This is a genomic window from Kitasatospora sp. NPDC041917 (assembly GCF_055589745.1).
Genome location: NZ_JBVJBI010000009.1, coordinates 113795 through 168677, shown reverse-complemented (window position 1 = coordinate 168677; position 54883 = coordinate 113795). Strand labels below are relative to the sequence as shown.

The window sequence follows — 54883 nt, the reverse complement described above, 5'->3', positions numbered from 1 at the left end:
CGACGGTCGCCTGCCCGCCCCCGGGGGCGCGCAGCACGGCGCCGAGCGCCTTGGGGACGGGCAGGCCGAGCGTACCGACCAGCCGACCGTGCCACTCGGCCCCGAGTCCCAGGCCGAAGGCCGGCCAGGCCAGGTTCGGCAGCGCGAGCAGCACCACGGCCAGGGTCTGCCGGGCGTCGCCGTGCACGATCGCGGTCAGCACCCCGGCCACCGCACCGATCGCCAGGTACGCCAGCAGGACCAGCCAGAGCGCCGAGGCGGCCGGACGGACGGCGAGTTGGTGGCGCACCAGCCCGGGCGGCAGCGGGGCCCGCCGGGACACCGCGAAGGTGAGCGCGAGCACCAGCAGCAGCCAGGCCAGCCCGATGCCGACGGTGGTCGGGCCGTCCGCGTGGAAGCCGACCTCCGGGGTCAGCCCGAGCGCTCCGCCGATCGACTCCGCCAGGTCACCGCCGAGCGGGACGACGAAGCTGTGCCGGGCGCCGAGGGTCAGCAGCACCAGGGCGAGCGCCCAGAGCAGCACCGTCCGGCCGATCCGCCCGAGCAGTTCACCGCCGCTCGCGACCGCACGGAAGCGCAGCCCGCGCAGGAACACCTCGGCCATCGCGACCGCTCCGGCCACCGAGACACTCAGCGGCATCGCGCTGATCCCGGCCCCGACGGCCGCGAAGTCTCCCGCGCCGCCGTCGAGTCGGACGGTTCCCCCGACCGCGAGCGCGAGCGTCGCGGCCAGTACGGCGGGGAAGCCGCCGTCCGGGAGGTCGTCGGCGCCGGCCAGCCAGAGGCCGAGCGCGGCCACCGCCGCCATCGCGACCAGTCCGGCCAGCACGACGGCGAGCGCCTCCAGCCAGCCGCGTACGGCGCCGGGCGGGCCCGCGACCCGGGTGGTGGGCTGCTGCATGCCGCCTCCTCGTCGCTCGCGGGCCGTTCCGGGGCCCGGGGCGGGCGGGGCCTGGGCTCGATCGGCCCGATCGAGCCCCCGGCCGGCGCCCGGTGTGGTTTCCAGGGTGACCGACGACCGGCGGGCATGCTCGGCGACGCCCCGCACACCCGCTGTTGCGACGGGCGGGGCGGCGGGAGCGGCGGACGGGACGGCGGCGGCGGCGCGCCTCAGGGCAGCAGCACCCTCGTGTCCTCGGGGCCCAGCACCCGGCCGTCCGCCGCGTGCACCTCGACCGGCGCGACGGGCGCGCCGGAGTCACGGTCCACCAGTCGCGCCCGGGGCTCGCCCTCCTCGAAGAACCATTGGTCGCCCCACTGGCGCAGCGCCGTGATCACCGGGAACAGCGCGCGGCCCTTCTCCGTGAGCACGTACTCCTGGTACGGGCTGCCGTCGGCGGCCGGCGCGAGGTCGAACACGCCGTTGGCGACCAGGTTGGCCAGGCGGGTCGACAGGATGTTCTTGGCCAGGCCGAGGTTCCGCTGGAACTGCCCGAAGCGGCTCAGCCCGTCGAAGGCGTCACGGACGATCAGCAGCGTCCAGCCGTCGCCGACGACGTCGAGCGGACGGGCGACCGGGCAGGCCGATTCCTCGTGCGTGGTGCGTTTCGGCACTTCTCCCACCTCTCAGCCCTCACCGGTCGGCGCCCAGCCTACCGACCAGGACGTGGTTGCTTATTAAAACCAGGCTATGCCATGGTGTCGCGGTAGCACTTTGAAACCACCGTGCCCTTCGAGGGAGCCCGCCCATGACCTCTCCCGCCCGCACAACCGCCTCCACCACGGCCACCACCGCGGACACGCCCGGCATCCCCGGCGGAGCCCCGTCGCGCGGCCTGTCACCCGCCGTCGCCTGGCTGCTCTCCGTCGCCTGCGGCCTCGCCGTGGCCAACGTCTACTACTCGCAGCCACTGCTCGACCTGATCGCCCGGGACTACGGCATCGACCCGGCGACCATCGGCCTGGTCGGCACCCTCACCCAGACGGGCTACGCCCTGGGCCTGCTGCTGCTCGTGCCGCTCGGCGACCTCGTCAACCGCCGCACCCTGATCACCTCCCAGCTCGGCCTGTCCGTCCTCGCCCTCCTCGCCGTCGCACTCGCCCCCTCCGGTCCGCTGTTGCTCGCCGCGATGGCCGCCGTCGGCGTCCTCGCGGTCGTCGCCCAGGTGGTCGTCGCCCACTCCGCCCAACTCGCCGCCCCGGCCGACCAGGGCCGGGTGGTCGGCACCGTGACCAGCGGCATCGTGATCGGCATCCTGCTCGCCCGAACCGTCGCCGGAACCATCGGCGACCTGGCCGGCTGGCGGGCCGTCTACCTCGTCTCCGCCGTCGCGACCGCCGCCATGGCCCTCGCCGTCGCGGCCGCCGTCCCCTCCGAACGGCACCGCACGGCCGAGCGGATCGGCTACCCGCGCCTGGTCGGCTCGGTGTTCGCGCTCTTCGCCCAGGAGCGCGTGCTCCGCACCCGGTCCGTCCTCGCCCTGCTCGGCTTCACCTCCGTCACCGTGCTGCTCACCCCGATGGTGCTCCCGCTCGCCGCACCGCCGTTCAACCTCAGCCACACCCAGATCGGGCTCTTCGGCCTCGCCGGCGCCGCCGGAGCGCTCGGAGCCGGGTACGCCGGCCGTCAGGCCGATCGCGGCCGGGCCGAACGCACCGCCGGAATCGGCCTGGTGGCCATGCTGGTCGGCTGGCTCCCGGCCGCACTGCTGCCGCACTCGGTCTGGTGGCTGGTGCTCGCCATGGTGGTGATCGACTACGGCCTGCAGTCCCTCCACGTCGCCAACCAGCACCTGCTCTACCAGCTCCGCCCCGAGGCGCGGAGCCGCCTGACCGCCGGCTACATGCTGCTCTACTCCGCCGGGTGCGGCGCGGGCGCGATCCTGTCCACCGTCGTCTACGACCACGGCGGCTGGACGGCCGTCTGCCTGCTCGGCGCCGCCACCAGCCTCACCGCGCTCGGCTACTGGTGGACGGCGGCCCGCACGTGACGGCCGATCGCCCCGGGCCCGCTCAGCTCCGGGCCACCGGCGCGTCCGCCGACGCCGCCGCGGCCAGGACCGCCCGCAGCTCCAGGATGCCCTCGCGCCAGGCCGGACCGCTCTCCGTCTCGTCCCACAGCTCCGCGAGCTCCGACTCCGCCGCCACCACCCGGTCGAGCGCCGCCACCGCGAGCGGGCGCAGCTCGGCCGCGAGCGGCGGTATCGGCTCCTTCGGCCCGTAGGCCGTGGTCACCGCCGCCCCGCCCGGGCACTGCGCCGCCACCAGCGCGGCGGCGGCGACCGCCTCCACCGCCTCGTCGGAGTCCAGGAACTCCTCCGCCCCGACGGCGCACAGCAGCGCGGACCGGAGCAGCGCCTCGCGCTCGCCCGGCGCCGCGTCGTCCAGACCGCCGCCGAAATCCGCCGCCGAGTCGTTGTCGAAGTGCCCGATGTCCCAGGTGCCCATGCCGATCCCCTCACGCCTCTCGTGTTCGTGTGCGTCGCATGCTTGCACGCCCCACTGACAATCCGCCGGGCCGTCGGATAATCGCTGGTCACCACCGGTGGGAGTGGGGCAGAGTGCCCCCATGACCACCACTCAGGGGCTGGACCGGGACGGCTGCATCGCACGGGAGGGCTCGCTGGACCGCGTGCCGCCCGCGTTCGCGCCGGTGGTCACCGCCGCCCGCGAGCGGATCGCCGCGGCCTTCGGCCCCGACCGGCTGCACAGCGCCTACCTCTACGGCAGCGTCCCGCGCGGCACCGCGACCCCCGGCGTCTCCGACCTCGACCTGCTGCTCGCCCTGCACCACGCGCCCACCGCCGCGGACCGGGCCGGGGCCGACGCCCTCGAAGCCGCGCTCGACGGCGAGTTCGCGCAGGTGAACGGGGTCGGCGTGGTGCTCGCCGGCACGGACACCCTGCTGAGCGAGCTCGAACGCCACGACCTCGGCTGGTTCGTCGCCTGTCTCTGCACCCCGCTGCTCGGCGAGGACCTCGCCGCCCGGCTCCCCCGCTACCGCCCCACCCCGCTGCTCGCCCGGGAGACCAACGGGGACCTCGCCCTGTTCCTGCCGCGCTGGCGCGAACGCCTGGCCGCCGCCGACACCGCGGCCGACCCCGAGGCCGAACTGCGCCGCCTCGCCCGCGCCGTCTCCCGCCATCTCGTCCGCACCTGCCTCACCCTGGTCATGCCCCGCTGGGGCGGCTGGACCAGCGACCTCGCCGCCTCCGCCGAGGTCTTCGCCGGCTACTACCCCGAGCGGGCCGCCCAGGCGCGCCTGGCCGTCACCGTCGCCCGCACCGCCGCCACCACCGCCGACCGGGCCGCCCTCACCGTGCTGGTCGACGACCTGGGCCCGTGGCTCGCCGCCGAGTACGCCGCCGTCCACGGCGTGAAGGCGCCCCGCCCGTGACGGCGCCGGAGCACCCGCTGCTCCGGGAGGTCTTCCCGGACCTGCTCGGCGAACTGGTCGACCTCCTGGAGGAGGAGGGCGAGCACGAACTGGCCGTCGCCGCCCGGAACCTGCGGCTGGTCGCCGAGTGCGGCTGCGGTGACGGCTTCTGCCAGAGCTTCAGGACGGAACCGCGCCCGGACGGTCAGCCCTACGGCCCGGACCACCGGTGCGTCCCACTCTCGCCGGCCCACGGCATGCTCGTCCTGGACGTCGTCGGCGGGCGGATCGTGTACGTCGAGGTCCTCGACCGGGAGCCGCTCCGGGACACCCGCCCCGGCCGGGGCTGAACTCCCCGCCGCCGGCCGGGCCTCAGTCCACGCACGGGATCCCGCCCGCCTTCACCGCCGGGCCCTGCATCGGCAGCCCCGCCGCCGGGTCGGCGGAGGGATCGCCGGCCGCGGCGGCCGGGGGGACGGCCGTCGGCGCGGGGGTGCGGGAGACGGCGAGGGTGAGCAGGATGCGCCCCGCGGGGACGGCCGACGAGAAGAAGGCGTTCACCCCGTAGCGGGCGGCGAGGTGTTGTGCGTCGGTCTTGGCCCCGGACCCGTACGCGACGGTGGTGGCCCGGGTCCTGGCCGGGGCGTCGCCGATCCGGCCCGCCTGGTAGCCGAGTTCGGCCAGCGCCCTGGACTCGTCGGCCGCCGCGCCCGCCCCCGCGGTCGCGTTGACGTCGACCACCGCCTTGGGCGCCGTGCTCGGGGTGGTGGAGGGCGACGGGGCCGGTTCCCCCGGCCCGTCTCCGGGCGGCGCGGCGGCCGGCGGGGCCGGCGCCGGCTCGTGGTTGAAGAGCTGCCGGACGATCTTCCTGATCAGGTCCGGGTTGACGGTGTTGACCTCCTGCCCGCCGACCGTCCTGAAGCCGCTGATCGGCAGGGTGTTGAACTCCACGTTGCCGCCGGTCAGGTTGGGCGCCTGCTGGGCGAAGTCGAGGATGTTCCACTCGTTGTCGATGACCACGTCCTTCTTCACCACCGCGAACAGCTTCTGCATCTGCCCGAGGTCGTTCAGGATGCCCTGCTGCTTGAGCTTGTACTCGACGGAGGAGAGGAACGCCTGCTGCCGGTGGGTGCGGTCGAGGTCGCCGTTGGTGAGGTGGTGGCGCTGGCGGACGAAGGAGAGTGCCTGCGCGGCCTTGAGGGAGCTGATCCCGGCCGGGAGCTTGAGGCCGGTGCCGCCGCCCTCGTGGGTGGCGGTCCGGGCGATGATCGGGTCGTCCACCGGGTGGTTGAGGCAGACCTGGATCGGCTCGACCGCCTTGGCGATGTCGTAGAAGCCGATCAGGTTCACCTCCGCGAAGTGGTCGATCGGGACGTCCAGGAGGCTCTGCACGGTCTGGATGGTGGCCGAGCGGCCGGCCTCGCGGCTCTGCCGCTCCAGCAGCGCCTTGGAGAGCCCCTTGCCGGCCAGCTTCTGCTCGGCGGCCTCCTTGGCGATGCCGTACGCCTCCTTGATCTTGTGCATCCTCCCGTCCGCGCCGACGGTCTGCACGTAGTCGTCGCGCGGGACGGAGAGCGCGGTGACCTTGCCGCCGTTGGCCGGGATGTGCAGCACGATCAGGGCGTTGGTGTTGTACCCGCCGATCCCGCTGGAGCCGGCGTGCAGTTCGTCCTCGACGAACTGCTTGGGCAGGTCGTTGCCGTCCATGTCCTTGCGGCTGTCCAGGCCGATCAGCAGCAGGTTGACGGACTTGTCGAGGTGCGGCGGGGCGTTCTTCTTGGCCTCGCTCAGCGCGGAGGACTTGACCATGCCGTCGTCCAGGCTGCGGTACTCGTACCAGGTGAAGCCGCTGGCGCCGAGCACGGCGACCGAGACGGTGCAGGCCAGGGTGCGCCCGGCGACGGTCAGCGGGGCGGCGGCGCGGCGCGCGGCCTGCCCGCGCTGACCGCGGCCGCCGGTACGGCTGTTGCCGCGCTCAGCCACGGCGGCCCCTTCCGACCGGGGCGGCCGTCCGGCCGGTTCGTCGGCGCTGCGGCACCACCCGGCGGCGGGTCGGCACGGCGCGGACCGCGACCACGGCGAGCGCCACCGCGACGGCCGCGGCCATCACCGGGAAGGCCCCGACCACCCAACGCAGCGCGCCGGTGCCGAGGTTCTTCCCCTGGTACGTCCCGGGGTGCGCGAGGTACTCGACGCCCGAGGCGGTGAGCAGCACCACGACCGGCGCGGCCGTCACCACCCACCACCGGCCCGTCCGGCTGCACAGCAGTGCGGCGGCCGCCGTCCCGAGCACCGAGCCCACCGCGAAGAGGAGGCTGACGCCCGGTCCGTCGACCTCGTCCGCGACCGCCCCGAGCAACGGCAGCCCGACCGCCGAGAGCACGGCCGCCGTCCCGCCGCGACGACGCGCCTGCTGGCGACGGCGGGCCGCCCCGGGGCGCGGTGTCCGGGCCGCCCCGGGCGCCGCGGGGCCCGCGGGGCTCCCCGGACCGCCCGCACCGGCCGCCCGGGAGCGCTGCGCGGGCAGGGCGCGGTCCTCGGTGCGCGGTCCCGCGTCCTGGTACGGCGTTCTCGCCCGCTGACCGGCCATGCGCACTTCCCTCGATCGTTGCGGCCGCGGCGGAGCGATCGCGCCGCCGCGCGTGCCGGGACGCCTTCGGTCCTGGTGGCGTCCTGGTGGGGACCCCACCCTCTACATCGCTGTAGAAGATGGCCTGAGCATACGAACCCATTTCAGCAAAGTCATCCGCCGTCACCCGGCGGCGACGAACCGCCTGGTGGGCCATCGTTAGGATGGTCACGATCCCCGCCACGTCGGCACACCATCAGGAACGCATCAGAGGAGCAGAGCGTCACCATGTTTGAGAGTCTGAAGAACCTCGCGGACAAGGCCACCGACCTCGCCCGCGAGCACGGCGACGTGATCGGGCAGGGCCTGGACAAGGTCGGCGACGCGATCGACGACCGCACGGACGGCAAGTACAGCGGGCAGATCGACACCGGCGTCGAGAAGGCGAAGGACTTCCTGCGCAACCTCGACGGCGACCAGAAGCCCGCCGAGTAACCTGCCGCAGGGAGCGATCAGCCGCACGGCGCTCGAACGGGCGCACGGGCGAACGGGGAGGGGCGGCAGCCGTGAGCGAGGAGAAGAAGGGGTCCGGCCGGGGACGCTGGCTGGTGATCGGCGTCGTGGTGGTGGCCGGACTGGGTCTCGTCCGCGGCAACGGCCACGACGGCGCGGCCTCCGCCGACCCCTCCCCGACCGCCGCCTCCGGCCCCTCCCCGGGCGCCGCACCGTCGGCCGGCTCCTCCGCTCCGCCGTCGAAACCCTCGAAGCCTTCGGGCCGCTACGACCCGGCCGACTACGCGGCACCGGTCCGCCAATACGCCGCCGAGGCCGGGGTCAACCCGCAGCTGCTGATGGCGATCCTCTACAACGAGGCGTACAAGCCGCACGACCCCGAACTCGAACGGGCCTGGCAGCGCGGCAAGCCGGACGCCTCGTTCGGCATCGCCAACATGCACCGGGCCGCCTTCGACGACACCAAGCCCGGCCGCCCGTTCGCCTCCCGGCAGTGGGAGGAGCTCCCGGACGACCGGAACCTGGCCGTCCAGGCGGCCGCCTGGCACCTGCACGACCTCGCCGCGCAGCTGCCCGCCCGCCCGGGCGTGCCGCTCACCCGGGACGAGCTGGTCGCCCTCGGCTACAACGCGGGCGCGGGCAACATGCTGGCCTTCGCCCGGGGCGTCAGGATCGGCTCCCAGGCGCAGTCCTACCTCGACCGGCTGCGCGACAACTGGTCGAAGTCCGGCGAGGCCGTGGCCTGACAGCCTCCGGCGGTCAGCTGACGCCGATCCGGGCGGACCAGACCCTCCGCCAGGCCAGCGCGTCGGCGACCCCCTCGGCGATGCCGCGCCGCGGCTGCCAGCCGAGCAGGTCCCGTGCGGTGTCCACGACGGCGTAGCAGCCGATCACGTCCCCGGGCCGCGGGCCCGCCTCCCGCACCTCCAGGCCGGTGCCGACGGCCTGTTCGAAGGCGGCGATCAGTTCCCGCACGGTGGTCCCGTCCCCGGTGCCGACGTTGATCACCCGGTAGCGGTCCGCCACGCCCGGGGCGATCACCTCGTCGAACCGGAGCAGCGCCGCGACGTGCGCCTCGGCGAGGTCCTGGACGTGGATGTAGTCGCGGATGCCGGAGCCGTCGCGGGTCGCCCAGTCGGTGCCGGTCACGGTGAACGGGGTGCCCGTGGTGTGCGCCTCGATCAGCTTGCCGAGGGCGTGGGTGGGCCGGAGGTCCTGGAGGCCGGTGCGCAGCTGCGGGTCGGCGCCGATCGGGTTGAAGTAGCGCAGGGCGATGACCCGCTGGCGCTCGGCGCCCTCGCCCCGGGTCCAGTCCTGGAGGACCTGCTCCATCATCTGCTTGGTGCGCGCGTACGGGCTCCCGGCGTCGACCGGGCTGCTCTCGTCGACCCGGGCATCGGGGGTGGGGGCGTAGATCGAGGCGGAGCTGCTGAAGACGACCCTGGTGCAGCCGTGGCGCTGGAGGGCCTCCAGGAGTTCGACGGTCTTGGCGACATTCTCCCGGTAGTAGTACAGCGGCTTGGCCACCGACTCCGGTACGACGATCTTCGCAGCGCAGTGCACGGTGGCGTCGATGTCGGGGTGCTCGGCGAAGATCCGGTCGAGCAGGGCCGCGTCGGCGATGTCGCCCCGGTAGAAGACCCGGTCCGCGACGAACTCGGTCCGGCCCCGGGACAGGTCGTCCAGCACGACCGGGGTGATCCCCCGGTCGAGCAGGGCGGAGGCGACGGTGCTGCCGATGAAACCCGCCCCGCCGGTGATCAGGACCTTCTTCATGCGCGGACGCTCCCTTGCGGTCGTCCGGGCGCCCGGTGGCGCCCGGTGACCGGAAGGGACGTCGGTTCGCACCCGGCCGGTTCCACCGCGGGTGCGTCCCCGTTCCCGGGGCGGGCGGTTCCGGGCGGCTCAGCCCCGGTGACGGCGCAGCCAGAGCCCGGTGGCGACCAGGACGACGGCCGCGCAGGCGGTGCCGATGGCCGCCCAGGCGGTGGCGTCGGAGGTGGTCGCGTGGGCGGGGCCGGGCGAGGCCTCCCGGGCGGAGACGGGGGCGGCGGTGGTCCCCGCCGCACCGGTGCTCTCCCGGTGCGGGGCGGGAGTCACCCCGGCGGACCGCGGCGAGGCTTCGGACAGCGCCGTGGGGGGCGCCGGGTCGGCGATCGCGACGGTGTCGACGTCGAGCTCGCGCTCGCCGTGCCCGAGGGCGGGGAAGGCGCAGTCCACCGTCACCCACCAGTGCCCGACCGGGAGGACCTCCCGGGTGGTGTACGTCCCCGGGCGGCCGGGGACGGTGACCAGGCGCCAGGGCCCGACGGTGCGGCCGTCGGAGGCCGTCGCGAGGAGCGTGCCGGCGAACTCCCCGGTCACCGGGTCGTGGTCGTTCTCCCAGGTGGCAACGGTGCTGACACGGCCGTTCTGCTGGCCGGTGACGTCCAGGTGGACGCTGTCGCCGTGGGCGGCGGCGGGTACGGCCGCGGACAGCAGGGCCGCGGCGGTGAGGGCGAGGGCGGCGAGGTGGGGGCGGGTTCGCATACGGGAGGGTCCTCGGGGCGGTGTGGGGGGCAGGGACGCTGGTAACGGCCGGCGCCGGGAACGGCTGCCGCTGGGTGGGCGGCGGCCGTTCCCGGCGCGACGGACCTGCCGGCCTGCGGGCCTCGCGGCGCGCGGGCGTCGGCGGCTCGGGTCGAAGGGTCGGCCGGCGTACGGGCCGACCGGTTTTACGGGCTCACAGGAACAGCCTTACCCCGAACGGCTCACGAGGTCTTCGACAGCGACCAGTTCTGGTAAGGGCTGCCGCTTCGCCTGTCGCGGCTCCGGCGGCCGGCCGCCGCGGTACCGCCGCGCTCCGGGCCCGGGCACCGGCGCGCCGCCGTCCGCGGTGAGGGCGGCTCCGCGGCCGGCTTCGGCGGGTGGTCGCGTCCGGGCGGCCGCGTCGGCGCACGGCTGCCGGTCGGGGCGCCGGACCGGGAGTGCCGGGCGGGCGCGGCCCGTCGCATCAGGTCGGCGGAATTCGGCGCGATCTGGCTGATGGACACCGCATGGGGTGAGCCTGCGCTCCTGCGCCGGCGGAGCCCGCCGCCCGGGTGCCCCATCGCGTTCCCTCCTCGTGCGACGACGACCCGCGCGTCCCCGCGGTGGAGGGGGCCCGGGTCTTCCGACACTCCGGAGAGCGGGAGGGGCGACCGGGAATAACAGAAACCTCTTGCAGAATTCCCCGGAGGGTTCGGTTCGACGGTTCGGTTCGACGGTCCGGTTTGATCGCCGGGTTCGATCGCCCGGTTCGGCCGGACCGCGGTCGGGCACACCGGACCCGCCCCGGACGGCGGCCGGGGCACGGAGCAGGCACCCGGACTGGCCTCCACCGAGCCGAATATGACGGCTCGTCAGGCCGGCCGAAGGGTCAGGCCGCGGCCTTCACCGGCTCCGCCCCGAAGGCCGCCACGCCCACCCCGGAGCGCACCGCCGCGCCCGCTCCGGGTCGCACCGCCTCCACCGCGCCGGCGCCGCAGCCCCCGTGCAACCGGGCCAGCCCGGCCGCCAGGACGACCCGGTCCCCGGCGAGCCAGAGCCGCAAGGCCGCGGAGAGCGCGGCGCTGGCCGGCCCGGCCGCGGGACCACCGGTCCGTACGAGCCGCTCGCCGAGCAGCGGCAGCAGGTCCGCGACCGGCGCGGGCAGCCACAGGGTGAGCGCGAAGGGTGCCGGCCTGGCCAGAACGCGCAGCAGCGGCAGGCCGCAGGCGTCGTCGTGCAGTGCGGGGATGACCTCCAGCAGCCCGTCCACCGCCACCTCGGAGACGTCGCCGCCGTGCCCGCGCGCGAGGTCGCGCAGCAGTGCCCGCTCGGCGGCGGTGATCCGGACGGTCAGCATGACCTCGTCGCAGTCCATGGTCCCGGCCCCTGTCGTGGAGAGTTCGTGGTGTGGTCGTTGCGTCGTGGTGTCAGTCCTGTGCCAACAGGGTTCCTGCCCCGATCCGGCCGTCCGATACCGGCGCTATCAGGCCGTAGTGGCCGTCGAAGCGGCGGTAGAGCACCCGCGCCCGGTGGTCGCCGGGGTCGGTCCAGCCGACGAACGGGCGACCGGTGAGCCAGAGCCGGCGGGCCGCCTCGGCGAGGTCGAGCGGGGGCATCGCGCTGGTGCCCGCGGCGCACAACTCCGGCGTGCCGCCCGGCGAGCAGCGGTGGACCAGGCCGTCCCGGCCGGTGGCGGCGTCCGCGAAGAGGTGGAACCGCCGGTCGAGGGCGAGCAGTTCGAGCACGGCCTGCTCGGGGCTGCGGCGGGCGGGCACGACCGCCTTGTGCCGGGCGATCCGCCGCTGGGCGAGCGGGCGGTCGGCGAACTGCGGGCGGTAGGCGCTCTCGTACGCGGCGGCGAAGCCGATGTCGCCCTGCTCGCGCAGTCGGACGGCCCGGCCGGCCAGCGTGCCGAGCACCAGGTCGACGGACTCCCGTGCGGTGCCGGTGGCCAGCTGCACCCGGACCGGTCCGACGCCCGCCAGTTCGACGTCCGCCTGGGCCAGCGCGGGCCGGGTCACCGACCGGTTGCGCGAGCGGGTCAGCCGCAGTCGCAGCGCGCGGGTGTCGGGGCCGAGCGCCGTGGCGGTGGCCAGCGCCCGGGCCCGGGCGTACTCGGCGTCCTCGCGGGGCAGCTCGCCGCGGATCTCCACCCGGACGTCGAGGGCCGGCCGGTGGCGCAGACGGGTCATCAGGTTCCTCCTTCTTCGCATCCATGCTGTCCCTCGCACGCCCGTGCGGCGAGGGTCCAAAGACCCTGCCTCGCAGGCAAGCCGCGGACCACCCGGACGGACGCATCCGCGCAGGTCAACACGGAGTTTCGAGCACGCACGAAAGGGTCGATCCACTCGGCCGTTGGAGTGATCCCCGCACATTCGGCGCAACGCTCGGGAAACCGGCGCGTTTGCTCAACGTGCGCCCTCCCGCCGGGGGCGCGCGCGGGGCCCGCGCTGGGCGGTCCCCCGGCTCCCGGCCGGCCCGCCGTTGCCGCCCGGCATCGCCCGCACCGGCCACTCTGGTTGAGAGGTAGTGTCATGTCCCTGCTGACCGAAACGCGGAAGCTGATCGTCCCCCCGAGAACCGTTCCCGGCCCGTCCCCGCTGGCCCGCGCCGCCGTCCCGCCGCTGGCCCCCGGTGCCCTGCCCGGCCTCGGGCACGCCGGCGCCCTGCTGCGCGACCCGCTCGGCTTCCTCGGTTCGCTCGCCCGCCACGGCGGGGTGGTCCGCATCCGGCTCGGACCACGCACCGTCTGCGTGGTCACCGACGCCCGGCTGGTCCACACCCTGCTCGTGGCACTGGCCCACGACTGCCCGCGCGGGGCCGTCCAGGACACCCTCAGGACGGCCTTCGGCGACGGCCTGCTGATGTCCGAGGGCCAGGCCCACCGCGACCGCCGCCGGATCATCCAGCCGGCCTTCGGTCCGGACCGGATGGGCGAGTACCTGGCCGTGATGCAGCAGGTCACCGAGGAGCGGGCCGGACGCTGGCGCCCCGGGCAGGTCCTCGACGTGGCCAAGGAGATGAACCACCTGGCGCTGGAGATCGTCACCCGCACGCTGTTCGACGCCCGGCTCAGCGAGGACGCCACCGTCGCGTTCCACCGGGCGCTGCCGGACCTGGTGAAGGGCCAGATCGTCCAGTCCCTCTACCCGAACCCGGCGCTCGCCCGGCTGCCGCTGCCCGTCAACCGGCGCTTCGACGACGCCGTGCGGGTGCTCAACCGGGTGGTCGACCAGGCCGTCAACCGCCGCGCCGCGACCACGGGCCCCGGAGCGGGCCGGCGCACCCTGCCCGCCCTGCTGCGCGCCGCGACCGACCCGGCCACCGGGCGCCCGCTCACCGAGGCCGACGTGCGGTCCGAGGCGATCACCATGTTCGGCGCGGGCACCGAGACGGTCTCCACCACGCTCACCTGGCTGCTGGACGAGCTGCTGCGCCACCCCGAGGTGGAGGCCCGGATCCTCGCCGAGCTCGACGAGCACCTGCCCGCGGGCACCGTCCCCACCCCGGAGGCACTGGCCCGGCTCACCTACACCCGCAGCGTCACCCAGGAGGTGGTGCGGCTGCACGCGCCGAACGCCTTCCTGATGCGCACCGCCCGGGTGCCGGTCGAGCTCGGCCCGTACCGCGTCCCGGCCGGCACCGAGCTGCTGTACAGCCTCACCGCGCTGCACCGCGACCCGGTGCGCTACCCGGAGCCGATGAGCTTCCGGCCCGAGCGCTGGCAGGACCGCGGCGGCTCCGGGCGGCCGTCCTTCCTGCCGTTCGGGGCGGGCAAGCACAAGTGCATCGGCGAGGCCTTCGCCTGGGCGGAACTGACCGTCGCGGCCGCGACGATCCTGCGCCGCTGGCGGCCGACGGCGGTGCCGGGCGCGCGGGCCCGCGAGGTGGTGTGGACGACGGTCCAGGCGCACGGCCTTCGGGTGCGGCTCGCGCCGCGCGGCGCGCGCTCCCCACGCGGGCGCACCGCGGCGGCCTCCCGAGAGGGCGATGCCGCATCCTCACCGGGGGCCGCAGTGCCCTCCTCGCACGGTGAGCCGCCGCCGGTCCGGTGTCCCTTCACCGGCACCGCCTCCACGACCGGCCCCACGACCGGCCCCACGACCGCCCCCTCGGGTCCGGCCACCCCGGCCGGTCCAGCCTCCCCCGCGGGTCCGGTCGCTGCGGCGGGCCCCCGGCCGTCCGACGAGCTGCGCCTCGCCGCCGACCGGCACGCCGACTGGGTGGTCCGCCGCGGCCTGCTCACCCCGTCGGAGCTGCCCCGCTACCGGGCCTACGGGCTGCAGAAGCTGATCGGCCACGCCTTCCCCCGCGTCCGGGGCGCCGAACTCGACCTCCTGGTGGACATGCTGGGCTGGTTCACCATCCTGGACGACCGTTTCGACGGCCCGCCCGGCCGCCACCCCGCCGCGGCCCACGCCGTGGTCGACCCGCTGATCGCGGTCCTCGGCGGAACCCGCGGCGAGAGCCCGTCCGAGAGCCACATGCTGGTCTCCTGGCGGGAGTTGTGGAAGCGGCAGACCGCTTCGACGTCCCCCGAGTGGCGGGCCCGGGCGGCCCGGGAGTGGCGGGCCTGCCTGGCCACCTTCCCCGCCGAGGCCGACCACCGCGCCCGCGGCACCGTGCCCGCCCTCGGCCTCGACCTCACCGACACCATGAAGCTGCGCCGGCACGGCAGTTGCCTCTACCCGTTCATGAACATACTGGAACGGGTCCACGGCGCCGACGCCCCGGCCGCACTGCACGCGGAGCCCGCGCTGCACCGGCTGCGCGCCAACACCGCCGACGCCGCCACACTGATCAACGACCTCTACTCACTGCGGCGCGAGGAGCGGCAGGCCGGGCCCGCGTTCAACACGGTGCTCACCCTCCAGCGGGCCCACGGCTGGACCCGCGGCCGGGCGGTCCACGCGGTGCGCGCCCGGGTGGCACGGTTGCAGCAGGAGAGCGAGGAGCTGCGCCGCGACCTGCTGCGCCGCCACCCGGCCGGGCGCTGGTACCTGGACGGCACCCGCGAGCTGGTCGCCGGCGTTCTGGCCTGGACCAGCACCAGCGACCGGTACCTGGTGCCGGACCACGGGCGGCGCCGGTGAGCCACCGGTTCCCGGTGTGCTACTTCCGGCCGCCGAGCGCGAACAGCAGCAGCACGAAACCGGCGAACAGGTGCGTGGCGAAGATGTAGATGCCCGCGCGGATCAGCATCGCCTTGCGGCGCCTCTTCTCGTCGCTCGTGCTGTCGCTCATGGTGGTGCTTCTCCTCGGATCGGGCGGACGGGCCGGGCGCGGCTCAGCGGAGCCGGCCACCGGAGGCGCGCAGCTCGGTGAGCAGCGCGCCCTGGTCGGTGATCAGCTCGGTCAGGATCCGGCGGGCCGCGCGCAGCAGCTCGGCGACGTCCGGGGTGCTGAGCGCGTACACCACGGTGTTGCCCTCACGGGTCGCCGTGACCAGCTGGGTGCGGCGCAGCACCGCGAGCTGCTGGGAGAGGTTGGACGGCTCGACCTCGATCTCCGCCAGCAGCTCGCGCACCGGCCGGGGGCCGTCCTGGAGCAGCTCCAGGACCCGGATCCGCACGGGGTGGCCGAGGGTGCGGAAGAACTCCGCCTTGGCCTGGTACAGCGGCACCGGCATCGTCCGCGTTCTCCCTCGGTTCCGGCTCGGTGGTCGTCCGGCCGGGCGGGGATCGATGCCGCGGCCGGTAGGCATCATCGCGACAGATGAAGATTTCTTCAAGTCGTCACAGTGCGTCGAGCGCCGGCAAGACCCCCCGGCGGGCCCTCGACAGACCCCCGGTCCACCCTCGGCGGGCCGCCGCCCGGCGCTCCCCCCGACCGCCCGCCGACCGGACCGCGACATGCAGAAGCCGAGCCCGGGATGCTGCCAACTCCCGGGCTCGGCAGTCACGGTGACGCGCCGTCAGCAGACTACAGGCACATCCACCGTGGCCGGCACCTGGCCGCTCCAGAACCCCTCGACGTCAAAGGACACGTGCACGGTGGACCCGCACGGCACGGTGGTCGAGATGCCGTCGACCCGCACCGTGGACACCTGGAACACCGTGCGGCCGTTCACCGTGCCGAGCGAGGCACCGCCGGTCACGTTGGCCGACAGGTGGGTCACCAGCTCCTTCGGCGCCGGCGGCCACGGGGTGCCCGGGGACGGCGGACCGGCCAGGCCGATCTTCCCGTAGATCGCGACGCCGTCACCGGTCACGTCGGCGCAGGCGTACGTGGCCAGGCCCGCCTGGAGGCTGTAGGAGCCGCAGGTGGTGACGGTGGTGGTGGCGACGGCCGGGGCCGCGGCGAACGCGGGGACGGGGGCCGAGAGCAGGGCGGCGGCACCGACGGCGCCGGCGGCGATCCGGGCGATCCGGTTCATGGGTTCCTCCTTGGAGGGGACGGACGGACTGGGACAGGTGGCGTGGCACATATGACATTTCATAGGCCCACGACAGGAACTTTGCCATGCGATTCCTATGCGCTGACGCCGATTTACCCTTGGATACGAGGCCTCGTCCGAAAGCAGACCTTCGATGGCGCAATCACCCTCGAACGGCCGAACTTCCGCACCCTCCCAGGCAACGCCCACGTTGAGCCCGGATGAACCGCATCCGAACCGCCACCGGGGCCGCCGCCGCGGCCGTACTCGTCCTCCTCGCGCTGCTGGCCGCCGCCTCGCCGCCGGCCACGCTCATGGGCGCCGAGATCCGCCGCCTGCCCACCGCGGAACGCGTCCTCGCCCTCACCTTCAACGCCGCCTGGAACGAGACCGGGCTGGACACCGTCCTCGCCGTCCTGCGCGACCGCGACGCCCCCGCCACCTTCTTCCCGACCGGCGACTTCGCCGACCGCCATCCCCGCGCCGTCCGCGCGATCGCCGCCGCCGGGCACGGCCTCGGCAACCACTCCTACAGCCACCCCGACTTCTCCACCCTCGACGCCGACCGGGCCCGCGCCGAGGTGCGCCGCGCCGACACCGCGATCCGCCGCGCCGCCGGGACCGAACCCCTGCCGTTCTTCCGCTTCCCGTACAGCGCGACCACGCCGGAAGGCATCGCCACCGTCAACCGGCTCGGCTACGCCGACCTCGAATTCACCGCCGACACCAACGGCTACCTGGGCCCCGCCCACGGCATGACGGCGGACCGCGCGGTCGAGCGCGCCCTCGCCGCGCTCACCCCGGGCGCCGTCCTCCAACTGCACGTCGGCGCCTCGGAGGAGGACGGACCCGACACCTGCCTCGACGCCGAGGCGCTGCCCCGCATCCTCGACGGCGCCCGCGCCCGCGGCTACCGCGTCATCGACCTGCGCACCCTGCTCGACCGGTGACCGGCCGGGGCCTTCCGCGCCCCGGCATCACCCGCCCGGACGGGAGCCCGGGGAGCGGACCACCGCCGCCCCTGCCCGCCGACGCCACCCCACCCCGCGGCCGGCCCCGCCCCGCCTCGCGGCGCCGTGCCGGACGGCACCGACCGGCCCCGTCGGCTCACCCCAGCGAGCCGCGCAGGGCGTCGACCCGGGCCACGGCCTCGGCGAAGGCGTGCCGGTCCAGGCGGCCGTCGTCCAGCGCGGCGGCCAGCGCCTCGGTGGCCTCCTCGCCCTGCCGGGGGTCCCGGGCGGAGCAGAGCAGCAGGTCCATCCCGGCCTCGGCGGCGGCCAGCGCCCGGTCGCCGGTGCCGCCGTACGGGGCGAGCGCCTCCGCCTCCATGGCGTCGGTGACGGTCACGCCGTCGAAGCCGAGCCGGCCGCGCAGCTCGCCCTGGATGATCGTGGACGAGAACCCTGCCGGGTGGTCCGGGTCCAGCGCCGGGTAGACCGCCCACGAGGCCATCACCAGCCGCACGCCCGCCGCGACGGCCGCCCGGTACGGGGCCTCGCCCCGGGAGCGGAGCTGCGACAGCGGGACGTTCAGGGTGACGGGGCGCTCGTCGGTGTTCTCCCCCCGGGGCGCGGCGCCGAGGCCGGGGAAGTGCTTGGCGGTCGCGGCCACGCCGAGGCCCTGCTGGGCGGTGAGGAAGGCGCTGCCCAACTCCGCCACCTTGGCCGGGTCCTGGCCGTAGGAGCGCTCGGGGTGGTCGATGAAGTTGTCCGGCTTGTCGTAGACGTCGAGCACCGGGGCGAGGTTGAGGTTCAGCCCGGCGTCGGCGAGGGTCCGGGCGGCGCCGGCCCCGGATTCCGCGGCCGCGGCGAGCGGGTCCGGCGCCAACCCGACGCGGCGGGCGGAGAGTTCGGGCGCACCGGGCAGCCGACGGACCTTGCCGCCCTCCTGGTCGGTCATCAGCAGCAGGGTGCGCGGGTGCGGCGCCTCGGCCGCGGCCTGTTTCAGTTCCGCGACCGACTCCGCGAGCTGCTCCGGACTCGTGACGTTCTCACCGAACAGGATCACCCCGGCGGCCCGGCCCTCCCGGATCGCCCGGAGCACCCCGGCCGGCGGCGTCGGACCGGGGTACGACAGCACGATCCGCCGCCCGGCGAGCGCCCGCGCGTCCTCCTGCTCCTGGCCGGCCATCGCCGCACCCCTCTCGTTCGGAGCACCCGGAGTACCCGCAACGCCCGGAGTGCCCACAACGCCTGGAGCACCGTGCGGCCGGGCGGGCGCGCCGAGCGGCACCGGACCGAGCGCGATCCCCATCACGGCCAGCACCGCCCCGAACTGGGCGACACTTCGGAACAGGGCCATCACGCCTCCCGGGCCGACATTTGACTTCGGCATGTCAACGTACCCAGGGGTGCGGCGGGGCACTCCCCCCTGCACCAGATTCATCCGATAATCAGCCTTAATATCCTCATCGTCCTCACACCGACGACGAACGCCGGACCAGCCGCCCCAGGACGGCGAGCCCCTCGGCGATCTCCGCCGTCGAACCCGCCGCGTACCCGAGCACCAGGCCCGGCGGGTACGGAAGTCGGGCGTGCCAGGACAGCGGCTGCACCTTGACCCCCTCGGCCAGGGCGGCGGCGGCCAGCTCGGTGTCGGTGCGGCCGGGTGCCTCCGGAAGCGTCAGCATCAGGTGGAGGCCCGCCGCCGCGCCGTGCACGGTGGCTCCCGGCAGATGGGTGCGGATGGCGGCGATCATGGCGTCCCGGCGGCGGCGGTGGCGGCGGCGCAGCAGCCGCAGATGGCGGTCGAGGTCGCCGGACTCCATCAGCCGGGCGAGCACCAGCTGGGGCAGGACCGGGTTGCCGAGGTCGGCGAAACGCTTGGCGTCCAGGACGGCGTCCCGCAGCCGGGCCGGGACCAGCAGCCAACCGGTGCGCAACGCCGGGGCGAGCAGCTTCGAGATGCTGCCCGCGTAACAGACCCGGTCCGGCAGGGCGGCGCGCAGGGCCGGGACGGGCGGCCGGTCGTAGCGGTGCTCGGCGTCGTAGTCGTCCTCGATGACCAGGCCGCCCTCCCCCGCCCAGCGCAGCAGTTCGCGCCGCCGGTCACCGCCCAGTACGACGCCGGTCGGGTACTGGTGGGCGGGGGTGAGCAGGACGGCCGGGGCGCCGGTGGCGCGCAGCGCGTCGACCCGGATGCCCTCGGCGTCGACCGGGACCGGCGGGGTGGCGGCGAGCCAGTGGGCGAGGTGCTGCCGGGCGCCGAGGGAGCCCGGGTCCTCGACCGCGACCTCGCCGATGCCGGCCCGGCCGAGGGCCCGGCCGAGCAGCGCGAGCGCCTGGGCCGTGCCGGCGACGATCAGCACCTCGTCCGGGTCGGCGCGGATGCCCCGGTTGCGGGCCAGCCAGTGGGCGACGGCCCGGCGCAGGGCCGGGGTGCCGCGCAGGTCGCCGTAGCCGAGGTCGGAGGCGGCCAGGTCGTCGAGGACGGCGCGTTCGGCGCGCAGCCAGGCGGCGCGGGGGAAGGCCGCGAGGTCGGGCACGCCGGGGGTGAGGTCGATCCGGGCGGGGGTTCCGCGCAGCAGGTCGAAGACCTCGGGGTCGGGATCGGCCCGGAACAGCGCGGGCGCCGGGCGCGGTGGCTCCGCCGCGGGCGCCCGGTGCGGCGCCGCGGGGGCCGCGGGGGCCGCGACCACGACCGTGCCGCCCCGCCCGCGGCCGACGACCTGTCCCTCCTCGGCGAGGCGCTGGTAGGCGTCGGTCACCACACCGCGGGAGACCCCGAGTTCGGCCGCCAGCACCCGGCCGGCGGGCAGCCTGCTGCCGACCGGAAGCCGCCCGTCGGCGACGGCCTCGCGCAGCCGGCGGGTCAGCCAGTCGGTGAGCCCGCCGGGCGGGGCATCGGCCGTGTCGAGCTGCAGGAAGTCGGCGCCGGCCTCTTTGGACCGGTCGAATGCCTCGGCTTTGGACCTGTTCACCGGACCATAGTGGCGGCGAGGGTGGGGCCATGACCACGGAAACACCCATGCTCACGGAAACGCCCACGACCACGGAATCGCCCATGACCCCGGGGACAGCGGCATCGGAGCGCCCCGACGAGCGCCCCGACGACCACCCCGGCTACGTCCACGGCTACGCGCGGACCGAGGCGCGGCGCCTCGGCGACCAGGCCGACACCCTCGCCGACCTGCTGCACGCGGGCACCGCGTACCCGGCCGGCAGCCGGGTGCTGGAGGCGGGCTGCGGGGTGGGGGCGCAGACCGTGCACCTGCTGGCCGGCAACCCGGGGATCCGGCTGACGGCGGCAGACCTCTCGGCGGAGTCGCTGGCCCGGGCCCGCGCCCGGGTCGCCGCACAGGCACCCGCCGCGGACGTCACTTGGCACCACGGCGACCTGCACCGGCTGCCGTTCCCGGACGCCTCGTTCGACCACGTCTTCCTGTGCTTCGTGCTGGAGCACCTGCCCGACCCGACGGCCGGGCTGGCGGCGCTGCGCCGGGTGCTGCGGCCGGGCGGGACGATCACGGTGATCGAGGGGGACCACGGCTCGGCCTTCTTCCACCCGGAGAGCCCGGCGGCCCGGCGCACCGTCGACCACCTCGTCCGGCTGCAGGCCCTGGCGGGCGGCGACGGCCTGCTCGGCCGCCGCCTCCACCCGCTGCTGACCGCGGCCGGCTTCACCCGGGTGTCGGTCCGCCCGCGCACGGTCTACGCCGACGAGGCCGACCCGGCTCTGGTGGAGGGGTTCACCCGGCGGACCTTCGTCGCGATGGTCGAGTCCGTCCGCGCGGACGCGGTGGCCGCCGGGCTGACCACCCCGGAGGACTTCGACCGGGGCATCGCGGAGCTGCGCCGTGCGGCCGGGCCGGGCGGGACGTTCCACTACGCCTTCTTCAAGGCGGTGGCGGTCACCCCGTAGTCGCCACGCAGGACGGCTCGGGTCGGGACGGGCACCGGCCGGGCTACTCCGGGCTGTCCCCGAAGTCCGCCAGCAGGGTGCGCATCACCTCGACGAACGCCGTCCGCTGCGCCTCGTCGAGGCCCGCCAGCATCCGGTGCTCGGTGGCGAGGTGGTCGGGCAGCGCGCGGTCGATCAGGGCGTGCCCCTCGGGGGTGAGGGCGACCTCGCGGCTGCGGCCGTCCTGGTCGCTGCGGGTCCGGGTGACCAGGCCGCGGGCCTCCAGTCGGTCCAGCCGCTGGGTGATGGCACCGGAGGTGACCATCGCGGACTGCATCAGTCCGGAGGGGGTGAGGCGGTAGGGCGGGCCGCTGCGCTTGAGGGTGGCGAGCACGTCGAAGGAGGCGGCGTCCAGTCCGTGCTCGGCGAAGGTGCGGTTGAGTGCCGCGTCCACCAGCCGGTAGAGGCGTTTGAGCCGGCCGAACACCTCCATCGGGGAGACGTCCAGGTCGGGGCGCTCGGCACCCCATTGCGCGACGACACGGTCCACATGATCTGCCACGGGTTCAGGGTAGGCGATCCCCAGTAGATTCCTTAGTGGTGAGGTAACTGTGAGCCACATCACTCACTCGATGCGGTGAAGAATGCCTTAGCGCTGAGATATATTGCCTTAGTGCTAAGAAATCGCCTCGCCCTCGTCCTGCTGACGGCCCTCGCCCCGGCGGTCTGGGGCACGACCTATCTGGTCACCACCGAACTCCTGCCGCCCGGCCGCCCGCTGCTCGCCGCCGTCATCCGCTGCCTGCCCGCGGGGCTGCTCCTCGTCGCCCTCACCCGCCGGCTGCCACAGGGCAGTTGGTGGTGGCGTTCGCTGGTCCTCGGCGCCCTCAACATCGGGGTGTTCCAGGCCCTGCTCTTCATCGCCGCCTACCGTCTGCCCGGCGGCATCGCGGCCACCGTCGGCGCCGTCCAGCCGCTGGTCACCGCCGGGCTCTCGGCCCTGGTCCTCGGCGACCGGCTCACCCTGCGCACCGTGCTGTCCGGCATCGCGGGCGTCGCGGGCGTCAGCCTGCTGGTGCTGCGGGCCAACGCCCAGCTGGACGCGATCGGGGTGCTCGCCGCGCTCGGCGGCGCCGTGGTGATGGCCGCCGGCATCGTCCTCTCCAAGCGCTGGGTCTCCCCCGCGCCGATGCTCGCCACCACCGGCTGGCAGCTCACGGCCGGCGGACTGCTGCTGGTGCCGGTCACGCTGCTCTCCGAGGGCGCGCCGCCGTCCCACTACACGCTCGCCAACGTGCTCGGCTACACCTACCTGTGCCTGATCGGCGCGGCCGTCACCTATGCGCTCTGGTTCCGGGGGCTGCGCGCGCTGCCGCCGACCTCGGTCTCCTTCCTCTCGCTGCTCAGCCCGGTGGTCGCCACCCTGCTCGGCTGGCTGGCGCTCGGCCAGGACCTCAGCCCGCTCCAGGCGTTCGGCGCGCTGGTCGTGCTCGGCTCACTGATCGCCGCCCAGACCCGACGGACCCGCACCGCGCCCGAGCCGGCACCCGGAACCGGGCCGGCGGACACCCCGCGGCCCGTCCGCGAGAACGCCTGACCCCGTCCCACCGACACCGTTCCCGCACCCACCGATCCCACCGTTCCCCACCACCACCGATCCCCACCACCTACAGGGAGTACCCCATGCGCATCACCGTTTTCGGCGCCACCGGCAACGTCGGCAGCCGGGTCGTGGCCGAGGCCCTGGCCCGCGGCCACCAGGTCACCGCCGTCGTACGGGACCCGGCGAAGCCGCACGGCCTGCCGTCCGCCGCCGCCCTGGTCGTCGGCGACGCCCGCGACCCCGAGGACGTCGCCCGGATCGCGGCCGGACAGGACGTGGTGATCACCGCCACCCGTCCGCTGCCCGGCAGCGAGCACGAACTGGCCGTCGCCACCAAGGGCCTGCTGGCCGGGATCGCCGGCACCGGCGTACGGCTGCTGGCCGTCGGCGGCGCGGGCAGCCTGCTCGTCCCGGGCGACGGCGGGACCACCCTGGTCGACAGCCCCGGTTTCCCCGACGAGATCCGGCCGATCGCCCAGGCCTGCGACGAGCAGCTCGGCCTCTACCGTGCCGTCGGCCCGGACGTCGACTGGACCTACCTGAGCCCGGCCGCGCTCCTGGAACCCGGCGTGCGCACCGGCCGGTTCCGGACCGGCCACGACGACCTGCTGGTCGACGCCGAGGGCAACTCGGCGATCTCCATGGAGGACCTCGCCGTCGCGCTCCTCGACGAGGCCGAACAGCCCGTCCACCGCCGGGCCCGGTTCACCGCCGCCTACTGAGCGCTCGACCGCCTGGAGCCCCCGCCACGGCGGGGGTGCACCCAGCACCACCCCGAAGACGGTAGTGGGGATGATCGATCATCAGGCCGGGGCCGGACAGGATCGTTCCCGTGACCGAGCCTGAGACCAAGAGCAAGACCAAGACCGCAGCCCAGCGCACCGAAGCCGCCCCGCCCCGCGCCCGGCACGCCCGTCGCGCCGCCCTGGCCGTGGCGGCCGCCGTCCTGGCCGGCCTGGCCGTGCCCACCACCGCGGGCGCCGCCACCGGCCGCGACCCGGGCGACGCCGCCCCGGCGCCCGCCCGCTACACCCACCAGACGCTGAACTGGCAGCCCTGCGCCCGGCAGCCCGCCCTGGACTGCGCCACCATGACCGCCCCGCGCGACTGGCACCACCCCGGTGTCGGCGCCGATCTGACCATCGCCGTCTCCCGGCACCGCGCCACCGGCCCGGCCGAGCGCAAGGGCACCCTGCTGATGGCGGCCGGCGGCCCCGGCGGCACCGGCCTGCTGCGCCCGGCCAATCTGGCCGCCGGCGCCCCGGCGGTCGCCGCCGCGTACGACATCGTCGGCTTCGACCAGCGCGGGGTCGGCGAGAGCACCAAGGCGGTCTGCCAGACCGAGGCGGAGATGCAGGAGTTCCTGGCCGGCGACTACCGCGACCAGTCCCCCGCCGCGATCGACCGAGTCATCGCCAACTCCAGGAAACTGGCCGCCAGTTGCCAGGAGCGCAGCGGCGACCTGATCCCCTACCTGACCACCGAGCAGACCGCCCGCGACATCGACCTCTTCCGCGGCCTGCTCGGCGAGCGCAAGATCGGCTACTACGGTCCTTCCTACGCCTCGATGATCGGCGCCTACTACGCGACGCTCTTCCCGCACCGGGTCGAACGGATGGTGCTGGACAGCAACATCGGCTTCGACGGCACCTGGGAGACGTACGAGCTGGGCCAGCCGATGAGCTTCCAGCGCCGCTTCGACGAGGACTTCGTGCCCTGGCTCGCGGCGCGGGACACCACCTACCACTGGGGCTCGACGCCGGAGCAGGTGCGGGCGCACTGGGAGCAGCGGCGCGCCGCGCTGCACGATTCCCCCATCGTCGAGGGCTCGGTGACGATCGGCCCGAACCAGTTGGACAGCCTCGCCATGTCGGCGATCTACCGGGCGTCCGACTTCCCGGAGCTGGCCCGGATCCTGGCCGCCGTCGACAACTGGCAGGGCCTCGACCCGGCGACCAGGGCGGCGGCCGCGAAGGTCTTCGGCAGCTACCTCTCCCCGGAGTTCCTCGCCGAGTACTTCGCCGTGACCTGCAACGACACCCCGTGGACCAGGGACCTGGACACCTGGATCGAGCGCGGCGCCGAGAACACCGCCCGCTGGCCGCTGGCCGGCGCCCGGACGCTCGCCTTCAGCGCGGTCTGCGCCGCGTGGCCGGTCGCCCCGGCGCCGGAGGTCAAGGTGACGGGCGCCCACCTGCCGACCACGCTGATGCTCAACTCGGTGCACGATCCGGCGACGTACTACGAGGCGGCGCTCGGCGCGCATCGCGCGCTGCGCGGCTCCAGGCTGGTCACCGTCACCGGGAGCGGCGACCACGGCCAGTACCCCACGTCCAACACCTGCGTCAGCGGGGTGGTCGAGCGGTACCTGCTGGACGGCGAGGCGCCCGCTCGCGACCTCACCTGCCCCTCGCCGCAGGCCGGTTGACCAACCGGGTGCTCAACTCCCGGGCCGGGAACGCAGCCTGGCCCGGAGCCAGGAGAGCCCGACCGCCAGCCCGGCGAAGCCCCCGACGGCGAGCTTGATCCCGGCCTTGGCGACGATCCAGCCGATCCACGGCACGGACCAGCCCAGCCAGTGGAACACGGCCAGCAGCACCGCCGCACCGCACACCGCCGCGAGCACGGTGACCGCGACGGCCGCGGGCCGCGAGAGCTCCCGCGGGCCGTCGGCCCGCTCCCCCGCGGTCGCGTCGTCCGCCTCGCCGGTCGGGCTCTTCACCATCTCGTTCGTGTCCCCCACAGTCATGGGGTGATCATACGCGTCAGCGGCAGGCGTGGTGGGTGTCGCCGAGGTGCTCGCCGGTCTCGCCGTCGGGGAAGCTGACGGCCAGGGTGACGCGGTACTCGTGGACGTCCTCCCGGTGGCCCGGCACCCGCGCCCAGGCCAGCGAGTGCACCTCGGCCTCGGGGGCCTGCCGGCACCAGGCGGCGGCCTCCTCCAGGACGGTGGCGGCCGACCGCCCGGTGCACACCACGGCGGTGTAGGCGGCGACCGCGACGTCCCCACCGGTGCGACGGGCGCGCGACACCGCCCGGACGGCCGCGGCGGCCTGGGTCAGGTCACGGGCCAGGTCGTCCACCACCCGAGGGGGCGCCGGCAGGACGACCGCTCCCTCGGCGAGGGTCTCCGGCAGGTTCGCGCTCACGGTCTGGACCTCCATCCGCATCATCACGCGGCACAGCATGCCGGGCGGTGATTCCTGGCATGCCCACTTTCACCAGAACGTCACCCGTCCAGGGCCGAGTCGGGGCGGCGCCCTGGCGCCCCGGCGCCCGCCCTGGTAGGGGGCGCCGGGCCGGGCGCCCGACGTTCCGGCAGGTCAGGAGGGCGGGCGGTGGGCGCCGCCGGGGAGCCCGAAACACCGCGCACGCACCACCCCTGTGCTCCGAACCGCCGTTCCGGCGCCCGGGAGCGCCCGTCCCACCGCGGTGGACCTTCAGTCAACTTTCGTCACCGAAAGGTGAGTTGGCACTGGACGGCGGAAGGGGGGCGGCCGGCGACGGGGCCCCGGAACGGCGCGGCACCCGGCCGCACCCCCGCTGAAGTGCCGAGTTAACCCCTCGGAGGGCCCCGGTCGGCCTCCCGGTCACCCTGTCCCTGTCAGATCGTCGTGATACTAATCGTCCCGGCGGCGGGCCCGGCCCTCGGCCGGACGGGCACGATGACGACAGCTCAACCGTTCCGGGATGGTCCGGGCGGCGACGGGGAGGGGTAGCGGATGACGGTGCGGATCGGCAAGGCCGAGGGCGGACGGAAGCTCCGGATCGGCAAGCGGCTCACGGGCACGGCGGCGGCCTTCGTCGCACTGGCCGCGCTGACCGGTTCTCAGGTGACGGGCATCGGGCTCGCCCCGGTCGCGGTCGCCGACGCCGGTCCGGCGAACGGCGCCGACGGCCAGGGCGTCGGCCGTTCCCTGCCCGACGGCAGCCCCTCGACGGACGTCCCCGGCACCTTCGGCACCGGCATCCCGGCCGACGGCGGCGGCACCGTCCAGCTCCCGCAGCCGCCCGGCACGCTGCCCGGCCTGCCCTCGGCCGGCCCGTTCGCGGCCACCGGCCCCGCACTGCCCGCCACCGTCCTCGCCGCCTACCGCCAGGCCGAGGCCTCGCTGGCGCAGCGTTCGCCGGGCTGCCACCTGCCCTGGCAACTGCTCGCCGCGATCGGCCAGGTCGAGTCCGGCCAGGCCAACGGCGGCCGGGTGGACGCCGCCGGCACGACCCTGACGCCGATCCTCGGCCCGGCGCTGGACGGCAACGGCTTCGCCGCGATATCCGACACCGACGGCGGCCGCTACGACGGCGACTCCCGCTGGGACCGCGCCGTCGGGCCGATGCAGTTCATCCCGTCCACCTGGGCCTCCTGGGGCGTGGACGCCAACGGCGACGGCAAGGCCGACCCGAACAACGTCTTCGACGCCGCCGAGACGGCCGGCCGCTACCTGTGCGCGGGCGGCCGCGACCTCGCCGACCCGGCGCAGCTCGACCGGGCGGTGCTCAGCTACAACAACTCGGGCGAGTACCTGCGGACGGTGCGCAACTGGATGGCGCACTACGGCAGCGGCACGGTGACCACCGTCCCGAACCGCCCCGGGTCCCCGGTCCCGCCCACCTCGCTGCCCACGCCGAACCCGCCGGGGCTCCCGAGCCTCCCCGGGGGCGGTGGCCCGACCACGACCGCGCCCAGTACGGACCCGCAGCCGACCGTACCGGTCACGCCCGCCCCGGAGCAGTCGCCGAGCGCCCAGCCGACGACGACCCCGAGCGCCACCGCCACGCCCACGCCCGGCGGTTCGGCCTCGCCCTCCGCGACGCCGACGACCACCCCGAGCGGCGGCACCTCCCCGACGGCGACCCCGACCGGCACGCCCACGGGCACCCCGACCGGTACGCCCACCACCTGCCCGGACCCGTCGGCCACGCCCACCGGCACGCCCACCCCGACGGGCTCCCCGTCGCCGACCGCCACGCCCACCGGCACCCCGACGGCAACGCCCCTCCCGGGCTGCCCCACCCCCGGCCCGACCGCGACCCAGACCCCGGGGGCGGCCGCCGGCACCACCCCCGGCTCCGCGTTCTCGCCGTCGGCGGCCCCGACGAAGTGACCCGAGGGGCGCGGTTCCTTCCCGGGAACCGCGCCCCACGGCTCGTCACGGACGGCCCTGCCCCGGCTTGTCGCGACCTCCCGGCCTCGTCCCGGCCCCCGGAGTCGAACACCGAGCAGCACCGACCGACCGTCGGCAGCGGCTCCCCGGCGCGGGGGTGGATCTCCACCGGGCCGGTGAGCGCGGTCTTCCCGCCGCAGAACGCACCCCGTGCCGACGCTCCGCGCCGGGCCGACCCGCTACCGCGTACCGGCCGCGCGGTGCTCGCGCCAGCGGCCGAGCATCCCGTGCAGCTCGTCGATCATGAACTCGAAGAAGGCTGCGCTCTCCGCCAGCCGCTCCCCCGCCACGGTGCCGGCGCCGACGGTGGCCTCGCCGTCGCGCAGCACCCGGATCCAGCGCAGCATGATCTCGTCGCGCCGGGTCAGCGACTCGAACCAGACGTCGTTGAGCACCCGGTAGCGGTCCCGCCGGGAGCCGGGCTCGCGCTCCTTGGCGACCAGGCCGACCTGGATCAGGTAGCGCATCGCGCCGGACACGGCCGCCGGGCTGATCCGCAGCCGTTCGGAGAGTTCGGCGGAGGTGAGCACTCCGCTCTCCTCCGCCATCAGGCAGGAGAAGATCCGGGACGGCATCCGGCCCATGCCCGCGACCACCAGCTCCGCGGCGAAGCGCTCGACGAAGTCCGACAGCGCCTTGTCCTCGCGCTCCTCCTCGGGCTCCCCCGGCCCCTTCGTTCCCTGCACCACCCTGAGCCCCTTTCCGGTGATCACTCGTCCCTGTCGAACTTTAACGCTTCCCAATATTCACGTTTTTCTGAAACTACGATAGCTTCACAACCATGACCAAGGCCATCACCCTGTCCGGCCTCCGCAAGACCTTCGGCCGGACCACCGCGCTGGACGGCCTCGACCTCACCGTCGAAACCGGCGAGGTCCACGGCTTCCTCGGGCCCAACGGATCCGGGAAGTCCACGACCATCCGCGTCCTGCTCGGCCTGCTGCGCGCCGACGGCGGCAGCGCCCGCATGCTCGGCAAGGACCCGTGGCACGACGCCGTCGAGCTGCACCGCCGCCTCGCCCACGTGCCCGGCGACGTCGAGCTCTGGCCCAACCTCACCGGCGGCGAGGCCATCGACCTGCTCTCCCGGCTGCGCGGCCGGCTCGACCGCCGCCGCCGCGACGAGCTGATCGAGCGCTTCGCCCTCGACCCGACCAAGAAGGGCCGCAGCTACTCCAAGGGCAACCGGCAGAAGGTCGCCATCGTCGCCGCGCTCGCCTCCGACGCCGAGTTGCTGCTGCTCGACGAGCCGACCTCCGGCCTCGACCCGCTGATGGAGGTGGTCTTCCAGGACGTCGTGCGCCGGGCCAAGGAGGACGGCCGCACCGTCCTGCTCTCCAGCCACATCCTGGACGAGGTGGAGAAGCTGGGCGACCGGGTCAGCATCGTCCGGCACGGCCGGGTCGTGCAGAGCGGCTCCCTCGACGAGCTGCGCCACCTCACCCGCACCACCGTCGAGGCCCGGACCCTGCGCCCGGTCCCCGGACTGGAGGCGCTGACCGGCGTGCACGGCCTGCACACCGAGGGCGACCGGGTCCGGTTCGCCGTGGACGGCGCCCAACTCGACGCCGCGGTACGGCTCCTGAGCGCGGCCGGACTGCGCGGCCTGCTCAGCCACCCGCCCACGCTGGAGGAGCTCATGCTGCGCCACTACGGCGACGAGCCGGCCGCCGACGGGCACCGCGCCCACGGCGAGGCCCTGCGATGACCGCCACCGCCGCCGAACCGGTCACCGGCCGCGCCGCCGCCCCTCGCCGCACGGCGACCCGCACCACCCTGGCCGGCACCACCACGCTGCTCCGCTTCGCCCTGCGCCGCGACCGGCTGCGGCTGTCCGCCTGGGTGCTCGGCCTCTGGCTGGTCACCCTGTCCACCGCCAACAGCGTCCACACCCTCTACCCGACCGCCGCCGACCGCGCCTCCATCGCCCACGGCTCGGACAACCCGGCGATGCTCGCGATGAGCGGACCGGCCCACTACCTGGCCGACTACACCTGGGGCGCCATGCTCGGCCACCGGATGCTCGGTCTGCTGGCCGTCCTGGCCGGGCTGCTGAGCGTCCTCACCGTCACCCGGCACACCCGGGCCGAGGAGGAGAGCGGCCGCGCCGAACTGCTCCGCTCGGCCGCCGTCGGCCGGCACGCCCCGCTCGCCGCCGCCCTGGCCACCGCCGCCGTCGCCGACCTCGCGCTCGGCCTGCTGCTCGCGGCCGGCCTGCCCGCGCTGGGCGTCCCCGGCCTCACCGCCGGCGGATCGGCGCTGTACGGCGCCGCGACCGCCCTCGCCGGGCTGCTGTTCGCCGCGGTGGCCGCCGTCACCGTCCAGCTCGGTGCGCACGCCCGGACCGCCTCCGGGCTCGCCCTCGCCGTGCTCGGCGGCGCGTACGCGCTGCGCGCCGCCGGGGACGCCGGTTCGGGCGCGCTCTCCTGGGCCTCCCCGATCGGCTGGCTGCAGCGCAGCTACCCCTTCGTGGACGACCGCTGGTGGCCGCTGCTGCCCGCGCTCGCCCTGACCGCCGCGACCGCCGCCGCCGGGTTCGCGCTCAGCAGCCGCCGCGACCACGGCGCCGGCCTGCGCGCCGCCCGTCCCGGCCCCGCCACCGGCGGCCCGGCCCTGGGCACCCCGTTCGGCCTGGCGCTGCGCCTGCACCGCGGTCTGTTCGGCGGCTTCGCGGCCGCCCTGCTGCTGGTCGGCGCGATGTACGGTTCGCTGCTCGGCGACGCCGACTCGATGCTGGGGGACGTCGACCGGATCCGGGAGGCGCTGGAGCGGCTCGGCGGACACACCCTCGCCGACTCCTACGCCGCGCTGACCATGCTGGTGGTCGCCGTGCTCGGCGGCGTCCACGCGGTGCTGGCCACGCTGCGCCCGCGTGCCGAGGAGAGCGCCGGACGGGCGGTGCCGGTGCTGGCCACCGGCGTGTCACGGTCGGCCTGGCTGGGCGGGCACCTGGCGGCGGCTCTGCTGGGCTCCACCGCCGTCCTGCTGGCGGCGGGCGTGGGCTTCGGCCTGGCCGGGGCGCTGTCCAGCGGCGACGCGGGCGCGTTCCTGCGGCTGACCGGCGCGGCACTGGCCTTCGCGCCGGCCCAGTGGGTGACGGTGGGTTTCGCCGCCGCGGTGTACGGCTGGCTGCCCCGGGCCGCGCCGCTGGCCTGGCTGGTGCCCGGGTACGCCTTCGTGATCGGCTACCTGGGCCCGCTGCTCGACCTCCCCGCGGGCCTGGAGCGGCTCTCCCCGTACGGCCGGGTGCCCCGGCTCCCGGCGGCCGCGATGGACTGGACGCCGCTCGCCGTGCTCACCCTGGTCGCGGCCGCCCTGATCGCCCTGGCCCTGGTCGGGTTCCGGCGCCGCGACATCGACTGACGCCGGGGCGCCGGAACCCGCCACGGGCGATCAGAGGTGCTTGACCAGCTCCGGCATCAGGTCCTGGAAGGTACGCCCACTGGCCGGCTGGCCGATCGCGGCCATCTGCCAGCCGGTCTCCGTGCGCTGCACCTTGGCCATGATCTGCGCGGTGTACGGGCCGCCGCCGGTGAGCGTGTAGCGCGCCAGCTCGACGCCGGTGGTCTCGTCCACGAGCCGGCAGAACGCCGCCTCGACCTCCTGAAAGGTCTGCCCGGTGAAGGAGTTGACGGTGAAGACGATCTGGTCGACCTCGGCGGAGACGGTGGTCAGGTTGACCGTGATCGACTCGTCGTCGGTCGCGTCGCCCGCGCCGCCGACCAGGTTGTCCCCGCTGTGCCGGACCGAACCGTCGTTGCTGTTGAGGTGTTGGAAGAACACCACGTCCACCGGTCGCCCCTGGGCGAACAGCACCGCCGAGGCGTCCAGGTCGATCTCCCGGCCGGCGGCGAGCAGCTTGGCGAGGAAGCCCTTGCGCTCCGCCGCCTTCCAGCCGAGGCCCATCCGGACCAGGCTCAGCTGCCCACCCCCCGGCTTCTCCAGGCTGATCTTCTGCCCCTTGGCCAGCGAAACGCTCATCGCGTCCTCCTCCGTTCTGCCACCGTCCGTGCCGCGAATCTACAGCACTGTAGAGAATTTATGATCATCGACGGTGCCCTGCGAGCACCTGTACCCCGTACTCCCCCGGACCTCACCCCGACAACGGTCCGCACACTGAGGGAACCGGCGGTCCGACGTCTGGCGTAACCGTGGACCGCGACCGGACGGCCGGGGCGGCACACGGTCTAGGGTCGGCCCCGGGACGGCGCCCGGCAGCACCGACGCGCCGTCCACGCGCCGATCGCGGTGCCCACGCCTCACCGTGCCCACGACGGAGAAGTACCCACGACTCGCAGTGCTCACGACCGTTCCCGGGCCGTGCCGACGCGCGCCGCCCGCTCTCGCTGGGGGGACCACCATGCCCGAGCAGCACGAAGGAACCGAACGGCACGACGGAACCGGACAGCACGCAACACCGCAGCGACCGGAGGGACCCCGCCTCGGCCGGCGCCGGCTGCTCCGGGCCGGCCTCGGCGCCGGCGGCGCGCTGGCCACCGTCCGGCTGCTGCCCGGCGGCACGGCCTGGGCCGCCCCGGCACCGGACAGCGACTTCGGCACGGCGCAGTACGACGGCCTCTGGCCGTCCTCCCACGCCGGGCTGCGCGCCGGAGCCGCCGCGCAGACCTGGCCGGACTGGGCCCGCTACGCCCGCATCGCCGACGGCACCTTCAACGAGCCCGCCGACATGCAGAGCGCCGTGGACGCCCTCAAGGCGCAGGAGGTCAGCGTCATCGAGCTGGACACCCTGCTCTCCGACTGGCTCACCGACGCCCAGTTCGCCGCCCACATGGCCGAGGTGAAGCAGTTCACCGGCCTGGCCCACGCGGCCGGCCTCAAGGTCGTCATGTACTACCCGTCGCTGGAGCTGATCTCCCCCGGCGGGGAGAAGGGCCGCTCCTTCTACAAGAACGACCAGGGCAAGAACTGGGTCCAGCGCGACCTCGCCGGCAAGCCCAACGTGTTCTACGGCAGCGTGGTGGTCTGGGTCGACCCGGGCGACGAGAGCGTCTGGCTCAGCCCCAACTCGCCCTGGCGGGACTACTACCTCAAGCGGATCAAGGGCGTGGCCGCGACCGGTGTGGACGGCATCTGGCCGGACGTCCCGATCTACTTCGACGGCGTGCTCTCCTGGTGCGACGCCTCCACCTGGGGAGCGGCCGCGTTCAAGGCCGACACCGGCCTCGCCCTGCCCAAGGCCGCGAACTTCGCCGACCCGGTCTTCCGCCGCTACGTCGAGTGGCGCCACCGCAACCTGCTCCGGTTCCAGCTGGACATCGCCGACGCCGGCCGCTCGGTCAACCCCGACCTGGTCACCTTCGTCGAGACCGTGTCGATGGACTACCGCTACGCCACCTCGATCGGCCTGGACGGCGGCTACCTGCGCCAGGCCCCCGGCGCCGTCGGCCAGGTCTGGGAGGTGGACATCCTCGGCAACTACGACGGCATGCGGCACGCCACCGCCGCCGACTGGGTCTGCCTGATCTCCATGTACAAGTACGCCCGCGCCGCCAGCGGCACCAAGCCGGCCTGGGCGTTCTCCTACGGCTGGCAGGCCGACGACGCCTCGCTGGTGATGTCCCAGCTGATCGCGGCCGGCTGCAACCCGTACGAGGTGAAGACCCCGTTCAAGAACGACACCGTGGACGCCGCGATGCGCACCCGGATGTACCGCTTCGTGCGCACCAACCAGACCAGGCTCTACGACCCGGTGTCGATCGCGCGGGTCGGCGTCTACCACTCCGCGCCGTCCCGGGACTACGTGTCCCCCGGCGAGGGCAACGGGATGTACGTCAACGCCACGGCCCCGGCCGGGATCGCCGACTGGTGGGGCGGCGACGACCCGGAGATGAGCTGCGCCTCGCTGCCCTGGCTCGGTGAGTTCCGGGGCACCGTCAAGGCGCTGGTCTACGCCCACGTCCCGTTCGACACGGTGCCCAGCCCCGGCCTGACCGCCGACGACCTGGCCCGGTTCAAGGTCCTGCTGCTGCCCAACCTCCAGGCGGTCTCGGACGCCGAGGCGGCGCTGCTGCGCGGGTTCGTCGCGGCCGGCGGGACGATCGTGATCACCGGCCCGGCACCCACCGCGCTCGACGAACTGGGCGGACAGCGCAGCGAGTTCGCGCTCTCCGACGTGCTCGGCCTGCGCAGGGCCGACCCGTTGCCCGCCACCAGGCAGAACTCCTACGGCAGCGGCAGCTGTTGGTACGTCAAGGCGCTGCCCGGGCTGAGCTACCTCACCAGGACCGACCAGGCCTCGGCCGACCAACTGCTCACCGCCGTCCGCCAGTCCGCCCCGCCGGAGGTCACCCTGGCCGGGGACCGCCGGATCTTCCTGGACGCCCGACGGCTCGACACCGACACCGTCGTCCACCTGGTGAACTTCACCAACTTCGGCGACACCCCGGCGGCGTTCCGCAGCGCGCCCGCCAACTGCACGCTCTCCTGGGCCCTCCCGGCCGGGGCGAGCGTCTCCGCCGTCACCGTCGCGAGTCCGGACGGCACCGACCCGGCGCCCAAGGCCGTCCCGTACACCGTCACCGGCGGGACGGTCAGCGTGCCGCTGACCGTCGCGCAGTACTCGGTGGTGACGATCACCGTCGGCTGACGGACACCGGGCCGGGCGCCGGGATGCGCCAGAGGGCGGCGGGGCCGGCCTCGCCGCCCGGGGCGGACTCGAAGGCGATCCACCGCCCGTCCGGGGACCAGCTCGGCGCGCCGTCGTAGGCGCCGTCGTCGCGGGTCACCCGGACGGGAGTGCCGCCGGCCGCCTCCAGCACGAAGACCTGGGCGTTCGGCAGGTCGCCCAGGGTGGAGGAGAAGACCAGGTAGCGGCCGTCCGGGGACCAGCTCGGGTCGGTGTGCTCGCCCGGCGCCCCGGTGACCCGCCGCAGTCCGCCGCCGTCCGGGTCCACCGTCCACAGCGACCAGTCCTCGCGGCCCGCGCTCCGCCGCTGGAAGACGATCCGGTCGCCCGTCGGGGACCAGTTCGGCTGCCGGTTGTCGGTGCCGGTGCCCCGGCCGTCCACCAGCAGGACGGGAGCGCCGCCGCCGCGGCGGACCTTCCAGAGCGAGTCCTGTTGTTCGGCCGCGTCGCCCGGCACGGCGGCGTGCTCCGGCTCCCGGCTCTGCTGGAAGACGATCCACTCGCCGTCCGGGGAGAAACTCGGCTCGCTGTAGCCACTGCCGTCGGCGTGCCCGGTCACCCGCTCGGGGGCGCCGCCCGGCCGCATCAGCCAGATCTCGTCGTGCCCGGACTCCCGGTCGGTGGCGAAGGCGAAGGCGTCGGCGGCCGCGTTCCAGCTGGCGCCCGGGAGGTTGACGGCCGCCCGGTCGGGGTCCGCCAGCACCGTGCGCGGGGCGCCGCCGTCCAGTGACAGGACGCCGAGGGCGGCGGCGCCCTTGTTGTAGCCCCCGCTGAACTCGGTCAGCAGGACGGAGCGGCCGTCCGGGGAGAAGGCCGGGTTCTGCGCGCTGCGGCCGCCCCCGGCGCGGTAGAGCAGCTGGGCGCCGTCGGCGCGACGCTCGGCACCGGCCGGGGGCGCACTGCCCGAGGGCGCGGCCGCCGAGGGCACGGCGGCCGAGGGCGGGCCGGTCGGCGACACGCCGGCCGGTCCGGGCCCCGGCCGCTCCTCGTCGGCGGAGCCGGAGCCCGGACCCGCACCACCGCAACCGGTCAGCAGCAGCGCGGCGGCCACGGTCGCCGGAAGCACGCGAATCCTCATGGCTCACACGCTAGTTGAGGCCTCGTCAGCCGTCGTACGCCGCCGGGCGGACCGGGCTCCGCCGGACGGCAGGTGCCGCCGGCCTCCCCGAGGGCCGGCGGCCGGGAGTCACCCGGCGCCGCGCTCCAGCCGCACCAGCGCGTCCACCGCGACCCGTCCGCCCGCGCCGGCCTCACCGCCCTTGTGCCCGGGCTCGCCGCCGACCGTACGGTGCACCCGCTCGGCCCGGACGGGGCGCAGCCCGCGGTCGGCGAGGTCGGCCAGGACGTCCTCGGGGGTGAAGAGCACGGCCGGGTCCTGCGGGCCGCCGACGCCCTCGGTGAGGTTGCTCAGGTCGTGCCCGATGACGAGCAGGGTGCCGCCGGGGGCGAGCGCGTCGGCGGCGCGGCGCAGAGCGGCCCGGCGGCCCGAGGCCGGGATCTGGAGGTAGGCGACCAGGACGAGGTCGTAGCCGGCGGCGGGGGCCTCGAAGGCGCGGGCGTCGCCGTGGCGCCAGGTGAGCCGGTCGGCGACCTCGTCGGGCAGGTCGGCGGTGAGCCGTTCGGCGCGCTCCAGGGCGACGGCGGAGAAGTCCAGTCCGGTGACCTCCCAGCCCTGGGCGGCCAGCCAGATGGCGTTGCGGCCCTCTCCGGCGGCGAGGTCGAGGGCGTGGCCGGGGGTGCGGCCGGTCAGTTCACGGACCACCCACTGGTTGGGCGCCGTGCCCCACACCAGCTCGCTCGCGGCGTAGCGGTCGTCCCAGTCCTGGCTGTCCATCGCGCCTCCTGCGTTCGACGGGCCTGCTCGTACCGGCCAACCTATCGGGCCCGCGCCACCCCGGCCGCCGCTGTCCGGGGCCGCCGCCGCCGGGGCCGGAGGCGGTCCAGCGGGCGGACACCCTTGACGGCGAATATTGGTCCAGTCCAATCTGTTCAGTCGTGACGTGCACGGGCCGACCGCCCGTCGTGTCCGCGCACCGCTCGTCAGCACGTGTCACCAGCCCGCGCGCCCCCACCGCGCCCGGGCCGGCTCCCCTCGGCCCGTCCGGGCCACCGCACCGCCGGAACCCCCACACATCCGGAGGACCCACCGCATGCACGATCGCGTCATGCCCGCACGGCCCGCCAACCCCGCCGGGGAGCGTGCCGGCCGCCGGGCCGCCCAGCGCAGACGGGCCACCGCGCTGGCCCTGGCCGCCACCCTGACCACCAGCGGCGCCGCCATCGCCCTGACCTTCGGCTCCGCCTCGGCCGCCCCGGTCAACCTGCTGGCCAACGGCGACTTCGAGACCGGCACCCTGGCCGGCTGGACCTGCTCCAACGGGTCCGTCGTCACCACCCCGGTGCACGGCGGGAGCCGCGCGCTCAGCGGCGCCGCCTCGGCCGCCGACACCGCGCAGTGCCAGCAGACCGTCGCCGTCCAGCCGAACACCACGTACACCCTGGCCGGCTGGGTCCAGGGCAGCTACGTCTACCTGGGCGCCACCGGTACCGGCGTCAACTCCTCGGTGTGGACGCCGGGCGGGACCGGCTGGAACCAGCTGAGCACCACCTTCACCACCGGTGCCACCACGACCTCCGTCACGGTCTTCACCCACGGCTGGTACGGCACCGGCACGTACTACGCGGACGACCTCACCCTGACCGGCCCGGCCGGGCCCACCGCGACCGCCAGCCCCACGGCCACCACCAGTCCGACCGCCACGGCCAGCCCGACCGCGACCGCGAGCCCCACGGCGACCGGCAGCCCGACCGCCACCGGCAGCCCGACGGCGACCAACAGCCCGACCGGCACCCCCACGACCACCACCCCGACCCCGACGGCCACCGCGAGCGGCCCGGCCGGGGACGGCAAGGTCACCACCCCGACCGGCTTCGCGGTCACCAGGACGACGTCCAACGCGGTGGTGCTCACCTGGCAGCCCTCCACCCTCACCAGCGGTGACGGCGCCGTCGCCTACAAGGTGTGGTCCAACGGCCAGCTCGTCGCCACCTCGATGGGCACCTCCGTCGCGGTCAGCTCGCTGCTGCCGGGCAAGAGCTACACCTTCAGCGTCCAGGGCTACTCCGGCAGCCACGCCTCCGCCCAGTCCGCCCCGGTGAGCACCACGACCGCGGCCGCCCCGGCCCAGCAGCCGGTCCGCTCGGCCTACTTCGACCAGTGGGGCGTCTACGAGAACGCGTACAACGCGAAGAACGTCGACACCAGCGGCGCGGCGGCCAAGCTGGACGTCGTCCACTACGCGTTCGCCAACATCGACCCCACGAAGTTCACCTGCTTCCAGGCGGTGAAGGCCTCCGACTCGGCCAACGAGTCCAACCCGAACGCCGGTGACGGCGCGGGCGACGCCTACGCCGACTACCAGGCCGACTACGGCGCCGGCACCAGTGTGGACGGCAGCAGCGACACCTGGGAGCAGCCGCTCAAGGGCAACTTCAACCAGCTCCGGCAGCTGAAGGCCAAGTACCCGAACCTGCGCTTCACCATCTCGATCGGCGGCTGGACGTACTCCAAGTACTTCTCCGACGCGGCGGCCACCGACTCCTCCCGCAAGGCCTTCGTCTCCTCCTGCGTCGACATGTTCCTCAAGGGGAACCTGCCGACCGGCGTGGCCGGTGACGCCTCCGGCGGCCCGGCCTCGGCGGCGGGCCTCTTCGACGGCGTCGACCTCGACTGGGAGTACCCGGGCTCGGCCGGCGGCCACACCGGCAACCACTACTCCGCGGCCGACAAGCAGAACTACACCCTGCTGCTCAAGGAGTTCCGCACCCAGCTGGACGCCCTCGGCGCCGCCCAGGGCAAGCGGTACCTGCTGACCGCCGCGCTGCCCAGCGGCCAGGACAAGGTCGCCCAGCTGGAGACCGACAAGATCGGCGCCTACCTGGACTACGCCGACGTGATGTCCTACGACATGCACGGCGCGTGGGACGCCACCGGCCCGACCAACCACCAGGACCCGCTGCACGACAGCCCGGCCGACCCGACCACACCGATCACCCCGGGCACCCGCAAGTACAACGTGGACACCACGATCGCCGCGTACACCACCGGCCTGCCCGAGTACGGCATCCCCGGCGGCTTCCCGGCGAACAAGATCGTGCTGGGCATCCCGTTCTACTGGCGCGGCTGGACCGGCGTCCCGGCCGGCTCCAACTACGGCCTGTACCAGAGCGCGACCGGCCCGACGGCGAAGAAGCCGCTGAGCCAGGAGGCCGGCCTGGCCGCCTGGAAGGAGCTCAACCCGACCGCGGCGCAGACCCACTGGGACCCGGTCACCGAGAGCAGCTGGGTCTACGACGGCACCAACTTCTGGACCGGCGACACTCCGCAGGCCGTCCAGGCGCGCGGGGCCTACGCCAAGAGCAAGGGCCTGGGCGGGCTGTTCGCCTTCTCCCTGGAGAACGACGACGCCTCCGGCACGATGCTCAACTCGATGGACAGCAGCCTGCGCTGACGCTCCATCGGCCATGAGCGCATGAGCGGCGGCCCGCGCGGAAACTCCGCGCGGGCCGTCCGTGCCTCCGTGCCTCGACCGCCCGAGAGTCGACGCGGCTCAGCGCGGCGGCACCGGGTCCGTCCCGCCGGCGCCCGGGCGGCAGCGCAGCAGCCGTCCGGCCGTCAGTCGGGCCCCGCGCAGCGCGCCGTGCCGGTGCAGTGCCTGCACCGCGTAGGTCGAGCAGGACGGCGTGTACGGGCAGCAGGCCGGACGCCGGGGGCTGACCTCGGTGCGGTAGTGGCGCACCGCGCCGTACAGCACTCCGGCCGCGAACCCGCGCGGGGCGGGGGCCGACGGGTCGGCCGTCCGGCGTCCGCGCGCGCCGGTGAGGGCGAACCGGACGCCGGAGACCATCATCACCGGGATCAGGGCGATCAGGCAGGGGTCGGCGAACTCGCAGCAGCCGTCGAGGCAGCAGTCCGTACCCTCGTCCCGGAGGTGCTTGCGCCGCCGGGCCTTGGCCTCGTCCTCCGGGCGGTAGCGCTTCCGGTACTCCTCCCACATCCGGCGCTGCTTCTTCCGCCGGAGCCGTTCCGAGGCGGGCAGCCACAACCAGGCGCGCTCCGGGCGGGCCGGCGGGTAGTGGGCGCCGAGATCCGGCGTCGGGTCGGACACTGCTGAGAATCCCCTTGTTCCTTCCGCCGGGGCCGGCCCCCGACAATCCGGGCCAGATTATCCGAAGATCACCTGGCCGGATCCCGGGCGGAGGCCGAGCCGACACCGAGCGGATTCCGCCCGCTCAGCCGCCGAGGTTGAGCGAGGGGAAGAGGTCCTCGAACGGCTGAGTGGTCACCGACACACTCCGGGAGAACGGATTGTCGAAGTCCCAGATCATGAACAGCAGGAAGGCGATCAGCACGCTGAAGCAGAGCGCCAGGGTCAACTCCCGCGGCGTGCGCCGGATCTGCAGCGCGAACAGCATGCCGACGGTCACCACCGCACCGCCGATCAGACCGAGCCAGACCACCCCGGGCATCGTCGGCCCGGCGTTCTGCCCGCGCGAATTGCGGGCCTCCGATGCCTCGCTGACCCGGTCCATGATCGGCTGGTAGGACTGCGACTCCAGGTCGGAGGCGGGCACCCGGGTGGCGACGTCGTTCTGGAGCTTCTGGAGCAGCTGGTCGCCCTTCTCGGTGATCGCCCCGTTCTCCTTCATGTAGTCCCACTCGGTGTTCACGACGTACGAGACGTAGGCGTCCACGTCGGCCCGGACCTGGTCCCGGAACTCCACCGGGTAGATCACCGCGCGGTCGCTCACCTCGCGCAGCGACTGCGCCTCGCGGAACAGGTCGTCCTGTGCGGCGCCGCGCGCCTCCCAGACACCCGCGATGGCGAGACCCAGGACGATCGCGTAGACCACCCCGATCATCATCGTGATGTACTCGATGACGTCCGGGGTCTCGTCGGTGCTCTCCTCGATCGGTCGGCGCTGCCTGAGCACCACCACCGCCACGACGACGGCACAGGCCGACGCCATGGCGATGATCAACGCCACCCACTCGGACATGGGAACTCCCTTCTCTGGCTTGGCTTGTGACGGAAAGGAAAAGGTTCAGGGGGCGGCCCCGGGCCGCAGGGGCGGGGCCGCCGCCGACCGGAAACCGGTCGACGGACCGCCGGGAGACGGTCAGGACGGACCCGAGCGGCCACCGCGTCCTCGGCCACCGCGACCCGGCCGCAGGGCAGCCGCCGCGATCACGGCAGGAACCATGATCATCAGCATCGTGGTGGTCATCGAGATGCCCTGGTGGTGCCGGGCCATGGGCGCGGGCTTCGTCGCCGGGGCGTGGAACACCGGTCGAGCCGACGGGGTCGGCCACAGCGGGCTCGGACGCACCGCGCTCGGCGAGGCCGCGGGGCTGGGCGCGACCGGGCTCGCGGCCGCCGGCACGGGGGCCACGGGGTCCGGAACGGGCACAGCGGGCGCGGGGGCGGGCGGAGCCGGCGCCGGGGCGGGTGGCCGCGTGGGGACCGACGGCGAGGCGGGGGCCGGCGACGCCGGGGGCGCGGGTGACGCGGGCGCCGGGGTGGGGTCCGGAGTCGGACCGGGCGACGACGGGGTCGGCGTGGGCACGGTCGGTGACGGCGTGGGGGCCGGACTCGGGCTGGGCGTCGAACTCGGGCTCGGGCTCGGGCTCGGCGATGGACTCGGGCTCGGAGTCGCACTGGGGCTCGGCGACGGCGTAGGAGTCGGGGTCGGCGTAGGGCTCGGCGACGGCGTGGGAGTGGATGTCGGCGTCGGCGTCGGCGTCGGCGTGGGAGTGGGTGTCGGCGTCGGCGTCGGAGTCGGCGTCGGCGTGGGCGACGTTGTCGGCGTGGGAGTCGGCGTGGGACTCGGGGTCGGCGTACGCGTGGACGTGGGCGTGGGGGTGGGCGTGGGCGTACGCGTCAGCGTGGCTGTCGGGGTCGGCGTACGAGTCGGCGTGGGGGTGGGCGTCGGGCTGGGGCAGGGATGCGGGTGGTGATGGTGGTGGTGCCAGCCGTGGTCCCCCCACCAGTCGTCGTCGGGCCAGTCGTCCCCCCACCAGTCGTCCTCGTGGTCGTCGCCGCCGCGCCCCGGCCCGACCTGCCCGGGCCCGGCCTGCCCCTCGACCGGCCGCCCGGGCTCGCTGCGCAACCCCGTCGGGCGCGGGGGCGAGGAGAAGGGCGTCGACGGGAAGGGCATCGAGGGGGTGGGAAGCGCGGTCGTGGGCGGCAGGGAGAAGGGCGGCGCGGTGGGCTTCGAAGTCGGCTTCGGGCTGGGCTTCGAGGTGGGCTTGGGGCCGGGTTTGGGCGGGTGGCAGGGGTGGTGCCCGTGCGGCGGCTTGGGCCCGTGGTGCCCCGGACCACCGGCGCCCGGCGCGACGCCGACTCCGACCTGGACGTCCACGTCCACGTCCACGCCGACGGTCACCTGCCCGCCCGGCCGTACCGACAGCGACACGTCGGTCTCGTCGCACACGCAGACGTCCACCGCCGGACCGCGCGGGGGCCGGCCGGACTGCCCCGCGCCGGAGGCGGTCGCTCCGCCGACCAGCGCGCAGACCGCGACCACGCAGGCCGCCGCGCCGATCAGCCGCACCCGTCGCCCGGGCGCCGCGCCCCCACCGCCGCCGGGCGGTATCCGGCGGATCTGCCGACGCTGGGGCATGGGCTCCACACACCTCTCGGGTCGTCCGGGGAGGACGGAACGGCTCGGGCCGACCGACCTCAGGGGAATGGGCGGAACGATCAAGACGGGGAGAAAGATCAGATACGGTCGCATTCCTGATGGACATTCCATCGGGTACGACCAGAAGTGATCAGACATGGTCAGGCGGACGGCCCGCCTTCGGGGGGCGGGCCGTCCGTCATCAGGTCAAACGATCTTCGAGCCGGCCGGTTACGGCCCGCGCCCACTGTTCCGTGCGCTCAGCCGCGGCGGTGCGCGATCTCCACGTTCTCCAGCACGCCGACCGCGTCCGGCACCAGGATGGCGGTCGAGTAGTAGGCGCTGACCAGGTACGAGATGATCGCCTTCTCGTCGATGCCCATGAAGCGGACCGACAGCGACGGCTGGTACTCGTCCGGGATGCCGGTCTGGTGCAGGCCGATGACGCCCTGGTTGTCCTCACCGGTACGGATCACCAGGATCGAGCTGGTGTTCTCCTTGGTGACCGGGATCTTGTTGCACGGCAGGATCGGCACCCCGCGCCAGGCCGGCACCTGCTGCCCGCCGAGGTCGACGTGGGTGGGGTACAGCCCACGGGCGTTGAACTCCCGGCCGATCGCGGCGATGGTCCGCGGGTGGGCGAGCAGGTAGTCGGGGTCACGGCGACGGTTGAGCAGCTCGTCCAGGTCGTCCGGGGTGGGCGGGCCGGAGTGGGTCTGGATGCGCTGGTCGAAGTCGGCGTTGTTGAGCAGGCCGAACTCCGGGTTGTTGACGATCTCGTGCTCCTGGCGCTCGCGCAGGGCCTCGATCGTCAGCCGCAGCTGGTGCTCGGTCTGGTTCATCGGCTGGTTGTACAGGTCCGCGACGCGGGTGTGGACCTTCAGGACGGTCTGCGCGACGCTCAGCTCGTACTCACGGGGCTTGAGCTCGTAGTCCACGAAGGCGCCGGGCAGCTCGAACTCGCCGCGGTGGCCGGCCGACATGGCGATCTCGGCCTCGCCGCGCTCGTTCTGCGCCTGGAGCGGCAGGGCCAGGAAGGCCTGGAGGTGCTCCTGGAGGCTGGGGGCGTTGTCCCGGATGGCGGCGAAGTCCGCCCGGGTCAGCGTCAGGGCGACACCGGCGGTGGCGGTCTTGGCGGTGAACTCCCAGGTGGCGTCCGGGTTCAGCAGCGCGTCCTCGCCGAAGCGGTCGCCGTCGCCGGCCACGCCGACCACGATGTCGTCGCCGTACTTGCCGGTGCCGATCTTGTTGACCTTGCCGTGCGCGATCAGGAAGATCTTGTCGGCGGCGTCCCCCTGGGTGGCGAGCACCTCGCCGGGGCCGAAGTCCCGCTGCTGGCAGCGGTCGGCCAGGGCGGTGAGGACGTCCTCCTCCTCGTAGCCGCGCAGCAGCGCCAGCTCGCCCAGCTCCGCCGGGATCACCCGGACCTGGGAGCCGGTCTTGATGAACTCCACCACCCCGTTGCCGACGGCGTAGGTGAGCCGGCGGTTGACGCGGTAGGCGCCACCGGCCGCCTGGACCCAGGGAAGCACCTTGAGCAGCCAGCGGGAGGTGATCTCCTGCATCTGCGGTGCGGACTTGGTCGTGGTGGCAAGGTTCCGGGCAGCGGCTGTCGCGAGGCTCTGCTGCTTGGCCTGCACTGCCTCCGGGCTCGTGTCCACGGTCATCGGCAGGGATCTCCATTCCTGTGATCGGGTCACGCGTCCAGGGGCACACCGGCCCGTCCTGGCGCATGTCATGACGGATCATCAGATCCGCTTACTGGTGGGGGCGTTGGTGTTTCACGCGAAAGGCGGCCGCCATCTCCGGGCGGCCCATCCGGAACCCTAGATCACCAGGACCCGACCGGGCCCGCACGGAGGCCCACTACCCCCCGATAGGGTGAATCTCACCCGGTCCGCCCCCACAGTCACATAAACTCCGGGAACATCCGTTCGCCCCTGCGGTCCCCGTGCCGCCAAAGGCATTCCAGCACCGGCCCGGGCCCTGCCGAACGGCCCGGAGGCCATCGCCGGACGTCAACCCGGCGTACCGTCCCGGCGTCGGCGCGGACCCCGGGTGCGGACCCCGGAGCGCCGCCGCACCCGGGCCCCGGCCATCGGCCGCGGAGCGCGCGAACCGCCCCGACAGCGCGACGGCCCCGGGGACGCGAAGGTCTCCGGGAACGCGAAGGGCCCGTCAGGTGCCGGCACGGGGGAAGCCGGCACCTGACGGGTGAACAGGGGGTCGCGCAGGGCGGGGTCCGCACCGGGGAGGCCCGGGCGCCCGCGACGGGCTGCCGACGACGCCGACGGTCCCGCCGGGTCAGGCGCAGGCGACCTGGGTACCGGGGATGCCGATGATCCCCGAGTTGTTGGTCTCACCGCCGTTGTACTCGTAGTACAGGTAGGAGTAGAAGTCGATCCGGGTCTCCGGGCCGCAGGCCGAATCCGGGGCGACGGCGTACGTCACCGTGAAGGCGCTGCTGGCGCCCGGGGCGAGTGGAACGCTGTAGCGGGCGATGCCGCCGTGGACGTTGTCACTGCACCCGTTGGTCTGGGTGCCGCAGGCGGTCGCGGTGAACTTGAGCCCGTTCTCCAGACTGGTGGCGTAGGTCTCCTGGACACTCTGGTAGACGAACTGGATCGGGGTGTCGTACGGGTTGGTCAGCGTCAGGGAGAGCGTGAACTCGCCGCCCCGGACGGTCGTCTGCTTGTCGGAGACGGCCGTGAGGGGCAGCTGGGTGTCGGCCCGGGCGGCGGGGGCGGCGGCGAGGAGCAGACCGACGACGAGGGCCGGACACGCGGCGAGCGCGGCGCGACTCGGATGTGTTCTGCGCATGACCAAGGAGCGTAGGCCTCGCCTCCGCCCGGGTTGCGTTCCTCGGCCCCGGTCCGTACCGACGCAGGAGCGGCGAACGGACACCGCGCACCCGCCGCCCGCGTTCCGCCCCCACGGGCGTGCCCGGGGCCCTATGCTTCGCCGCTCCTCCCCTGCCCCGTCACCCGCAGGGCGGCAGGATGTCGCAGAGCGCGCCGAGCGCCACCGGGTAGGCGTGGTCCGGCGGCGTGGCGTAGCCGACCACCAGTCCGTCGACGGCGGGCATCGCCTCCTCGCCGATCGCCGGGTGGCGGTAGTCGGCGAGCCCCTCGACGGCCAGGCCCCGGTAGGCGGCGGCCTTGAGCACCGAGCGCTCGGTGCCCGGCTCCAGTCGCAGCACCGCGTGCAGGCCGGCCGCGATGCCGGAGACCTCGATGTGCGGAGCGCGGGCGGCCAGTGCGGCCACCAGCTGGTCGCGGCGGTCCCGGTAGCGGCGGCGCATCCGACGCACGTGCCGGTCGTAGCCGCCGGAGTCGATGAAATCGGCGAGCGTGAGCTGGTCCAGGGCGCTGGCCCAGCCCTCGCGTTCGCCCTTGGCGGCGAGCACCCGGTCCACCAGGTGGTCGGGCAGCACCATCCAGCCGAGCCGCAGCGCGGGGGTCAGGCTCTTGCTGGCGCTGCCGAGGTAGACCACTCGTTCGGGGTCGAGCCCCTGGAGGGCGCCGACCGGCTGGCGGTCGTACCGGAACTCCCCGTCGTAGTCGTCCTCCAGGAGCAGCCCGCCGCGCCCGCGTGCCCAGTCGACCACGGCCGCGCGGCGGCCCGGGTGCAGCGGGCCGCCGGTCGGGAACTGGTGGGCGGGGGTGAGCAGGGCCGTCCGGACCTCCGGATACCGGGCCAACTCACCTGTCCGGGCGCCCAGTTCGTCGATCGACAGCGGAACGGTGGCAACGCCCGCGGCGGCCAGCAGCCCGCGGTGGAAGCCCAGCCCGTACGCCTCGACAGCCAGCGGGCCGTGCTCGGCGGGCGGCAGGACGGGTGCGGCGCCGTCGAAGAGCAGCCGCAGCGCGTGGGCGAAGCCGGAGCAGACCACGATCCGGTCGGGGTCGGTGCGCACCCCCCGCGCGCGGGCGAGGTAGTCGGCGAGGACGGTGCGCAGCTCGCGCCGGCCCTGGGGATCGCCGGGCCCGAAGGCCTCGTTGGGGGCGCCGGTGAGGGCCCGGCGGGCGGCGGCGAGCCAGGCGGTGCGCGGAAAGGAGGCGGCGTCGGGCTGCCCCTGCCGCAGGTCGTGGGTGGGACCGGGACGGCGGACGGGCCGGCGGGCCCGGGTGCGCGGGACGGGCTCGGCGCGTTCGGCCACGGTGGTCCCGGAGCCCTGGCGGGCGGTCAGCCAGCCCTCGGCCACGAGTTCGGCGTAGGCCTCGGCGGCGGTGTTGCGGGCCAGGCCGAGGTCGGTGGCGAGGGCGCGGTAGGGCGGCAGCCGGGTGCCGGGGGCCAGTCTGCCGCTGCGGATCGCCTCGCGCAGCGCCGCCATCAGCGCGGCGCGCCGACCCCCGGTGGCGGGGAGGTCGAGGTGCAGGTCGTTGCCGGTCGAGTGGGCGGGCTCGGAGGGGTGCGTGCCCCGCGTGTCCGTCATGGTCACGCACCCTACCGGCCGCCGCCCCGGCCCTCCTCGGGCGGCTGCCCGGCCGCGGGCCGGGGCGATCGCCCTACGGCACGACGGTGACCGGCCAGCGGCCGGCCTTGACCAGCCGGACGGCCACCGAGCCGATCACCTTGTGCCCCGCCTGCTCGGAGACGCCGACCACCACGGCGTCGGCGCGCAGCTCGTCCGCGAGCTTGGCGAGGCCGCCGTACGGGTCGCCGCGCATGGTCAGGAAGCGCCACTCCACCTTCCACACCTCGCGCACCCGGTGCTCGGCCTCGCGCAGCGCGGCCAGCAGTCCCTCGGCGATCTCCTGGGTGGTCTCCTCCACCGCGGCCCCGGCCAGGGCGGTCGCGGCGCCGAGGATCGGCTGGATGTACGCCACCGCGAGGACGGCGCCCTGCCGGCGGGCCAGTCCGGCGGCGTAGGCGGTGGCGCGCCAGGAGGAGTCGGAGCCGTCCAGGCCGGCCAGGATCACGCCGGGGCCGTCGGTGCCCAGCTCGAAGCCGGCGGGTGCGGCCGCGGCCTCGTGCCCCGGGGCGCCGGTCGGCACCCCGGCCGCGGCGCCCCCTCGCGCGCCGGCGTCCGCCGCCCCACCCGTACCGGCGGCCGCCTCTCCCGCGTCCGCCGTGTCCGCTGCATCGCTCTCGTTGCTCATGGAAATGAGGCTATGCCCGCCACCGGGAGTGACGGCGGCGGGCTCTCCGGGTGAGGGCTGTGGCCCGGGCCACCCGGGGCGGTGGCCGGGGCGCCGAATCCGGCACCGGCGGCTGGCCGACCGTCACGCGCTGTCGACCGTGTGGGCGGCCTCACAGCGGTTCCGTGGGGGGTCCGGAGTGGCGCGGGCCACTTCCCCGGGCTATTTGATCTTGGAAATAGGGGTAAATCGGGCGAAATCGCCACAATTCCTTGATCCTTACGCCCGGTAACAGCCTTCTGACATGGCTAAACCTTCGAATCCTTGAAACCGCCACGACCACCCCCGTAACTTCGAACCCGTTGCACCGAGCGATCCGCTCCGGCCGGGCCAACCGCCCCCGGGCAGGACGGTGCAGAACCACGCGAGTGACGTGTCCCCGAAACCGACGGCCTTCCGAGGGTCTGGTTCCGCGCGCTCGCGAACCCTCCGAAAGGAACTCCATGACCTTCCGCAACGAGACCGCCGCTGCCGCCACCACCGCCACCCCGAAGCGCCGCAACCGCGTCCGGATGGCTCTGATGGCCGGGGCGCTCACCGCCCTGCCCGCGGCCGGCCTCGTCGCGGCCACCAGCGCCTCCGCCGCGCCGGCCACGGTCTGGGACAAGGTCGTCGCCTGTGAGGCGACCGGCAACTGGGCCGTCAACTCCGGCAACGGCTTCTACGGCGGCCTGCAGTTCACCTCCAGCACCTGGGCCGCCTTCGGTGGCACCGCCTACGCCCCGCAGGCCCACCAGGCCACCAAGGCGCAGCAGATCGCCGTCGGCGAGAAGGTGCTCGCCGCCCAGGGCCCCGGCGCCTGGCCGGTCTGCTCCGCCAAGGCCGGTCTGACCAAGTAGGACCGCACGCCACGAGGCCGCCGCACCCCACCCCGGGGTGCGGCGGCCTCGTCGTGCCCGGGGCCCGCGAGATCGGGGCAGCCCTGCCGGTCAGGACGGCCGGGGCGGGAGCGGCAGCGGGACGGCCGGCAGGCCGTCGATGCTGGTGCCGACCAGTGGCTTGCGCTCGCAGTAGGCGCCGAACTCCTCCTCGTCCTTGCGGTCGAAGTACTGGGCGTGCAGGTCGCGGTCGGCGCGGTAGTCCATGAACGGCACCGCGTACCCGCAGGAGTCGCTGACCCGCTCGGCCTCGACCAGCACGATCGCCCGCAGACCGGAGCCGTCCGCGGCCGGGTCGAAGTGGCGCAGCAGTCCTGCGAACCGCGGGTCGTCCCGGAAGACCGGCTCGCCGCGCCCGTGCACCCGCACCACGGTCGGCGGCCCCTCGAAGGCGCACCACATCAGGGTGATCCGGCCGTTCTCCCGCAGGTGGGCGACGGTCTCGGCCTGTGAGCCGCCGAAGTCCAGATAGGCGAGGGTGAGTTCGTCGATCACCACGAGCGTCCCGGCGCGGCCCTTGGGCGAGAGGTTGACATGCCCGTCGGCGGCCAGCGGGGCGGTGGCGACGAAGTAGACCGGCTGGCGCTCGATGAAACCGCGCAGCCGGCCGTCGATGCGTTCGTACTGCTTTCCCATGGGCGCAAGTGTGCCCGCATCCCGACTGGTGGGAAAGGAGGTTCCGACCCCTGAGACGGCCTCTCGGGCGGCCCGGGCCGTCCGAAGCCGACCGACCGCCGTCCGCGCCCTCCAAGGCCGCCCGGCGGCGCCTACGATGGTTCGGGTACCTGCCACCCGCCAGGCCGAGCACGGGAGTTGCGATGACCCGGAGCACCCTCCCCACCACCGCGCCCGGGACGGTCCTCGGCACCCCCGCCGCGCCGCTGCGCCCGTACGTCCTCGGCTACCGCGGCTACCGGCTGGCCCTGCGCCAGCCGCTCCGACGGCTGGAGGTGCCGACGGACGTGGTCACCGTGGCCCTCGCCTTCGAAGGCACGATGAGCCTCACCGACGCCGTCTCGCCCGCGCCCGCCACCGCCTTCGGCTCGGTCGCGGCCGGGCTGCGCCGCACCGCGACGATCGCCGAACACGCGGGCGTGCTGCACGGTTTGGCCGTCTCGCTCACTCCGCAGGGCGCCTTCCGGGCGTTCGGTCCGCTGGCCGGCGAGCTCGGCGGGCACTGGGCCGAGGCCGGGGACGTGCTGGGCCCGCGGCTGCGGGCGCTGACCGACCGGCTGGCCCACGCCCCGAGCTGGCCGGCCCGGTTCGCCATGCTGGACGGCTACTTCGGTGCGCTGTTCGCGTACGGGCCGGACTGGGACCCGTCCGTGCACTGGGTCTGGCGGCAGCTGCGGCACACCCACGGGCTGGTGCCGATCGGCGCCCTGGTCGAGGGCACCGGCTGGAGCCGTCGCAGGCTGGAGCTGCGCTTCCGCGAGCACCTCGGGCTGGCCCCCAAGCAGGCGGCCGGCATCCTCCGGCTCCAGCGCACCCTCCACGTCCTGACCGCCCACGAGGAGCGGACAGCCGGGGACCACCCCTTCGGGCGCCGCCCCGCCGGGGCGCGAACCACGGGCGCCGACCTGGCCACGCGCTGCGGCTACTACGACCAGTCGCACCTCGACCGGACCTTCCGCGCCATGGTCGGCCGCTCGCCGAGCGCGTTCCTGGCGTCCCGGCGCACCGCCGCCGCCCTGCCCGAGCCCGCCGGCCGGGTCACCGACCGGGTCACCGGGCGGGTGACCAGCACCCTCCTGGACGCCGGAGGCTGAGGCGCACGCCTGCGCACGGCGCGTGGTCTCCGAAAGTGCGCGATCGCCGACGGTGCGCATTTGTACAAGACGAACCGGTGCCCCGCCCGGCACGCTCGAAGAGCCCGGCCGGTACGGGGGACCGGCCGGTCACGGGGGCGGGCAGGCACGGGGCACGCGGGGTGTCAGCCGGTCACTGCTTCATGTAGACGCTGTCCATGAACTCGATGATCTGCTGATCGGTCAGCCGCTGGCCGTCGCGGTGCCCCATCGCCAGGTCGGCCTCGCTGATCATGCCGACCAGCCGGTCGCCGTCGATCACCGGGATGCGCCGGATCTGGTGCTGCTCCATCTTGCGCAGCACCGCCTCCATGCTGTCCTCGGCGCGCACGCAGTGCAGGTGGCCGGAGAGCTCCATGGCCGTCATCTTGGCCGGGTCCTTGCCCTCCGCGATACATCGCAGCACGATGTCGCGGTCGGTGATGATGCCCTTCAGCTTCTGGTCGTCGCCGCAGATCGGCAGCGCGCCCACGTTCTTGTCGCGCATCATCCGCGCGGCCTCGGCCAGCGTCTGGTGGGCGCCGACGCACTGGGCGCCGGTGTGCATGATGTCTCGGGCAGTGGTGGTCACGGGGACTCCTTCGTCGGTGGTTCCCCCCGCTGGTCCCCCCGCATCCCCCCGGCGGCGCTCCCGGGCTCCCGCCGTCGGAGCGGAAGGGGTGTGACCGCGCCCTCACCATAAGCAACCCCGCCCCCGCCCGCGACCCCGGCCCGACGCCCGGCGGCCCCGACCGCCGATACTGGGAGGATGACCACGGACGCCGAGCGGACGGTCGACGAGGCCGTCCGGGCCCGGCCCACCACGGCGCTGCGCCCCTACCTGGCCTGGTACTCCGGCTACCGGCAGCGCGGCCTCGCCCCCGCCGTGCACCGCGGCCTGCCCTCCCCGTACCTGACCTTCATCCTCACCCTCGACGAGCCGCTGGTGATCGCCGGGCACCCCGATCCCGCACAGCCGCCCGGCAGCTACCCGGCCCTGCTCGGCGGACTGCACACCACCCCCGCGCTGATCACCCACGAGGGCGCGCAGTCCGGCGTGCAGATCGCCGTGCACCCGCTCGCCGCCCGGGCGCTGTTCGGGCTGCCCGCCGGGGAGTTGGCCGGGATCGACGTACCCGCCGAGGAGGTGCTCGGCCGGTTCGCCCCGCGGCTACGGGAGCAGCTGCTGGCCGCCCCCGACTGGACGGAACGGTTCGCCGTGCTGGACGGGGCGCTGCTGCGGACCGCCCGGCCCTCCGGCCGGGTGCCGCCCGAGGTCGGCCGGGCCTGGCAGGCACTGCGGCGCAGCCACGGCGCGCTGCCGGTGGCGGAGCTGGCCCGGGAGACCGGCTGGAGCGCCCGGCACCTCCAGGAGCGGTTCCGCCGGGAGACCGGGCTGACCCCGAAAGCGGCCGCCCGGGTGATGCGCTTCGACCGCGCCCGGCGCCTGCTCGCCGCCACCGAGCCGCCTCCCCGGCTCGCGGAACTGGCCGTGCGCTGCGGGTACTTCGACCAGGCGCACCTGGCCCGCGAGTTCCGGGCGCTGGCCGGGGCCGCGCCGAGCGCCTGGCTGGCGGCGGAGGGGCCGGAGCAGGCGAAGTTCCGAAACGTCCAAGGCGGGGCGCCGGGTGCGGCCGCAGAGTGGGAGGCGGAACGACCGGCACGACGACCCACGCTTCCCGAGGAGTGAGCCATGGACGCCACCGAGACCCCCGCCCCGCAGGTCTGGCCCAGCCTGCGCGCCACCGACGCCCGGGCCCTGATCCGCTTCCTGGTCGAGGCCTTCGGCTTCCAGGAGGTCGTCACCTACGGCGAGGGCGACGTCGTCGCACACGCCGAACTCGCCTGGCCCGAGGGCGGCGGCGTGATGCTCGGCTCCGAGCGCGGGACGCCCGAGGGCACCGAGCCCTGGCCGGGCCGGCCGGGCGGCTTCACCGCGTACGTGGTCACCGCCGACCCGGACGCCGTGCACGCCCGCGCGGTGGCCGCCGGGGCCCGGATCACCACCGGGCTGTACGAAACCGACTACGGCTCGCGGGACTTCGCCGCCGCCGACCCGGAGGGCAACCGCTGGTACTTCGGCACCTACCCGGGCGCGCCCCGGCCGCCCGGCGGGCGGACGACGGGAGTCCGAGGACGGACCCCGGGAGCCCTCGGGGCGGCCGCCGCCGAACCGGGGCAGACTGGCTGCGGGGGCACCACCGGAGGCGCCGGAGACAGCGGAGGCACCTGAGGCATCGGAGACAGCGGAGGCATCGGAGGCGGAGCGTGCCGCAGATGACGGTGGACGGGCGCACCCTCGCCCTCTCCCACCTCGACAAGGTGTACTACCCGCGCACCGGCACGCCCAAGGGCGAGGTGCTGCGCTACTACGCCGCCGTGCACACCGCCCTGCTCCCGCACCTGCGCGACCGCCCGGTCTCCTTCCTCCGCTGCCCGGACGGCGTCGAGGCGGAGGCGTTCGTCGCCAAGAACCCGCCGCCCGGCACCCCGGACTGGGTGCGTACGGTCGACGTGCCGAGCAACACCGGCGAGCTGCGGCAGGTGGTGCTGGAGGACGGCGCGGCGCTGCTGGCGGTCGCCAACCTGGGCTGCCTGGAGCTGCACGTCCCGCAGTGGCACGCGGCCGCGCCCGCCCTCGCCGACCGGCTGGTGCTGGACCTCGACCCCGGCGAGGGCGCCGACGTGCTCACCTGCCGCACGGTCGCCCTGCTGCTGCGGGAGCGGCTCGCGGCGGACGGTCTGGCGGCCTGGGTGAAGACCTCCGGCTCCAAGGGCCTGCACCTGCTGGTCCCGATCGAGCCCACGCCGAGCGCCCGGGTCTCCGGGTACGCGAAGGCGCTGGCCGCCGCCCTGGAGGCCGAGCGCCCGGAGCTGGTGGTGCACACCATGGCCAAGGCCCGGCGCCGGGGCCGGGTGCTGGTCGACTGGTCGCAGAACAACGCCAAGAAGACCACCGCCGCGCCGTACACCCTGCGGGCCCGGCCGCTGCCGACCGTCTCCACCCCGCTGGTCTGGGCGGAGCTGGAACGGGCCACCGAGGAGCGGGATCTGGTCTTCACGCTCGCCGAGGTGCCCGACCGGCTGGCCGCGCACGGCGACCTGCTCGCCCCGCTGCTGGACCCGGAGCGGGCCCGGCCGCTGCCCGGCGCGCCCTCGGTGTCCGGAGCGCGGCCGCCGGCCCACCAGGTGCTGCACCCGCCCGTCGAGGTGATGCGCCCGGCCGCCGTGACCGCCGTCCCGCCCGCCGACGGCCTGGGCGGCGGGGGCGTGCAGTACGAGCTGAAGCTGGACGGCTTCCGCTGCGTGGCCTTCGCCCGGGGCGGGCGGCCCGCGTACCTCCAGTCCCGCAGCGGCCGCGACCTCGCCCCCGAGTTCCCGCCGATCGCCGCCGCCGTCGCCCGGCTGCCGGAGGGGCTGGTGCTGGACGCCGAGCTGGTCGCCTGGCGCGGCGGCCGGTTCGCCTTCGGCGAGCTGCTGCGCACCCGCCGGGCCCGTGCCGCCGCCCCCGAGGTGGCTCTCGGCCTGATCGCCTTCGACCTGCTGGCGCTGCCCGGCCGCGACGTCCGCGGGCTGCCGCTCACCGACCGCCGTCGGCTGCTGCTCGCCGCCCTCGCCGACGTCCCGCCGCCGATCCGGCCGGTCATGGCCACCACGGACCGGGCGGAGGCGCTGGAGTGGATGGAGCGGCTCGCCGACACCGGGGTGGAGGGCCTGGTCTGCAAGGCCGCCGCCGCCGCGTACCGGCCTCGCGGCGCGGGCCGGGTCTGGGTCAAGTACCGCCGCGGCGACACCCTGGACGCCACCGTCGGCGCCGTCACCGGCCCGGCCGACCACCCGCACGCGCTGGTCCTGCGGCTCGACGACGGCCGGGTGCTCCTGACCTCCCCGCGGCTCACCCCGGTCCAGTCCGGCGAGGTCGCCGAGGTCGTCCGCCCGCTGCTCGGCCCGCCCGATACCGACCCCGAGCACGGCCCGGTCCATCCCCTGACCTCGCCCCTGCGCGCCGAGTTCACCCTCACCGGCCGCCCGCCCACCGCGACCTTCGTCCGCCTCCGGGGCGACTGACGTCGGACCGTGCGCTCACTTCCGGCGCTTCGCCGCCGCGTGGGCGAACTCCGTCACGAAGGCGTCGTCGAACAGCGGCAGGTCGGCGGGCTTGCGGCTGGTGACGAGCGTGCCGGGGCCTCCGTGGCAGACGTGCACCGGCTCGTCCACCCAGTGCGCACCGGCGTTGACCAGGTCGGTGCGCAGGCTGGGCCAGGAGGTGAGGGTGCGGCCGCGTACGGCGTCGGCCTCGATGAGTGTCCAGGCCGCGTGGCAGATCGCCGCGACCGGCCGGCCGGCGGCGCCGAAGGCGTGCACGAAGTCGACCGCCGACCGGTCCAGGCGCAGCCGGTCGGGGTTGGCGACGCCGCCGGGGAGGACCAGCCCGTCGTAGTCGGCCGGGTCGGCCTCGGCGACCAGCGCGTCGACGGCGAAGGTGTCGCCCTCGGCGTGGTGCCGGACGGTCCGGACCCGCCCCTCGGCGGTGGACAGCAGCCGCGGGGTGCCGCCGGACTCGGCGACCGCCTGCCACGGGTCGGTCAGTTCGACCTGCTCGGCCCCGTACGGCGCGACCAGGAACGCGATCGTCCGGCCGGTGAGCGTGGTGGACGGCCAGCCCATGGCGCGGTCGCTCAGCCCGGGTGCGGGGCGGTCAGGTCGACGGCCACGGGCGGAGCGGTGCTGAGCCGGGCGCGCGGGCAGTCGAGGTGGACGGCGCGGTCGAGGTGGTCGAGCCGGGCGACCAGTCCGGCCGGGACGAGCACCCGGGCGCCCGGCACCCAGGGCTCGGCGTCGACCAGCAGGTGGTCGCCG

The 54883-nt window shown here is 74.8% G+C and carries 53 protein-coding genes and 1 pseudogene (2 of these 54 cut by a window edge); 23 read left to right on the top strand and 31 right to left on the bottom strand.

From position 1 onward, the window contains the following. Both ACZ6EM_RS13830 and ACZ6EM_RS13825 read right to left on the bottom strand, forming a co-directional pair. Window positions 1-901: the 5' portion of a streptophobe family protein gene (locus tag ACZ6EM_RS13830; RefSeq protein WP_465772430.1), read on the bottom strand. Its footprint begins 440 nt before the window's first position; 901 of the gene's 1341 nt are visible here — the first part of the coding sequence; it begins with the start codon at window positions 899-901; the stop codon falls past the left edge of the window. Between the two features lie 209 nt (window positions 902-1110). Then, a complete protein-coding gene (locus tag ACZ6EM_RS13825; RefSeq protein WP_380552351.1) occupies window positions 1111-1554 on the bottom strand; it encodes a winged helix-turn-helix transcriptional regulator in 444 nt (147 codons plus the stop codon). A 134-nt stretch (window positions 1555-1688) separates the two neighbouring features. Here ACZ6EM_RS13825 and ACZ6EM_RS13820 point away from each other — a divergent pair, with 134 nt between their 5' ends. Beyond that, window positions 1689-2930 carry an MFS transporter gene (locus ACZ6EM_RS13820; protein ID WP_401047838.1) on the top strand — a complete coding sequence of 414 codons (1242 nt, stop codon included), beginning with the start codon at window positions 1689-1691 and terminating at the stop codon, window positions 2928-2930. 22 nt (window positions 2931-2952) lie between these two features. Here ACZ6EM_RS13820 and ACZ6EM_RS13815 read toward each other — a convergent pair whose 3' ends face one another. Further along, window positions 2953-3387: a DUF4259 domain-containing protein gene (locus tag ACZ6EM_RS13815; RefSeq protein ID WP_465772429.1), complete on the bottom strand. Its 435-nt coding sequence runs from the start codon at window positions 3385-3387 to the stop codon at window positions 2953-2955. A 121-nt stretch (window positions 3388-3508) separates the two neighbouring features. Between ACZ6EM_RS13815 and ACZ6EM_RS13810 the strand changes: the two genes are divergently transcribed. Beyond that, window positions 3509-4336, top strand: a complete 828-nt coding sequence (locus ACZ6EM_RS13810; protein ID WP_401047833.1) for a nucleotidyltransferase domain-containing protein — start codon at window positions 3509-3511, stop codon at window positions 4334-4336. Further along, window positions 4333-4665, top strand: coding sequence for a hypothetical protein (locus tag ACZ6EM_RS13805; RefSeq protein ID WP_465772428.1), 333 nt, complete (start codon window positions 4333-4335; stop codon window positions 4663-4665). The genes ACZ6EM_RS13810 and ACZ6EM_RS13805 overlap by 4 nt, the downstream gene beginning before the upstream one ends. A gap of 22 nt (window positions 4666-4687) precedes the next feature. Here ACZ6EM_RS13805 and ACZ6EM_RS13800 read toward each other — a convergent pair whose 3' ends face one another. Together ACZ6EM_RS13800 and ACZ6EM_RS13795 are read right to left on the bottom strand one after the other, a co-directional pair. Further along, window positions 4688-6298, bottom strand: a complete 1611-nt coding sequence (locus ACZ6EM_RS13800; protein ID WP_465772427.1) for an LCP family protein — start codon at window positions 6296-6298, stop codon at window positions 4688-4690. Beyond that, complete coding sequence (locus tag ACZ6EM_RS13795) at window positions 6291-6905, bottom strand: DUF6542 domain-containing protein (protein ID WP_401047825.1); 615 nt, start codon at window positions 6903-6905, stop codon at window positions 6291-6293. The genes ACZ6EM_RS13800 and ACZ6EM_RS13795 overlap by 8 nt, the downstream gene beginning before the upstream one ends. 267 nt (window positions 6906-7172) lie before the next feature. Between ACZ6EM_RS13795 and ACZ6EM_RS13790 the strand changes: the two genes are divergently transcribed. Beyond that, window positions 7173-7379, top strand: coding sequence for an antitoxin (locus ACZ6EM_RS13790; RefSeq protein WP_359902610.1), 207 nt, complete (start codon window positions 7173-7175; stop codon window positions 7377-7379). A gap of 71 nt (window positions 7380-7450) precedes the next feature. Then, complete coding sequence (locus ACZ6EM_RS13785) at window positions 7451-8143, top strand: lytic transglycosylase domain-containing protein (RefSeq protein ID WP_401047822.1); 693 nt, start codon at window positions 7451-7453, stop codon at window positions 8141-8143. A 13-nt stretch (window positions 8144-8156) separates the two neighbouring features. Here the strand turns inward: ACZ6EM_RS13785 and galE are convergent, their stop codons facing one another. The 4 genes from galE to ACZ6EM_RS13765 form a co-directional block, all read right to left on the bottom strand. Beyond that, entirely contained in the window at window positions 8157-9173 is a 1017-nt protein-coding gene (gene galE, locus ACZ6EM_RS13780; protein WP_380552374.1) for a UDP-glucose 4-epimerase GalE, read from the bottom strand. A gap of 129 nt (window positions 9174-9302) precedes the next feature. Continuing rightward, the gene (locus ACZ6EM_RS13775; RefSeq protein ID WP_452177680.1) at window positions 9303-9926 is read right to left on the bottom strand and encodes a hypothetical protein; all 624 of its coding nucleotides are present in this window, start codon (window positions 9924-9926) and stop codon (window positions 9303-9305) included. An 868-nt stretch (window positions 9927-10794) separates the two neighbouring features. Next, entirely contained in the window at window positions 10795-11280 is a 486-nt protein-coding gene (locus tag ACZ6EM_RS13770) for a hypothetical protein (protein WP_465772426.1), read from the bottom strand. A 52-nt stretch (window positions 11281-11332) separates the two neighbouring features. Next, window positions 11333-12097, bottom strand: a complete 765-nt coding sequence (locus ACZ6EM_RS13765; protein WP_401053922.1) for a sigma 54 modulation/S30EA ribosomal C-terminal domain-containing protein — start codon at window positions 12095-12097, stop codon at window positions 11333-11335. Window positions 12098-12439: 342 nt separating this feature from the next. On the opposite strand from ACZ6EM_RS13765, the gene ACZ6EM_RS13760 reads away from it, so the two are divergent. Then, on the top strand, window positions 12440-14998 hold the full coding sequence (locus tag ACZ6EM_RS13760) for a cytochrome P450 (protein ID WP_465772425.1): 2559 nt from the start codon (window positions 12440-12442) through the stop codon (window positions 14996-14998). 19 nt (window positions 14999-15017) lie between these two features. Here ACZ6EM_RS13760 and ACZ6EM_RS13755 read toward each other — a convergent pair whose 3' ends face one another. The 3 genes from ACZ6EM_RS13755 to ACZ6EM_RS13745 all read right to left on the bottom strand — a co-directional run bounded on the left by ACZ6EM_RS13755 (window position 15018) and on the right by ACZ6EM_RS13745 (window position 16281). Then, complete coding sequence (locus ACZ6EM_RS13755; protein WP_359902629.1) at window positions 15018-15149, bottom strand: DUF6126 family protein; 132 nt, start codon at window positions 15147-15149, stop codon at window positions 15018-15020. A 43-nt stretch (window positions 15150-15192) separates the two neighbouring features. After that, window positions 15193-15534 (bottom strand): ArsR/SmtB family transcription factor, encoded by a 342-nt coding sequence (locus tag ACZ6EM_RS13750; protein ID WP_359902632.1) that lies wholly within the window; start codon window positions 15532-15534, stop codon window positions 15193-15195. A gap of 285 nt (window positions 15535-15819) precedes the next feature. After that, on the bottom strand, window positions 15820-16281 hold the full coding sequence (locus ACZ6EM_RS13745; RefSeq protein WP_359902635.1) for a hypothetical protein: 462 nt from the start codon (window positions 16279-16281) through the stop codon (window positions 15820-15822). Window positions 16282-16502: 221 nt separating this feature from the next. Here ACZ6EM_RS13745 and ACZ6EM_RS13740 point away from each other — a divergent pair, with 221 nt between their 5' ends. Next, window positions 16503-17231, top strand: coding sequence for a polysaccharide deacetylase family protein (locus ACZ6EM_RS13740; RefSeq protein ID WP_465772424.1), 729 nt, complete (start codon window positions 16503-16505; stop codon window positions 17229-17231). Window positions 17232-17388: 157 nt separating this feature from the next. Here ACZ6EM_RS13740 and ACZ6EM_RS13735 read toward each other — a convergent pair whose 3' ends face one another. Together ACZ6EM_RS13735 and pdxR (ACZ6EM_RS13730) are read right to left on the bottom strand one after the other, a co-directional pair. Then, window positions 17389-18411, bottom strand: coding sequence for a glycoside hydrolase family 3 N-terminal domain-containing protein (locus ACZ6EM_RS13735; RefSeq protein ID WP_401050773.1), 1023 nt, complete (start codon window positions 18409-18411; stop codon window positions 17389-17391). 286 nt (window positions 18412-18697) lie between these two features. Next, window positions 18698-20200 carry a MocR-like pyridoxine biosynthesis transcription factor PdxR gene (gene pdxR, locus ACZ6EM_RS13730; protein ID WP_465772423.1) on the bottom strand — a complete coding sequence of 501 codons (1503 nt, stop codon included), beginning with the start codon at window positions 20198-20200 and terminating at the stop codon, window positions 18698-18700. 83 nt (window positions 20201-20283) lie between these two features. Between pdxR (ACZ6EM_RS13730) and ACZ6EM_RS13725 the strand changes: the two genes are divergently transcribed. Further along, window positions 20284-21141, top strand: coding sequence for a methyltransferase domain-containing protein (locus ACZ6EM_RS13725; protein ID WP_465772422.1), 858 nt, complete (start codon window positions 20284-20286; stop codon window positions 21139-21141). A 43-nt stretch (window positions 21142-21184) separates the two neighbouring features. On the opposite strand, the gene ACZ6EM_RS13720 is transcribed toward ACZ6EM_RS13725, so the two are convergent. Further along, on the bottom strand, window positions 21185-21682 hold the full coding sequence (locus tag ACZ6EM_RS13720) for a MarR family winged helix-turn-helix transcriptional regulator (protein WP_380351361.1): 498 nt from the start codon (window positions 21680-21682) through the stop codon (window positions 21185-21187). A 111-nt stretch (window positions 21683-21793) separates the two neighbouring features. Here ACZ6EM_RS13720 and ACZ6EM_RS13715 point away from each other — a divergent pair, with 111 nt between their 5' ends. From ACZ6EM_RS13715 to ACZ6EM_RS13705, 3 genes are all read left to right on the top strand, one after another. Further along, entirely contained in the window at window positions 21794-22717 is a 924-nt protein-coding gene (locus ACZ6EM_RS13715) for an EamA family transporter (RefSeq protein ID WP_380548833.1), read from the top strand. An 86-nt stretch (window positions 22718-22803) separates the two neighbouring features. After that, complete coding sequence (locus tag ACZ6EM_RS13710) at window positions 22804-23445, top strand: NAD(P)-dependent oxidoreductase (RefSeq protein ID WP_465772421.1); 642 nt, start codon at window positions 22804-22806, stop codon at window positions 23443-23445. A 110-nt stretch (window positions 23446-23555) separates the two neighbouring features. Beyond that, complete coding sequence (locus ACZ6EM_RS13705) at window positions 23556-25151, top strand: alpha/beta hydrolase (protein WP_401052678.1); 1596 nt, start codon at window positions 23556-23558, stop codon at window positions 25149-25151. A 12-nt stretch (window positions 25152-25163) separates the two neighbouring features. Here the strand turns inward: ACZ6EM_RS13705 and ACZ6EM_RS13700 are convergent, their stop codons facing one another. Both ACZ6EM_RS13700 and ACZ6EM_RS13695 read right to left on the bottom strand, forming a co-directional pair. After that, the gene (locus tag ACZ6EM_RS13700) at window positions 25164-25472 is read right to left on the bottom strand and encodes a hypothetical protein (protein ID WP_380548841.1); all 309 of its coding nucleotides are present in this window, start codon (window positions 25470-25472) and stop codon (window positions 25164-25166) included. A 16-nt stretch (window positions 25473-25488) separates the two neighbouring features. Continuing rightward, window positions 25489-25872, bottom strand: coding sequence for a hypothetical protein (locus ACZ6EM_RS13695; RefSeq protein ID WP_359902661.1), 384 nt, complete (start codon window positions 25870-25872; stop codon window positions 25489-25491). Window positions 25873-26445: 573 nt separating this feature from the next. On the opposite strand from ACZ6EM_RS13695, the gene ACZ6EM_RS13690 reads away from it, so the two are divergent. After that, window positions 26446-27828 (top strand): lytic transglycosylase domain-containing protein, encoded by a 1383-nt coding sequence (locus tag ACZ6EM_RS13690; protein ID WP_465772420.1) that lies wholly within the window; start codon window positions 26446-26448, stop codon window positions 27826-27828. A gap of 239 nt (window positions 27829-28067) precedes the next feature. Here ACZ6EM_RS13690 and ACZ6EM_RS13685 read toward each other — a convergent pair whose 3' ends face one another. After that, complete coding sequence (locus ACZ6EM_RS13685) at window positions 28068-28577, bottom strand: GbsR/MarR family transcriptional regulator (protein WP_359902667.1); 510 nt, start codon at window positions 28575-28577, stop codon at window positions 28068-28070. Between the two features lie 92 nt (window positions 28578-28669). Between ACZ6EM_RS13685 and ACZ6EM_RS13680 the strand changes: the two genes are divergently transcribed. Then, the gene (locus ACZ6EM_RS13680; RefSeq protein ID WP_465772419.1) at window positions 28670-29596 is read left to right on the top strand and encodes an ABC transporter ATP-binding protein; all 927 of its coding nucleotides are present in this window, start codon (window positions 28670-28672) and stop codon (window positions 29594-29596) included. Then, complete coding sequence (locus tag ACZ6EM_RS13675; RefSeq protein WP_465772418.1) at window positions 29593-31251, top strand: ABC transporter permease; 1659 nt, start codon at window positions 29593-29595, stop codon at window positions 31249-31251. The genes ACZ6EM_RS13680 and ACZ6EM_RS13675 overlap by 4 nt, the downstream gene beginning before the upstream one ends. Window positions 31252-31281: 30 nt before the next feature. Here ACZ6EM_RS13675 and ACZ6EM_RS13670 read toward each other — a convergent pair whose 3' ends face one another. Next, on the bottom strand, window positions 31282-31869 hold the full coding sequence (locus tag ACZ6EM_RS13670; RefSeq protein ID WP_359902675.1) for a TerD family protein: 588 nt from the start codon (window positions 31867-31869) through the stop codon (window positions 31282-31284). A gap of 379 nt (window positions 31870-32248) precedes the next feature. Here ACZ6EM_RS13670 and ACZ6EM_RS13665 point away from each other — a divergent pair, with 379 nt between their 5' ends. Next, window positions 32249-34495 carry a hypothetical protein gene (locus ACZ6EM_RS13665; RefSeq protein WP_465772417.1) on the top strand — a complete coding sequence of 749 codons (2247 nt, stop codon included), beginning with the start codon at window positions 32249-32251 and terminating at the stop codon, window positions 34493-34495. On the opposite strand, the gene ACZ6EM_RS13660 is transcribed toward ACZ6EM_RS13665, so the two are convergent. Both ACZ6EM_RS13660 and ACZ6EM_RS13655 read right to left on the bottom strand, forming a co-directional pair. After that, window positions 34482-35612, bottom strand: coding sequence for a TolB family protein (locus tag ACZ6EM_RS13660; protein WP_465772416.1), 1131 nt, complete (start codon window positions 35610-35612; stop codon window positions 34482-34484). The two genes, ACZ6EM_RS13665 and ACZ6EM_RS13660, sit on opposite strands and share 14 nt — an antisense overlap. A 108-nt stretch (window positions 35613-35720) precedes the next feature. Further along, entirely contained in the window at window positions 35721-36368 is a 648-nt protein-coding gene (locus ACZ6EM_RS13655) for a class I SAM-dependent methyltransferase (protein ID WP_465772415.1), read from the bottom strand. A gap of 316 nt (window positions 36369-36684) precedes the next feature. On the opposite strand from ACZ6EM_RS13655, the gene ACZ6EM_RS13650 reads away from it, so the two are divergent. After that, on the top strand, window positions 36685-39045 hold the full coding sequence (locus ACZ6EM_RS13650; RefSeq protein WP_465772414.1) for a glycosyl hydrolase family 18 protein: 2361 nt from the start codon (window positions 36685-36687) through the stop codon (window positions 39043-39045). Window positions 39046-39144: 99 nt separating this feature from the next. On the opposite strand, the gene yidD is transcribed toward ACZ6EM_RS13650, so the two are convergent. Together yidD and ACZ6EM_RS13640 are read right to left on the bottom strand one after the other, a co-directional pair. Continuing rightward, entirely contained in the window at window positions 39145-39702 is a 558-nt protein-coding gene (gene yidD / locus ACZ6EM_RS13645; RefSeq protein ID WP_401045832.1) for a membrane protein insertion efficiency factor YidD, read from the bottom strand. Window positions 39703-39826: 124 nt separating this feature from the next. Then, a complete protein-coding gene (locus tag ACZ6EM_RS13640) occupies window positions 39827-40594 on the bottom strand; it encodes a bestrophin-like domain (RefSeq protein ID WP_465772413.1) in 768 nt (255 codons plus the stop codon). A gap of 202 nt (window positions 40595-40796) precedes the next feature. Between ACZ6EM_RS13640 and ACZ6EM_RS13635 the strand changes: the two genes are divergently transcribed. Beyond that, entirely contained in the window at window positions 40797-41552 is a 756-nt protein-coding gene (locus ACZ6EM_RS13635; protein WP_465772412.1) for a hypothetical protein, read from the top strand. 925 nt (window positions 41553-42477) lie between these two features. Here ACZ6EM_RS13635 and ACZ6EM_RS13630 read toward each other — a convergent pair. From ACZ6EM_RS13630 to ACZ6EM_RS13615, 4 genes are all read right to left on the bottom strand, one after another. Next, window positions 42478-43884 carry a family 2B encapsulin nanocompartment shell protein gene (locus ACZ6EM_RS13630; RefSeq protein ID WP_401055190.1) on the bottom strand — a complete coding sequence of 469 codons (1407 nt, stop codon included), beginning with the start codon at window positions 43882-43884 and terminating at the stop codon, window positions 42478-42480. Window positions 43885-44521: 637 nt separating this feature from the next. Next, window positions 44522-45037, bottom strand: coding sequence for a hypothetical protein (locus ACZ6EM_RS13625; protein ID WP_401054888.1), 516 nt, complete (start codon window positions 45035-45037; stop codon window positions 44522-44524). Window positions 45038-45197: 160 nt separating this feature from the next. Next, complete coding sequence (pdxR, locus tag ACZ6EM_RS13620) at window positions 45198-46652, bottom strand: MocR-like pyridoxine biosynthesis transcription factor PdxR (RefSeq protein WP_465772411.1); 1455 nt, start codon at window positions 46650-46652, stop codon at window positions 45198-45200. A 73-nt stretch (window positions 46653-46725) separates the two neighbouring features. After that, on the bottom strand, window positions 46726-47319 hold the full coding sequence (locus ACZ6EM_RS13615) for a universal stress protein (protein WP_465772410.1): 594 nt from the start codon (window positions 47317-47319) through the stop codon (window positions 46726-46728). Between the two features lie 482 nt (window positions 47320-47801). Between ACZ6EM_RS13615 and ACZ6EM_RS13610 the strand changes: the two genes are divergently transcribed. Continuing rightward, window positions 47802-48197: a transglycosylase family protein gene (locus ACZ6EM_RS13610; protein WP_452180267.1), complete on the top strand. Its 396-nt coding sequence runs from the start codon at window positions 47802-47804 to the stop codon at window positions 48195-48197. 90 nt (window positions 48198-48287) lie between these two features. Here the strand turns inward: ACZ6EM_RS13610 and ACZ6EM_RS13605 are convergent, their stop codons facing one another. After that, window positions 48288-48872: a pyridoxamine 5'-phosphate oxidase family protein gene (locus ACZ6EM_RS13605; RefSeq protein WP_380549213.1), complete on the bottom strand. Its 585-nt coding sequence runs from the start codon at window positions 48870-48872 to the stop codon at window positions 48288-48290. A 182-nt stretch (window positions 48873-49054) separates the two neighbouring features. On the opposite strand from ACZ6EM_RS13605, the gene ACZ6EM_RS13600 reads away from it, so the two are divergent. Then, entirely contained in the window at window positions 49055-50005 is a 951-nt protein-coding gene (locus tag ACZ6EM_RS13600; RefSeq protein ID WP_401055268.1) for an AraC family transcriptional regulator, read from the top strand. Between the two features lie 172 nt (window positions 50006-50177). On the opposite strand, the gene ACZ6EM_RS13595 is transcribed toward ACZ6EM_RS13600, so the two are convergent. Further along, the gene (locus ACZ6EM_RS13595) at window positions 50178-50591 is read right to left on the bottom strand and encodes a CBS domain-containing protein (protein ID WP_401055269.1); all 414 of its coding nucleotides are present in this window, start codon (window positions 50589-50591) and stop codon (window positions 50178-50180) included. Window positions 50592-50792: 201 nt separating this feature from the next. Between ACZ6EM_RS13595 and ACZ6EM_RS13590 the strand changes: the two genes are divergently transcribed. From ACZ6EM_RS13590 to ACZ6EM_RS13575, 4 genes and pseudogenes are all read left to right on the top strand, one after another. Further along, window positions 50793-51713: a helix-turn-helix domain-containing protein gene (locus tag ACZ6EM_RS13590; RefSeq protein WP_465772409.1), complete on the top strand. Its 921-nt coding sequence runs from the start codon at window positions 50793-50795 to the stop codon at window positions 51711-51713. Between the two features lie 3 nt (window positions 51714-51716). Continuing rightward, window positions 51717-52256 (top strand): VOC family protein, encoded by a 540-nt coding sequence (locus ACZ6EM_RS13585; RefSeq protein ID WP_401053040.1) that lies wholly within the window; start codon window positions 51717-51719, stop codon window positions 52254-52256. 44 nt (window positions 52257-52300) lie between these two features. Next, a pseudogene (gene ligD / locus ACZ6EM_RS13580) lies at window positions 52301-53170 on the top strand (non-homologous end-joining DNA ligase); the annotation flags it as partial. Between the two features lie 66 nt (window positions 53171-53236). Further along, window positions 53237-54091 carry an ATP-dependent DNA ligase gene (locus ACZ6EM_RS13575; RefSeq protein WP_465772493.1) on the top strand — a complete coding sequence of 285 codons (855 nt, stop codon included), beginning with the start codon at window positions 53237-53239 and terminating at the stop codon, window positions 54089-54091. A 15-nt stretch (window positions 54092-54106) separates the two neighbouring features. On the opposite strand, the gene ACZ6EM_RS13570 is transcribed toward ACZ6EM_RS13575, so the two are convergent. Both ACZ6EM_RS13570 and ACZ6EM_RS13565 read right to left on the bottom strand, forming a co-directional pair. Further along, a complete protein-coding gene (locus tag ACZ6EM_RS13570) occupies window positions 54107-54691 on the bottom strand; it encodes a type 1 glutamine amidotransferase domain-containing protein (protein ID WP_401053038.1) in 585 nt (194 codons plus the stop codon). A gap of 11 nt (window positions 54692-54702) precedes the next feature. Continuing rightward, window positions 54703-54883, bottom strand: the 3' portion of a protein-coding gene (locus tag ACZ6EM_RS13565) for a PRC-barrel domain containing protein (protein WP_359899332.1). 116 nt of this gene lie beyond the right edge of the window; 181 of the gene's 297 nt are visible here — the last part of the coding sequence; its start codon lies beyond the right edge, outside the window; it ends in the stop codon at window positions 54703-54705.

Coding starts and splice junctions, on each gene's coding strand:
- ACZ6EM_RS13760 (WP_465772425.1), top strand. CDS start 12,440: ATGTCCCTGCTGACCGAAACGCGGAAGCTGATCGTCCCCCCGAGAACC.
- ACZ6EM_RS13570 (WP_401053038.1), bottom strand. CDS start 54,691: ATGGGCTGGCCGTCCACCACGCTCACCGGCCGGACGATCGCGTTCCTG.
- ACZ6EM_RS13690 (WP_465772420.1), top strand. CDS start 26,446: ATGACGGTGCGGATCGGCAAGGCCGAGGGCGGACGGAAGCTCCGGATC.
- ACZ6EM_RS13770 (WP_465772426.1), bottom strand. CDS start 11,280: ATGGACTGCGACGAGGTCATGCTGACCGTCCGGATCACCGCCGCCGAG.
- ACZ6EM_RS13585 (WP_401053040.1), top strand. CDS start 51,717: ATGGACGCCACCGAGACCCCCGCCCCGCAGGTCTGGCCCAGCCTGCGC.
- ACZ6EM_RS13665 (WP_465772417.1), top strand. CDS start 32,249: ATGCCCGAGCAGCACGAAGGAACCGAACGGCACGACGGAACCGGACAG.
- ACZ6EM_RS13605 (WP_380549213.1), bottom strand. CDS start 48,872: ATGGGAAAGCAGTACGAACGCATCGACGGCCGGCTGCGCGGTTTCATC.
- ACZ6EM_RS13650 (WP_465772414.1), top strand. CDS start 36,685: ATGCACGATCGCGTCATGCCCGCACGGCCCGCCAACCCCGCCGGGGAG.
- ACZ6EM_RS13735 (WP_401050773.1), bottom strand. CDS start 18,411: ATGGCCGGCCAGGAGCAGGAGGACGCGCGGGCGCTCGCCGGGCGGCGG.
- ACZ6EM_RS13750 (WP_359902632.1), bottom strand. CDS start 15,534: ATGCCGGTGCCGCTGTACCAGGCCAAGGCGGAGTTCTTCCGCACCCTC.
- ACZ6EM_RS13640 (WP_465772413.1), bottom strand. CDS start 40,594: ATGTCCGAGTGGGTGGCGTTGATCATCGCCATGGCGTCGGCCTGTGCC.
- ACZ6EM_RS13680 (WP_465772419.1), top strand. CDS start 28,670: ATGACCAAGGCCATCACCCTGTCCGGCCTCCGCAAGACCTTCGGCCGG.
- galE (WP_380552374.1), bottom strand. CDS start 9,173: ATGAAGAAGGTCCTGATCACCGGCGGGGCGGGTTTCATCGGCAGCACC.
- pdxR (WP_465772411.1), bottom strand. CDS start 46,652: ATGACGGACACGCGGGGCACGCACCCCTCCGAGCCCGCCCACTCGACC.
- ACZ6EM_RS13810 (WP_401047833.1), top strand. CDS start 3,509: ATGACCACCACTCAGGGGCTGGACCGGGACGGCTGCATCGCACGGGAG.
- ACZ6EM_RS13625 (WP_401054888.1), bottom strand. CDS start 45,037: ATGCGCAGAACACATCCGAGTCGCGCCGCGCTCGCCGCGTGTCCGGCC.
- ACZ6EM_RS13590 (WP_465772409.1), top strand. CDS start 50,793: ATGACCACGGACGCCGAGCGGACGGTCGACGAGGCCGTCCGGGCCCGG.
- ACZ6EM_RS13815 (WP_465772429.1), bottom strand. CDS start 3,387: ATGGGCACCTGGGACATCGGGCACTTCGACAACGACTCGGCGGCGGAT.
- ACZ6EM_RS13670 (WP_359902675.1), bottom strand. CDS start 31,869: ATGAGCGTTTCGCTGGCCAAGGGGCAGAAGATCAGCCTGGAGAAGCCG.
- ACZ6EM_RS13615 (WP_465772410.1), bottom strand. CDS start 47,319: ATGAGCAACGAGAGCGATGCAGCGGACACGGCGGACGCGGGAGAGGCG.
- ACZ6EM_RS13775 (WP_452177680.1), bottom strand. CDS start 9,926: ATGCGAACCCGCCCCCACCTCGCCGCCCTCGCCCTCACCGCCGCGGCC.
- ACZ6EM_RS13710 (WP_465772421.1), top strand. CDS start 22,804: ATGCGCATCACCGTTTTCGGCGCCACCGGCAACGTCGGCAGCCGGGTC.
- ACZ6EM_RS13635 (WP_465772412.1), top strand. CDS start 40,797: ATGATCATCAGCATCGTGGTGGTCATCGAGATGCCCTGGTGGTGCCGG.
- ACZ6EM_RS13655 (WP_465772415.1), bottom strand. CDS start 36,368: ATGGACAGCCAGGACTGGGACGACCGCTACGCCGCGAGCGAGCTGGTG.
- ACZ6EM_RS13700 (WP_380548841.1), bottom strand. CDS start 25,472: ATGACTGTGGGGGACACGAACGAGATGGTGAAGAGCCCGACCGGCGAG.
- ACZ6EM_RS13660 (WP_465772416.1), bottom strand. CDS start 35,612: ATGAGGATTCGCGTGCTTCCGGCGACCGTGGCCGCCGCGCTGCTGCTG.
- ACZ6EM_RS13725 (WP_465772422.1), top strand. CDS start 20,284: ATGACCCCGGGGACAGCGGCATCGGAGCGCCCCGACGAGCGCCCCGAC.
- ACZ6EM_RS13745 (WP_359902635.1), bottom strand. CDS start 16,281: ATGAACCGGATCGCCCGGATCGCCGCCGGCGCCGTCGGTGCCGCCGCC.
- ACZ6EM_RS13820 (WP_401047838.1), top strand. CDS start 1,689: ATGACCTCTCCCGCCCGCACAACCGCCTCCACCACGGCCACCACCGCG.
- ACZ6EM_RS13675 (WP_465772418.1), top strand. CDS start 29,593: ATGACCGCCACCGCCGCCGAACCGGTCACCGGCCGCGCCGCCGCCCCT.
- ACZ6EM_RS13740 (WP_465772424.1), top strand. CDS start 16,503: ATGAACCGCATCCGAACCGCCACCGGGGCCGCCGCCGCGGCCGTACTC.
- ACZ6EM_RS13595 (WP_401055269.1), bottom strand. CDS start 50,591: ATGCACACCGGCGCCCAGTGCGTCGGCGCCCACCAGACGCTGGCCGAG.
- ACZ6EM_RS13765 (WP_401053922.1), bottom strand. CDS start 12,097: ATGACCCGTCTGCGCCACCGGCCGGCCCTCGACGTCCGGGTGGAGATC.
- ACZ6EM_RS13755 (WP_359902629.1), bottom strand. CDS start 15,149: ATGAGCGACAGCACGAGCGACGAGAAGAGGCGCCGCAAGGCGATGCTG.
- ACZ6EM_RS13790 (WP_359902610.1), top strand. CDS start 7,173: ATGTTTGAGAGTCTGAAGAACCTCGCGGACAAGGCCACCGACCTCGCC.
- ACZ6EM_RS13575 (WP_465772493.1), top strand. CDS start 53,237: ATGCGCCCGGCCGCCGTGACCGCCGTCCCGCCCGCCGACGGCCTGGGC.
- ACZ6EM_RS13795 (WP_401047825.1), bottom strand. CDS start 6,905: ATGGCCGGTCAGCGGGCGAGAACGCCGTACCAGGACGCGGGACCGCGC.
- ACZ6EM_RS13600 (WP_401055268.1), top strand. CDS start 49,055: ATGACCCGGAGCACCCTCCCCACCACCGCGCCCGGGACGGTCCTCGGC.
- ACZ6EM_RS13610 (WP_452180267.1), top strand. CDS start 47,802: ATGACCTTCCGCAACGAGACCGCCGCTGCCGCCACCACCGCCACCCCG.
- ACZ6EM_RS13630 (WP_401055190.1), bottom strand. CDS start 43,884: ATGACCGTGGACACGAGCCCGGAGGCAGTGCAGGCCAAGCAGCAGAGC.